Here is a 56,792-nt window from a genome sequence, read left to right on the forward strand (position 1 = left end):
CCGATCCGCAGGGTCTCGATGGGGCGTTCGCAGCCATCGGCCATCAGGATGCGGGTACCGGCAATGAAGCAGGACTTGGCATGGGCCTGGTTTACCTGCCACTGGTGGTGGTCGAAGTCATAGCTCAGCGGGGTGGCGAACAGGGCCAGGGCGATGGCCGAGCCCAGCAGCAGCCGGCGCTGGCTGGGTTTGAACGAGGGCAGTGACATGGGGAACTCCTTGTCGGTGTGGGGTCACGCCTTCGAGTATAGAGAGGGGGTTGGGGTGGTATCTGCGTCGACCAGTTGAAAGCCTTGTCATGTCAACTCGCCGGAAAAACGATTGGCGTTGGCCATAAAAGTGCGTAAAATCGCTTCCTCGATGCTTGTAGCAGCGAATCCCGCCTAAAAAGCCAGTTTCATGCCCTCCCCAAGCAGTAAAAGGCAACAAATGACGCCGTTTGGTCCGTTGGCTGCCTTGAAAACGTCTTGTGATGACTGAAAAGTGTCAAATATCCCTGTCAGTTATCAAAAAATTAAGGATACCCATGTTTTCCTTGGTCAAGCAAAGCGTCGCCGGGCTGCAAATTCTGTTTGTCGCCTTCGGTGCCATGGTGCTGGTGCCCCTGCTCACCGGTCTGAACCCCTCCATGGCCCTGCTTGGCGCCGGTGTAGGCACCCTGCTGTTCCAGCTCTGCACCCGTCGTCAGGTGCCGATCTTCCTCGGCTCCAGCTTCGCCTTCATCGCCCCCATCATCTATGCCACCCAGACCTGGGGCCTGCCCTCCACCATGTTCGGTCTGTTTGCCGCGGGCTTCATGTATTTCATCCTGGCGGCCATCATCCGCGCTCGTGGCATGGGCTTCGTGCACAAGCTGCTGCCCCCCGTAGTCATCGGTCCCGTCATCATGGTGATCGGCCTGTCGGTGGCCCAGGTAGCCTGCAACATGGCCATGGGCCGTGCCGGCGGTGAGCAGGTGGTGCCTGCCACCACGGCGCTGACTCTGGCGGGGATCTCGCTGGCGGTCACCCTGATTGCCGCCGTGTTCTGCAAGGGCTGGATCAAGCTCATCCCCATCCTGTGCGGTGTCATCGCCGGTTATGTCTCTGCCGTGCTGATGGGCCAGGTAAGTTTCGATGGGATGGTCAACGCCCCCTGGCTGGCGCTGCCCCACTTCGAGACCCCGGAGATCAACTGGGCCGCGGCCCTCTTCATGCTGCCGGTGGCCATCGCCCCCTGCATCGAGCACATCGGCGGCGTGCTGGCCATCGGCGGGGTGACCGGCAAGGACTACACCAAGGATCCGGGCCTGCACCGCACCCTGGCCGGTGACGGCATCGGCGTCTGCTTCGCCGGTTTCATCGGTGGTCCCCCCGTCACCACCTATGCGGAAGTGACCGGCGCCGTGATGATCACCCGCAACTTCAACCCGGTCACCATGACCTGGGCGGCGGTGTTCGCCATCATTCTGGCCTTCTTCGGCAAGTTCAACGCCCTGCTCACCTCCATCCCCATGCCGGTGATGGGCGGCATCATGCTGCTGCTGTTCGGATCCATCGCCGCCATCGGTCTCAAGACCCTGGTGGAGTCCAAGGTGGATCTGGGGCTGTCCCGCAACATCGCCATCGTGGCGGTGACCCTGACTGTCGGTGTCGGCGCCCTGGAGATGAAGATCGGTGACTTCGCCCTGGCGGGCGTGGGGCTGGCCTCGGTGGCCGCCATCCTGCTGAACCTCATCCTGCCCCAGCACTCCGAAGAGGGTGCCATGGAGAGCGCCAAGGATTAAGCGCCTGGCTTGCTGTACGTTGAGATGATGAAAAAGAGGCCATCTTCGGGTGGCCTCTCTCTTTTGGCCTGCGTACCACTGAACCCGGGCTCCCCATGTGAAGCGGCTACACTCAGGGGCACCATTGACGGGAGAGGACGAAAGGATGAAGAGGGCATGGATCCTGGCCCTGCTGGGGCTGATGGGAAGCGGCGCGGCCGAGGCTGGTGCGGTGCGCTACGAGGTCGAAGGCAAGCCGTTCGAGGGCTATTACCTGGCGGCTGCCGACAAGCAGGCCCCTCTGGTGGTGCTGGTGCACGACTGGGACGGGCTCAACGGTTACGAGATCAAGCGGGCCGAGATGCTGGTGGCCCTGGGCTACAGTGTCTTTGCCGTAGATTTGTTCGGTGCCGGGGTCAGGCCGAGCACGGTGGAAGACAAGAAGCGCCTCACCGGGGCCCTTTATCAGGACCGGACCAGGATGCGCACCCTGCTGCAAGGGGGATTGGCGGAGGCGGGCAGGCAGGGGGGGCGGCTCGACAATGCGGTGGCCCTCGGTTACTGCTTTGGCGGCGCCGCCGTGCTGGAGCTGGCCCGCAGCGGGGCGGATCTCAAGGGTGTGGTGAGCGTACACGGCGGGCTGGAGACCCCGGCCGGGCAGGACTACAAAGAGGTGAAGGGACAGTTGCTTGTCCAGCACGGCAGCGCCGACGAGGCGGTCTCTCTGGGTCAGTTTGCTGCGCTGGTGGCCGAGCTGGAGAGCGCCGGGGTGAAGCATGAGGCGATCAGCTACAGCGGTGCTCCCCACGCGTTCAGCGTCTTTGGCTCGGACAACTACCGCGCCGATGCCGATGCCAAGTCCTGGCAGCGTTTCACCGGTTTCCTGAAGGAGGTGACCGGCTCCTGAGGGGGCCGGCTCACGCAGGCCATGGCAGTGCCATGGCTTTTTTTATGCCCGTTTTTCGCCATCTCAGGGGAGGGCGAGCACCCTCACCCACATGGCCCCCTTGCCCACCTCGCTCCGTGGGCCCGGGGTGAGCTGGCCGCTTTCGGGGTCGATGGCATGCAGCGCCACCTCGTGGGATTGCTGCCCGGTCGCGATGAGCCAGTGGCCGCTGTGGTCGATGGCAAAGCCCCGGGGACAGGCCTCGGTCGGGAAGTGGCCGAGGGGGGTGAGGGCGCCATCCTGGGGGGAGACGCCGAACAGGGTGAGCAGGCTGCTGGCCCGTTCGCTGGTGTAGAGAAAACGTCCATCCGGGGTCAGGTGCAGGTCGGCGCCCCAGCGCTCCCCCTCATAGCCTGGGGGCAGCATGTCTAGGCTCTCGCGTGCCACTATCTGTCCGTCCGCCTCCCTGTGGTAGCGACTGAGGGTGGCGTCGAGTTCGTTGAGGCAATAGAGATCGCCGTTGTCCGGGTGCAGGGCCAGATGGCGGGGCCCGGCGCCGGGGGCGGTGTGAATGTCCCCCAAGGGATGGGGAACCAGCCTCTCGTCCACCAGGGCAAAGCGGCGCACCCTGTCCTCTTTCAGGCAGGCCACCAGCAGCTCCTGCTCCCCGTTTTGCCCCGGGAGCCAGGTGACCGAGTGGGCCGCCATCAGGTGGTCGAGACGCTGGTGAGGGGGCTGCATCCGGCCCGCCTGATCCTGGCGGGAGACGGTGACGTGGTTGAAGGCGTAGGAGGCGGCAAAGAAGAGGCGGCCGCTCCCATCGGTGCAGGTGTGGGAGGCGCTGCCCTCGAGGGGCGCCGAGGTCGGGGCCCCGAGCCGCCCATCGGCGGCGATGGGGAAACTCAGCACCCGACAATCGGGACGCACCCCCGCATGGAGCCAGCGCCGGTCCGGGCTGATGACCAGGGGCTGCACCTCGCCGCCGGTCTGCACTTCCTGCTGTGGGGCGAGGGTGCCTGCTTCGAGGCGAAACACATGGATCAACCCGCTCACCGGGTTGGCCACATAGACCACTTGTTGCATTGCATCTCCTTTGCGACGGCCATCCGTCGGGTCAAGGGAAAGGGGAGTCCCGGCGTCTCAGGCGGGGATCAGGATCTCGCGAATGACGGGCACCACTGACAGTGCCAGCAGGGCCGCCATCACCTGGTTGAAGCGGCGACGGGCAAGATCGTTTGCCAGCCAGCGCTTGAGCAGGGAACCGCACAGGAGCCAGAGTCCGACGCAGGGGAAAGAGACGATGAAGAAGGTCAGGGCGATGACGAGGTGCTGCTCAAAGGGGTCGCTCCCCGCGCTGGTGAAGGCGGCGATGGCGCCGGTGGCAACCACCCAGGCCTTGGCATTGACCCACTGGAACAGGGCACCCTTGAAAAAGCCGAACGGGCGGGCCCCGTTGCTGTCAGCCATCCCGTCCGTCGGGCGGGCGATGAGCCAGGCAAGATAGAGCAGATAGAGGGTGCCCGCGCACTTGATGAACAAGTGGAGTTCGGGGAAGCGGGTAAAGAGCTGGCCAAAGCCCAGCCCCACCAGCAACAGCATCAGGGTGAAGCCGACGCAGATCCCCATGAGCAGGGGCAGGCTCTTGCGTATCCCGACGCTGGCGCCGGCGCTCATCACCATGATGTTGTTGGGGCCGGGGGTGACCGATGCCGAGATGGCAAAGAGCACCACGGCGTAGAGAGAGTCCATTGGATTCCTCGTGCAGACAGTCCGTTGTCTTCCCTATATTGGGGGCGATCTGCGCTTTCCAAGGTGGGGGGCGGGCAGAAAAAAAACAGGCCCCGTGACGGGGCCTGTGAAGCGGGCGGGATCAGACGGGCTGGTTCCCTGCCGGCGGCAGCGCCGGGCGGGATTCCACCTTCTGTTCGTCTCCCTGCATGTTCTTGATGTAGACGTCCATCTGGTTGAACGCGATCTCGATGCCATGCTCGCGGAACAGCACGTCGATGCGGCGGTTCAGCTCGTCGATGGCCGGGTTGCGATCCCCCAGCTCGCTCACGAAGAAGCGCAGCTCGTGATCCAGGGTGCTGGGCCCGAAGGTGAGGAAGTAGACGATGGGGGCCGGGTCTTTCAGCACCCGGCTGTTCTCCATGGCGGCCTGCATCAACAGCTTGCGGGTCAGATCCAGATCCGAGCCATAGGCCACCCCGACCCGGGCGATGACCCGGGTGACGGTGTCGGACAGGGACCAGTTGATGAGTCGCTCTATCATCAGCTGCTGGTTCGGGATGATCACCTCCTTGCGGTCGAAGTCGGTGAGGGTGGTGGAGCGGATCCTGATCTTGTTGACCGTGCCCGAGATGGTGCCGATGGTGACGGTGTCGCCGATCCGCACCGGGCGCTCGAACAGGATGATGATGCCTGAGATGAAGTTGGAGACGATCTGCTGCATGCCGAAACCGATACCGACCGAGAGACCGGCGGCCAGCCACTGCAGCTTCTCCCACTGGACCCCGAGCATGGCCAGCGCCGTCAGGCTGCCCACCCCGATCAGGGCGTAGTTGAGCATGGTGGTGAAGGCATAGGCTGTGCCCTGGGCAAGGCGCAGCTTGGAGAGCACCAGCACCTCCAGCAGGCCCGGCAGGTTGCGGGCCAGCGACAGAGCCGCACCAAACACGAAGAGGCCGGTCAGCACGTCGCTCAGGCTGATGGGATAGAGCACGGCGTTGGCTCCGGTCCCCTCGCTCTTGTGCCACAGCACCACGCTGTCGAGGTAGGTGAAGACCGCCACCAGATCAGACCAGAGCCAGTAGAAGGCGACGCCGAACACCAGCAGCAGCATGATGCGGGTCAGACGCAGGGACTGCTGGCTGACCTCTTCCAGATCCATGGGCTGCTCTTCGATGGCTTCGCCCCCTTCTGCATCCTCCTGGGTCTTGTGCTCCCGCTTGGCGACCGCGCGGCGATAGGCCAGACGACGGGCCGCCAGCTCAAGCCCGCGCAGGGCGGTGCGATAGACCAGACCCCAGATGATGATGAGGTAGAAGGACTCGATGAGCCTGCCGGTGAGTTTCAGGGCCGTGTAGTAGTAGCCAAGGGCTGCCAGCACCATCAGGGCCACCGGCGCCAGTGCCAGGGCGACGGCGGTCAGGGTCTGCAACATGCTCGCCTCGCCCTTGATGCGGGCGCGGGAGATGGGCAGCACCAGGTAGGCGGTCAGCCCCAGCAGCAGCATGGTCATGCCCTGGCCGATGACGTCGTTGCCAAGGGAGGAGGGCTCCACCACCGCCTTGGTCGACAGCATGATGAGGGGCAGCAGGGGCAGCCAGAGGTAGCGCATGCTGTTGCGCTTGGCCTGCAGCTCGTCCCGCGGCATGCGGAAGTGGGTCTCGCCGATGCCCCCCGGTCGCATCACCGACAGGTAGACGCTGAACACCAGGTAGCCGAGGGCCAGATTCAGGGTGATCTGGAAGATGAGTTTCGGGCTCAGCAGGCCGCAATAGGCGAGCAGCAGGCCGGCGGCCAGGATGAAGAGGGTGCCCGGCAGGCGTTGCAGCACGGTGAACAGCAGGGCACGGGGGGTGTGCCACTGGCTGTCCTGACGAAAACGTCCCAGATCCTTGACGATCTTCTTCTGGCGCTCGAGCAGGGTGCCGCGCTTCCACAGCAGCAGGCCCCCCAGCAGCAGCAGGGGCAGTGCCAGCAGAGAGACTGCCAGCAGCATGTCGCCCCAACCGCTCCAGTCCGGTTTCAGCACCCAGTCGGAGGCCTGCTTGAAGGCCTGGGCCGGCCAGGTGATGAACCACTTGGCATCGATGGGCTTGTTGCTGCTCACCCAGAAGATGTGCTGTTGCAGGGTGAACTCGATGGAGGCATAGACCCGGGTCAGCTGCTGCTGGGTCAGTTGCAGGCTGATGGCGTTGGTGAGCTGGGCATCCATCTGGCGGTTGAGCTGATCCAGCAGGCCGATGCGGGTGTCGATGAGCTTGGCCAGGCTGGCCCTGTCTTCGTCGCTCACCGTCTCGCCGCTGCTGGCGATGAGGTTGTCCAGATACTGGTTCTTCTGGAACAGCTGGTCACGCTGCTGGCTCAGTTCGAACTGGGCCAGGTGCAGGTCGGCGATCTGCTCCTCCAGGTTTTTCACCAGGGTGGAGGGGGCCGCTTCCAGTTGCTGGTAGAGCTGATAGAGGATGCGCGAGAGCAGCAGGTTGCCCTTGAGCATCTGTACCTGCTCGTTGAGGTTGCGCTCGGTCTGGGTGCCGCGCTCCAGCATGCTCTTCGCCTGCAGGTTCTTCTGGGCCAGGGTGTTGAGGCTGTTGGTGGAGCTGATGAGTTGCTGGCTGAGCTGGTAGTTGAGCTCCTGCTCTTTTTGCACCAGGGGGTTGTCTTCGGCGGCCACCAGTTCGCCGGTCTCTTCGGCAGTCTTCTCGGTGTCCCCCAGGCGCTTGGCGCTGCTCTGCTCCTGCAATGCCTGCAGTTTCTGCTCTTCACTGGCGAGACGGGCACTCTGGTAGTCCCGTTGCTTGACCACCAGATCCTGCATGCTGGTGCGGTTGTCCAGCTCCTTTTGCAGGTTGGCCAGTTGCAGATCCAGCAGGGCCAGCTCGGCGCCCAGCTTCATCTTCTCGGCGCTGCTCACCCCGTCCCCGGCGTTGAGGCGGGTGCGGATCTCCTGGCTGCGCTGATAGGCGCGGCTCATGCTGGCCTGGGCCCGCTCCGGCAGGGTCTGCAGGTTGGTGATCTGGCTGCCGATGGTGCCAAGGGCCTCCTGGGCCGCCTGCATGTTGGCCATGATCTCGGGTTGGCGGGCATCGAGCTCCGCCAGGCTCATGGTGGCGTATTCGCTCTTGAGCTGCTCCGGGCTCTTGCCCTGGGTCAGGGCGTCGAGCTTGGCGCCGATCTCCTTGAGCTCTGCCGGCAGGGTGCGCAGGCGTTCGCTCTGGGTTTTGGCCTTGCTCTTCTCCTTGTCGATGCTGTCGAGGAGGGAGAGGGTGTCAGTCAGGAACTTCTGGTCCGCCTGCTGGCTGGCGGTGGGGGTGTCCGACTTGCCGAGGGCGTCGAGCGCCCGCTGCACGGTGGCGCGCTGGGGCAGGTCCTGCGCCAGGGTGCTCGGGGTCCAGAAGGTGATGAGTAAACAGAGCAGCGGCAGCAGGGTGGCCGAGGCTCTTTTGAAGCGTGTTGAGAGCATAAAGCGTCCGGGTGATTATGCGATGTTCGGGGGATTTTCCACCAGGGTAAAATCCGCGTGGATTCTAGCACCGGCGCAAGAGGGGCAGCAGGGGGAGAGATAAAAAAAAAACGGCGCCCGCAGGCGCCGCTTTCATCGGTTCAGGACTGATTACAGTACGTGAACGGAAGCGGTGTTGGTGGTACCGCTCGGTACCAGGGCACCGGAGACCATGACAACCACGTCACCCTTCACGCCCATGCCGATTTCCAGCGCGGCTTCTTTGCCGATGCGATAGAAGTCGTCGGTGGAGGCGATGGAGTCAACCACGTGAGCAACCACACCCTTGGTCAGCACCAGCTGGGCAGCGGTCTTCTTGTTGGTGGTGATGGCCAGGATCCAGGCTTTCGGGAAGTACTTGCGAATGGCCTTGGCAGACTTGCCGCCTTCGGTGGCAACCACGATCAGCGGGGCGTCCAGCTTCTCGGAGGTCTCTACCGCGCCTTTGCAGACCGCTTCGGTGATGCGCAGCTTGTTGCTGTCGTTGGCAGCAGACAGGTTGGACGGCATCACGGCATCGGTACGCTCGCAGATGGTGGCCATGATGGTCACGGCTTCCAGCGGGTACTTGCCCTTGGCGGACTCACCGGACAGCATGACTGCGTCGGTACCGTCCAGGATGGCGTTGGCCACGTCGCCGGCTTCGGCGCGGGTCGGACGCGGGTTCTTGATCATGGAGTCCAGCATCTGGGTGGCGGTGATGACCACTTTGCGGGCTTTGTTGCACTTCTCGATGATCATCTTCTGGGCGAAGATCACTTCTTCTACCGGGATCTCGACACCCATGTCGCCACGGGCAACCATGATGCCGTCGGAGACAGCCAGGATCTCGTCGAAGTTGTCCAGGCCTTCCTGGTTTTCGATCTTGGAGATGATCTGGATGTTCTCGCCGCCGTGGGCTTTCAGGTGCTCACGGATTTCCAGCACGTCTTCTTTCTTGCGAATGAAGGAGGCGGCAACGAAATCAACGCCTTGCTCGCAACCGAAGATGAGGTCGCGCTTGTCTTTCTCGGCCAGGGCCGGCAGCTTGATGGAGACGCCCGGCAGGTTGATGCCCTTGTTCTCGCCCAGGTCACCGTTGTTGAGCACTTTACAGATCACTTCGCGCTCGGTGATTTCGATGACGTCCAGGCCAATCAGGCCGTCGTCAACCAGGATGCGGTTGCCGACGCGCAGGTCGCTGGCAAAACCGGCATAGGTGACGGCGACTTTGTCTTTGTTGCCCACCACGGTCTGGTCGGTGGTGAAGGTGAAGGTCTGGCCGGCGACCAGGGAAACGTCGTTGCCGCCTTCGAGCTTGATGGTGCGGATTTCCGGACCCTTGGTGTCCAGCAGGATGGCTGCGTGCTTGCCGGTTTCGGCCATGACAGCGCGCAGGTTGCTGATGCGACCACCGTGTTCGGCGTAGTCGCCGTGGGAGAAGTTCAGGCGCATGACGTTCATGCCGGCATCCAGCATCTTGCCCAGCATTTCTTTGGATTCGGTCTTGGGACCGATGGTGCAGACGATTTTGGTCTTTTTCATGTCAGTCTTCATGGTTAAGGAATTTCCGCCGTGCAATATACACCAGTTTTTGGATACTTTTTATGATCCAGAAACAACGTTTTGAGCGAAAACGGCCTCAATTTGAAAGATAACGTTTTCGCTCACAGCTCATTTTAGGGGCTAAAATAATTGATTTTCCGCAACTGAGGCCATTTGGTTCCCATTTCTGGCCCCGCATCCTGCCCGATCCCATGTTGTTAAATGACAAACAACAGGGCCCCATTACGGCGGCGATCCGGCCCGATGCCGTTGGCCGTCATCCAGTGTAGTCACTCCCTCCTGCGGCGTCAGGGCGAAGCAACGCAAGGCAGGAGCCGGTAGGCCTACAGCGGAAAAAACACCGCCCCTCCCGGCACGCCGGGAGGGGCGGCAGCCCTCTGGATCAGCCGAAGAACCAGTAGCCGCGGTTGACCAGCCGGGTCAGCAGTTGCAGGAAGCCCGCCTGATCGGCCAGTTCCACCAGCGCGTCCTGGGTGATGATGTCCTTGTCGCACAGGAGCGCGATGGCGGCCGGATCCTCGCTTGGCAGGGTCCAGGCTTCGCCGTCGATGTAGCAGGTGCGGCTCTCGCCGCTGAACCAGACGCTGCGCAACCCCGGCACCTTGATGGCGGGCTCCCCCTGGCTCAGCAGGTCGGCCACTTCCTCGGCGCTGTAGTCCGGCTCCACCGGATTGACGTCCAGATCGTGCTTGGCCTCGGAGATCATGGTGCCGAACCACTCCTTGAACAGGGTCTCGTCGTCGAGGGCCTGTTGCATCAGCTCCCGCAGGCGGTGCAGCTCATGGGGCTGGATCTCCCCGTGGCGGGCGCGGGGCTGGAGGTCCGGGTCGCCGTAACGTTCGGTGCGGATCTCGTTGTCGATCAGGTGATCGGCAAAGGAGGAGACAAGGGCCTTGGCGTCCGGTGCGCGGAAACCCACCGAGAAGTTCAGGGAGGGCTCGATGGCGTAGCCCTCGTGGGGGAATCCGGGCGGGATGTAGAGGATGTCGCCCGGCTCCATGATGGCGTCGATGATCGCCTCGAACGGCTCGCAGTGCAGCAGGGCGGCGTGGGCGGCAAACTCGTTGAGTGGCTTGGCATCGCCGACCCGCCAGTGGCGCTTGCCCTGACCCTGGGTGATGAAGACGTCGTAGTTGTCGATGTGGGGGCCGACACCGCCGTGAGGGGTGGAGAAGCTCACCATCACATCGTCAAAGCGCCAGCCCGGGATGAACTGGAAGGGCACCGCCAGCTCGTGCACCTCGGGTACCCAGTGGTTGCACGCCTGCACCAGCACGGTCCAGTTCTCTTCCCCCAGGTGATCGTAGGATTCGAAGGGGCCGTGGGCCGCCTCCCACTGGTTGTTGAAGCGGGTGACCAGGCGCGATTCGATCACCTCCTCCATGGCCAGACCCGCCAGCTCGTCCGGGCTGATGGGATCCTGAAAGTCGGTGAAACCGCCCTTGATGAGGAGCGGGCGCTTCTGCCAGTAGTGCTCGAGGAAGTGAGCGATATCCAGATTGAGTTGGTACATGGTGCTTCTCGTATCTTGTGAGAGGGCTTGCCCAAGGCGGGCTTGGGCAAGGGCTCTGAAATGGCCCGATAGAGGGTGATCATATCAAATGGGCCAAAATCAACGGGGGCCCTGCCGTCATGACAGAGCCCCCGCCGGTTCGGTTACATCACTTATTTCAGCAGATCGACCAGACGCTGGGCGTCGCCGATGTAGTTGGCCGGGGTCAGCTTCTTCAGCTCGACCTTGACCGCTTCCGGCAACTCCAGGGTGTCGATGAAGGTGCGCATCCCTTCGGCGTCGACGCGGCGACCACGGGTCAGCTCTTTGAGCTTCTCGTAGGGCTTCTCGATGCCGTAGCGGCGCATCACGGTCTGGATGGGCTCCGCCAGCACTTCCCAGTTGGCGTCCAGATCGGCGGCCATGGCGTCCGCGTTGGCTTCCAGCTTGGAGATACCCTTCAGGGTTGCCTGATAGGCAATCAGGGAGTAACCCACCGCCACACCCAGGTTGCGCAGCACGGTCGAGTCGGTGAGATCACGCTGCCAGCGGGAGATGGGCAGTTTGCTCGCCAGGTGCTGGAACACGGCGTTGGCCAGACCCAGATTGCCTTCGGAGTTCTCGAAGTCGATGGGGTTGACCTTGTGGGGCATGGTGGAGGAGCCGATTTCGCCGGCGATGGTGCGCTGCTTGAAGTGGCCCAGGGAGATGTAGCCCCAGACGTCACGGTCAAAGTCGATCAGGATGGTGTTGAAGCGGGCCAGGGCGTCGAACAGCTCGGCGATATAGTCGTGGGGCTCGATCTGGGTGGTGTAGGGGTTCCAGGTCAGGCCGAGAGAAGTGACGAACTCCTCGGAGAACTGGTGCCAGTCCACATCCGGGTAGGCGCTGATGTGGGCGTTGTAGTTGCCCACGGCACCGTTGATCTTGCCCAGCAGCTCCACCGCCATGATCTGCTTGAGCTGGCGCTCCAGACGGTAGGCGACGTTGGCCATCTCCTTGCCCATGGTGCTCGGGGTCGCCGGCTGACCGTGGGTGCGTGACAGCAGCGGCATGTCGCGGTACTCGACGGCCAGGCGCTTGATCTCGCCGATGAGCTTTTCGCAATAAGGCTTGATCACCTCTTCCCGGGCGGTCTTCAGCATCAGGCCGTGGGAGTTGTTGTTGATGTCTTCCGAGGTGCAGGCGAAGTGAATGAATTCGCTGACGGCGGCCAGCTCCGGGTTCACTTCCACCTTCTCTTTCAGGAAGTACTCCACCGCTTTCACATCATGGTTGGTGGTGCGCTCGATCTGTTTGATGCGGGCGGCATCCTGCTCGTTGAAGTTGCTGACGATGCCGTCAAGCACGGCATTGGCTGCCTCGCTCAGGGCAGGGACTTCCGGGATCCCGGCGTGGCTGGCCAGTTTTTGCAACCAGCGCACCTCGACTTCGACGCGAAAACGCAGCAGACCGAATTCGGAGAAGATAGGGCGCAGGGCATCGGCCTTGTCGCCATAACGACCGTCAATCGGGGAAACGGCAGTCAGCGCGGACAGCTCCATGGGGTGAACTCCTGATGATTGGTGTGGGGGTTAAAATCGTTTGGCCAGTTCCACCATCTTCTTGCGGGCGAAGATGATCTGGGTACGGCTGCCGCCGAGCTGGCGCCACAGCACCACGGCGCGGATGCCTGCGAGCAGCAGGGCGCGCACCTTGTGCTGCACCAGGGGCTGCTGCAGGAAGAGCGGGGTGCCCGCCACCTGGATGCGCGGCCCGATGGGGCTGATAAGGTCGCTGTAGATGCTTGCCATGTTGGCCAGGATCTGCTCGTCGAGCAGATCGAAATGCTGTTGCTGGCGGCCGATCTGGCTGATCCGCTCCCCCAGCATGTTGAGGATGTCCTTGCGCTTGGCGAGCTTGCGTTCCAGCGCGATCAGGCTCACCACGTAGCGGGTCAGCTCGGCATTCTTCTGGCTGCCGTCGGCCCCCAGCTGTTCCACCAGGGCGCGATAGCCGTCGCGAATGGCCAGGTGGCTGCCGAACACTTCCAGCGGCTGCGTGGGGTTGGTGACCAGAATACTTTGCAGGCTCTCGCGCAGGGAGGCTTCGTCGCAGGAGCCGTCACGGGCCACTTTCTGCACCAGATAGGCGGCCTGGCAGATGCCTGCGAAGGCCATGGTTCTGTCTTGGAATTTGTCGCTCATATCTTCACAGCCCTGTTCTGTTCTTTCACCGGCCGATGCCATTATCCGGCCTGGAATGTGTCGGCCATGTCTTCACAGCCCTGTTCTGTTCTTTCACCGGCCGATGCCATGATCCGGCCTGGACGTTGCCAATCATGTATCGCTGCCTGGTACTGTTTTTCTTTGTCCCCTCTCCCTCAGGGAGAGGGTCAGGGTGAGGGTGGTTACCCCCTCATCCCCAACCCTTCTCCCGCGAGGGGAGAAGGGAGTACAGCGCGGACGCTCGTGAGCGCCCAGCCCTTAGACCGGATGGCTGAAACGTTGTTCGATGATGCCACCGCCCAGACACACTTCCCCGTCGTAGAAGACGGCGGACTGGCCCGGGGTCACCGCAGCCTGTTTCTCGTCGAAGATGACCCGGATGGTCTCATCGTCGATGGGCTGGATCAGGCAGGGGATGTCTTCCTGGCGATAACGGGTCTTGACGGTGCAGCGGCGCGGCGCGCGAATGGGGGTGCGATCCACCCAGTGCAGCTGGCTCGCGACCAGGCCGTCGGAGTAGAGGCGGGGGTGTTCCCCTTGCGCCACCACGAGCGTGTTGCGCTCCACCTCCTTGTCCACCACGTACCAGGCCTCTTCGGTGGCATCTTTGCGACCGCCGATGCCGAGCCCCTTGCGCTGGCCCAGAGTGTGGTACATCAGCCCCTGATGCTCGCCGATGATCTTGCCGTCCACGGTTTCGATGGGGCCGGGCTGGGCGGGCAGGAACTTGGCCAGGAAGTCCTTGAACTTGCGCTCACCGATGAAGCAGATGCCGGTGGAGTCTTTCTTCTTGGCGGTGATGAGATCCAGCTGCTCGGCGATGCGGCGCACCTCGGGTTTTTCCAGATCCCCGACCGGGAACAGGCTCTGACCCACCTGGGCTTCGCTCAGGGTATAGAGGAAGTAGCTCTGATCCTTGTTGGTATCGAGGCCGCGCAGCAGGCGCGGGCGGCCGGTGCTGTCGTCACGGCGCACATAGTGGCCGGTGGCGATGTAGGTGGCCCCCAGCTCTTCGGCGGCGAATTCCAGGAACGCCTTGAACTTGATCTCCTTGTTGCACAGGATGTCCGGGTTCGGGGTGCGACCCGCCTTGTACTCTTCCAGGAAGTGCTCGAAGACGTTGTCCCAGTATTCGGCGGCGAAGTTGATGGTGTGGAGTTTCATCCCCAGCTTGTCGCAGACGGCCTTGGCATCAGCCAAATCCTGGGCGGCAGAGCAGTACTCGTCCGTGTCGTCTTCTTCCCAGTTCTTCATGAACAAGCCTTCGACCTGATAGCCCTGCTGCTGGAGCAGGTAGGCCGAGACGGAAGAATCCACGCCGCCGGACATGCCGACGATCACCTTGATTTGGCTGTTGTCTGTCATTAGTCGAAGTTACCAGTTCGTTTAAACGGGGCGTATTCTACCAGAGTTTTGCGCCCCCGGTCACATCTCCCTGCCGCCGTTCCCCTTGGAAGCCCGGTGGCGGGAAATCGTTTTTCTTGTCTCGGCCCCATAGCGTCAAAAAGAGCGTCCAATGGCGCTTAGATGAAGGCCTTGAGGGCCGACAGCGGCAGGCGGGTGCCTGCCAGATAGTCCTGGATGCACTGCCACACCAGGGGGCTTCGCAGGGCGGGCTTGCACTCGGCAATCTCCTCCAGGCTGAGCCAGTGACAGGCCAGTACGTCACCGTCGGGATCCTCTGGATGGTGCTGACCGGGCGACTTTTCAAGGTCGAAGATGACGGCGGTGCGCACAAAGGTGGCCTCGCTGTCCGCCGGTTTGAAGAGGTAGACCCCGAGCCAGCCGGTGGGCGCGGCGGTGAGTCCGGTCTCCTCCTTCAGCTCGCGGCAGGCCGCCTGGATGAGATCTTCTCCCGGCTCCACGTGGCCGGCGGGCTGGTTGAAGCGGCGCTTGCCCGCAATCTCCTCTTCCACCAGCAAGAAACGCCCCTGCCAGTGCACCAGAGCGGCCACGGTGAGGCGGGTGGGCAGCGGTGGGTGATCGCTCATAAGGACTCCTTGTCTTGTTGGCTGTGCCCCGGCAGGGGCGCTCGATGCAGATCCGCTGTCGCCTTCATTCAGAGGGCTTGGTGCGAGCCGGACGGCGGGCGGTGGTGCGCCCGCCGCTGCGATTGCCGGGGCGCGGGTCTGCCCCGCGGCGCTCCCGCCCCTGGGGTGGATCCTGATCTGTTGGCCGGGCGGTGCGGGGGGCGCTGCGGCCAGTGCCCCCGGCTGCGGCGGATGCCCGTGGTTTGCCTTGCGTGGCGGCTGGTCGTGGCGCGGGTGCCAGATCGGGAGCGGGCAGGGCGCGGCTCTCTCCCGGCGCCAGCCCATCGAGGGTCCACTCCCCGATGGCGTAGCGGATGAGGCGCAAGGTGGGGTGGCCGATGTGGGCGGTCATGCGCCGCACCTGGCGGTTGCGCCCCTCCACTATTTTGATCTCCAGCCAGCAGGTGGGGATCTCCCTGCGCTCGCGAATGGGCGGGTTGCGTGGCCATACCGCAGGGTCATCCATGATGCGCGCCCCGGCGGGCAGGGTCATGCCGTCGTTGAGTTCCACACCGGCGCGAAGGGCGGCCAGTTTCTCCTCGCTCGGGATGCCTTCCACCTGCACCCAGTAGGTCTTGGGGGTCTTCTCTCCCGGCTGGGTGAGGCGCGCCTGCAACTTGCCGTCGTTGGTGAGCAGCAAGAGCCCTTCGCTGTCTCGATCCAGCCTGCCCGCGGCATAGATGCCGGGCTCTTTGATGTAATCCTTGAGGGTCTCGCGGCCCGCCTCGTCGGTGAACTGGCAGAGCACCATGTAAGGCTTGTTCAGGAGCAACAGCTTGCGATCCACCGGGGCGGGGGCCGGTTTGCGCTCGTTGACGCTCCCTGCGTGCCGGGCCTCCCGGCGTTGGGATAGGCGCACCGTGGTAGGCCCGCTGGCCGTGCGGCCTGCGTCAGGGCGGGGGGAGAGACGGGGACGGGCTGATTTCATCGCATGCCTACCAAAAACAGGGGATGGCGGAGTGTACCACAGGGGGCGGCCATCAGGGGGAGGGCAGGGCTCAGCCTCTCGGATCAGGGGGAAGCGGTGTCCGGCGCCAGTGCGAGGGAGAGGCGCAGCATGTCCTTGTGCTGGATGCCGTGCTCCATCAGGGGCTCGGGATAGTGGATGAGGAAGTGATCCTTCATGACGGCGTGGACGCGAAAGCCGTGGCGCTGGTAATAGGTGAGCTGGTGGCCGAAGCTGCCGGTACCGAGCTCGACGCGGCCTATCCCCTTCCCGGCAAGGCTCGTCAGCACGAAGCGCAGCAGGCCGGAGCCGATGCCCTGCTGCTGGCGGTTGGGGGCAACGGCGATGTTGAAGATCTCGGCGGTTTGCTCCCCCACCAGGCCCGCCACGCAGGCCCCCACGACCTCCTTGTCCGCCAGGGCGGCAAAGCCCCAGGCCCCGGGCAGATAGGCGGCGATGCGCGACTCGGCGGGATCGGCCTCCAGCAGCAGGGCCAGCGGCAGGTGGGCGGGGTCCATCTCGACAAACGTCATCCTTATCTCTCTCCCTGTTTGTGACGGTGCGCGCCGCGCGAAACGATGGCGGGCTTGACCGATGTGGTGGCCTTGGCGGCGCCCTCGGGGGAGGCAATGCCCATGCTGGCCAGCACCCGGGCGGCGTTCTCCTCGCACGGCATCTCGCCCGGTTTGGATTCAACCAGCTGGATCAGGGCCTGCAACTGCTGCTTGCTGTGGGCAAGCCTTGCCTCCAGCGCCTCGATGTCGCTCACCTTGGCCTTGAGCGCCGCCAGCAGCGGGGCGTGCTGCCAGGTACTGATGTCGGCGGGTACCAGCTGCTTGATCTCGTCGAGGGAGAAGCCCGCCTGCTGGGCCTGGCCGATGATGGCCAGCAACTGCGCCGTCTCGGGCGGGTAGTCGCGATAGCCGTTGGCACCCCGCCGCACCTGGTTGAGCAGGCCCCTGGCTTCGTAGAAGCGGATGGCCGAGGCCGCCATGCCGGTCTGTCTGGCCAGTTCACCTATCTTCATCTTGCCTCCCGGGCTGCGGGTTGATGGGCCCGCCATGTCAATGACTGAGGGGGCGGGGTCTGGGGAATTCTAGGGTTAAAGTCCGCTTGAATGTCAACGGTCCCGAGCAAGGGCGGTGCGGCTGGATAGTATTTCCCCCCTCGCAGCGGCATCCCGACAAAGGGGCTTGACCTTCAAGTCAGCTTCAAACTTATGGTGGGGCCCTCACTACCGAGGAGATTGCCATGAACCCCTTTACTCCCCTGACCCTGCCGAGTGGCAGCCAGCTTATCAACCGCCTCGCCAAGGCGGCCATGGAAGAGAACATGGCCGACCGTGACCATGCCCCCTCAGAAGCGCTGATCCAGCTCTATCGCACCTGGGCAGAGGGCGGCACCGGCCTTATCATCACCGGCAATGTGATGGTGGACGGGCGCGCCATGACGGGGCCTGGGGGCGTGGTGCTCGATTCCCCGGCGCTATCCCCACAGATAGGCGAGCGTTTCAGGGCCTGGGCAGAGGCGGCCAAAAGCGGCGGGGGCCAGATCTGGATGCAGATCAACCACCCCGGTCGCCAGATGCCGGCGGCGCTGGGGCAGCCCACCCTGGCCCCTTCCGCCGTGCCCATGGCGCTCGGCAGTTTCTCCAAACAGTTCGCCCCGCCCAGGGCCATGAGCGAGAGCGATATTGCCGAGGTAAAGGCGCGCTTCATCCACACGGCGCGGCTGGCACAGGATCTGGGTTTTGACGGGGTGCAGATCCACGCCGCCCACGGTTATCTGCTAAGCCAGTTCCTCTCGCCGCTCACCAACCAGCGCCCTGATCGCTGGGGCGGGAGCCTTGAGAATCGTGCCCGCCTGCTGCTGGAGATAGTGCAGGGGATCCGTGAGCAGGTGGGGGAGCGCTTTGCAGTGGCGGTCAAGCTCAACTCCGCCGACTTTCAGCGCGGCGGTTTCAGTACCGAGGATGCCAGGGCTGTGGTCGAGATGCTCAACCCCCTCGGGGTGGATCTGGTGGAGCTCTCCGGCGGCAGTTACGAGGCGCCCGCCATGCACGGCCAGGCCCGGGATGGCCGCACCCTGGCGCGGGAAGCCTATTTTCTGACATTCGCCGAAGAGATAGTGAGCGCAGCCCGCATGCCCGTGATGGTGACCGGGGGGATCCGCCGTTATCCGGTGGTCGAACAGGTGCTCGGCAGCGGAGTGGCGGTCGTCGGCATGGCCACCGCGCTGGCCATAGCACCGGATCTGCCCGCCAGATGGCGCCGGGAGCAGGCGGCAAGCGCCGAGCTGCGGCCCATCCCCTGGCGCAACAAGGTGCTGGCCTCGGTAGGCTATATGGCGATGGTGAAATACCAGCTGCGCCGCCTTGGCCGCGGCAGGGCCAGCAACCCCGGGGTGGCGCCCGTCCTGGCGCTGGCCTGCCAGCAGTGGCAGACCCTGCGTGGCAACGCCCGCTATCGGCGCTGGATCAAGGGGCAGGGGGGGTGAAGGAGGATATCGCCCTGCTGGCCCCCGGGCTCTGCGCCGGGCGGTTGAGCAGGAAGACCACCTCGCCCCGGTAGTGGGGGGAGGCGGCCAGTGTTGTCTGCCAGGCGGGATCCCACTCCCCATCCTGCACCAGCCCTACCTTGAACGGGATGGTCAGGTGCGCCATGGCGGGCAGATAGGCCTGATAGCCCGGCACCGTGCGCGTGCCCTGATAGGTCTGGATCACCAGCTCGTCCACGGGCAGGCGATTGAGCTCTGCCACGTCCCCCGTTTTCGCCCAGTCGAGCAGCCCCGTCACGCTGAGCTTGCACCCGGGAGGCAGGGTGCGCCGCAGTTGTTGCAGGGCGTAGCCATAGCGATCGAGCTGGCGGGTCGCCGCATCGAAGTCGATCTGGATGCCCGCCACCCTGGCCCCGGCCGCGCGCCACCCCTCGTAGAGGCGCACCAGCACCTGCTCGTGGGCGGGGGAGAGGGGGAGGGCGTTGACACGCACCACCAGCCAGACCTGCCCGGCCTTGAGGGGGGAGGGAACCCGCCCCAGCTTGACGAAGCGGGGGCCGCCGGGCCTGTCCAGGATCTCCCCCTGATGCAGATAGAGGGTGCTGGCCTGTTCCAGTACCGGCTGGTGGCGGGTGGCGGACCAGAGCCAGAACCCGTGATAGGCGCTGGCATCGACACTGGCCTCAAGGGGGGTGGCCAGGGCTGTCAGCAGCAGCGCCAGCAGGGCGCGTTCAGGGGGTCTGCTCATGGCTCACCAGTAGTATTTGAGGGATCTGGCCCACACCGAGTTGCCATAGCGCTGCTTGAGGGTGTTGAACCAGGCCTGCCGGGTGCGTTTGGGGATCTCCTGGCTGTCGCAGCTGTTGTAGCCGGAGGGGGCATAGCACTGGATGGCGCGATAGAGGGCATAGCTCTTGTCTTCGGGCTCCGCCTTGGGGTTGGCCATCACGGCCTGATAGAGGGCGAGGCGACTCGGGAACGTGGGGCGCTCGTCTTGCGCCAGCCCCCAGATCATCTCGCGATCCTGCCACAGGTCGATATGGGGATCCCGGCTGCGCAGGTACTCCCCGAAGCAGTTGAGGGCATGACCATCGTCGGGGCGCTGCACCAGGGTGCCAAGGGTCTGGGCCAGATCCCGGCAGTGGTAGCCCTGGGGCGTCCCCTCTCCGCGCCACTGGAACGCCGAGAGGCGCACATCCCCGTTGGGCACAGGCTCCCAGGGCGCGTCGGCGGGAGGGGTCGCCTCCTTGTAATCGGCGGGGATGAGGGCCACATCCTGCAAGAAGGTGGCCGGGTCGCTGGCGATGAGATCCCGCACCAGCAGGGTATGGAGCGCAATCTGCCGCTCCGCCGCGCTCGGGCCCTGACTGGCTTGCTGGCGCAACAGGGCGGGTTCGGCCTCCTGCTTGAGCACGGCCGCGCGGATGCGCAGCTGGGTGATGGGGCTGCCCGGCTGGAAGATGGCGGCCGTGTTGCCGGTGCGCACCCAGTGATCCGCCAGCACGTTCTCCACGAACGCCTGCTGGGCCTGACCCAGGGAGGAGGCCACCAGCGCCATCAGGGCCTGCTCGGCCTTGTCGAAGGCCTTCATGCCCTGCCAGGCCCAGATGCGCAGCATCTGGTGGCTGAATGCCAGGGTGGCGTCCTCCTGCCCCGGGGAGGGCAGGGCCAGCACCTGCTCGAACTGCTTGTCCAAAAAGAGGGCGTAGGCCTTGAGATAGGCCGCCTGCGCCTGGTGACCTGTTTTTTGCAGGTGCGCGATGGCGTCGTCCAGCTGGGCATCTTGCCAGTCCCGCGGCCGTTCATAGGTCGGTCTGAGACCCCGCAGGGCATTGACGAACAGCAGCGCCGGCTGGGCCGAGTCCTGATAGGCCGCCTGATGGCGATAGGCATCGCCACTGAGCAGGGTGAGATCGATCTCGTTGACCAGGGCCTCCAGCGCCGGCAAGGGCTGGCGGGTTGCCATGGCCTCGTCATAGGCATCCCGCAGGGCGCCGAGATCACCGGACATCCACTGGATGCGTCTGAACAGTCCTCTGGTCGAGCTGGCGTAGCGCCCTTGCGGGTAGGCCGCCAGATAGGCCTGACCCTGGGCCATGGCGCGGCGAAGGGCCTCCTTGTCGCTCCTGGTCACGTCCTGATCACCGTATTCGTCCTTCGCCTCCTTCATCGCGAGGTTGATCTCCGTGCGCATCACCATGTAGGTCGCGCTCTCGGCCACCCAGGGGGCCTTGGCCTGCTGCAAGGCGGCAAAGCCTGCGCGGGCCTCCTCGAAGCGGCTCTCGTAGAAGTGCCGGGCGGCCTGCAGATACCCCTGCCACTCCAGGGCAGCACCGCTCATTTCGGTAGCGGGGGCCGGGCTCTCCTGCTGCCCCAGGATCAGCAGACGGCTTCGCAGCAGCGACGCGCGCTCCGGGTCGGGCACCTCGCTCTGCTCGAGGGCGTTCAGAAACGCGCTGACCGAGGAGAGGGAGTTGGAGATGGCGTGGCCGTAGAGGGAGTCGTGGCCCGCGTAGTGCTCGAGCAGCGGGGGGAGGGACGGGTCGTAGGCGGCCAGCCGGCTGCCGAGCTGCTCGCGCAGCGCCGGGTCCTCCACCTCCTCCGGCTGGGGGAGGCGGGTGAGGTAGAACAGCGGCTGGCTGCGCTCGTTCAGCGGATCTGCCGGCAGGGTGAAGGGCAGGGGGTGATGCTGGGCATCCCCCAGCAGCATCAGCAGGTTGCCCCGGGTGTCGTTCTCGTTGAGATAGAGCGGATAGGTGGGGAGAGGGCAGTCGGTGAGCCAGAAGCCGCACCCGTCACCGTCACCGGAGGCGAGGGCGGGCAGTGCAACCAGCGTCATCGCCAGCACCGAGCAGTGGGTCAGAGATGTCATGGGATCGCTATCCGTTTGTGGGCCCGCGCCGTGCGTGACGCCCGGGCCGGAAAAGGGGGTTCGCAGTGGCGGGCAATAGTACGAAAGAGGGTCACAAACGACAACCCATTCTGACCTGGTCGGCGCTCTCTCTGTCAGGACGCCTGCGCCGTCTCCCTGTCCCGAGCATGTGCTCTTTGCAGCTTTGCAGGTGTCAGCATCTGCCATCGCCATACAAAAAGGGCGAATGTGGATGCTTATATCGGGGGCTCTTCGGTGCGAAAGAGCGCCTTGCCGCAGGCGAGGCAGGTGTGGCGAAAGCGATGATCAGGCCAGCCGGTCTGGGGGTGGCCCAGCACCTTGTCGGAGCCGCAGGCGCAGCAGCGCGCCCCCAGTTCATCGTCGATGGCGCATTCGGGATGCTGGTGCAGGTAGTCGGCGCGGGTGGGAAGGCGCAGCCAGTCGGGCTGGGCATGGCGCTGGTTCCAGAAATAGCACCCATAGAAGGTGCCTGCGGCGACGGGCAGGGCAAACCACCAGAAGAGATCCATGTCATGACTCCGACGAGAGGGGATGAGGGCGGCAACAACCCGCTCAGCAGGCGTGGTGCGGCTTCATTTTATCGGGGCGGGAGTGGGGCGGGATATGCCCGGATGGGTAACAAGCGAACCTGCTGATGGTCGGGTTGGCAAGCCGCAGGGCCGGGGTTGGGGATTATCTATCCATTTAAAAGATGGGTTGTGTCGTAACCCATCGCATTTTTGGATGGACAAGGGGGCCTTTCCGGTCGCAAAGCCCGGAGAGCGGGGCGTTTTTGTGAAAAAAAATGTGCATATCCTCGTCATGCCGATCTCAAGGGCGTCATTGAGCGAGTGATAAATATCAAGATATTGATATAAATGGCAAAAATAGTGCTTTTATCAGGCGTTTTCAGGGTGGCTCATGGGGTTTCATAAGGAGCTTTAACCCATTTTCTAGATTGGTTTTTGCATAATCAATCGTTTATTTTGTTGGACAATTGGGGAAAACCTGGTGTCCAATCGGGTGAGCAGGTTGGCCAAACAGTGCCGTCAGCCAGTGTGTAACCCGAGATGTAAGGAGACATCCTGATGGAAAAACTTGACCAAAAAATCGACACCATGCGCCAGGAATTCGAGTCCCAGGGGCAAAAACAGGCCCAGGACAGATGGCAGGCCAGGGTCGATGAACTGCAACGGGAGCGCAGCGAAGCGCCCCAGCCGGAAGCGGCAGAACACTAGCCCCTGGCGGCCTTGTAGCCACCAAGTGAGCGCATAATGAAAAACCACCGCCCTGTTCGGGGCGGTGGTTTTTTTGCGCAGTGGCTAGAGGCGATAGAGGTTCTGGGCCGCATCGAACAGCTCCGCGCTCTCGCCGGTGCCGCCGTTGAAGACGGTGTGGAAGAAGCGCAGCACCTTCTCGTTGGCGAGGGCATCCCCTTCGAAGTAGGCGTGAGAGTCCCCCACATGGGGCTGATTGGTCACGTCCACGTAGGTGGCCGTTCTGGCATCCAGCCGCCGGGTGTAGTGGCCGAGCCTCGCCTTTTGCTGCTCCCCCATCTTCATGCGCGATGCCATCAGGGCACCATCGCGCTCATTGATGGTGATGTAGAGGCGGTTGCGACACTGGATGCGATCGACCCACTGGGCGTGAAGCTCGTTGTTGGTGTCGGCGGCGGCCATGATGATGTTGTCGAACAGCAGCTGGTTGGCGTGGTAGGTGGTGCTGCTCAGCAGGTGCTTGAACAGGTAGTTGCCCATGCTGTGCAGCAGCAGGTTGATGGTGAAGGGGCAGCGCTTGTTCACCTCCTTGGCGAAGTAACGATCCCAGGCCTCGCCGTTGTCGGCGAACTTCTTCTGGGCCTTCTCTTCCAGCTGCGTCACATACTGGCCGTTGAACTCGTCGAGCAGCCCCTTCATCTTCTCCAGCACCCGGTCAAGGGCCCCGGCCGAGGCCAGGGCATCGCGCTTGTCGCTCTTGTAGCTCAGCACGCCCCGGGCGCCGCCGCCATTGGCGGGCCAGCTGAAGCAGAGCACCTCGACACCGTAACGGGCCTCAAGCCCCGCGGCTCGCTCCAGCACATCGTCAAGATCGTTGTTGAAGCCGTGTACGAACAGCAGCAGGTGTTTGCCGGTCTTGAGCTTCTGCTTGGCCGTGCTGCCGGTCCCGGCGCAGCGCTCCAGCAGCTTGCGCGCCACATAGGCGCTGGCCGGGTGGGGGAGGTCGGGGTCAAGGCCGACGCTGGCGGCCATCTCGGCGGTGATCTGATCCGGCAGCAGGTCCAGCTGCCACTGCTTGCCCTGACGCCGGGCCTCGGCGAGGCGCAGTTCGTTGGGGCCCTCTGCGGGTTTTTCGCCAAAGATCTCGCTGGGGGTCTTGCCCTGCTCGTTGACCATCCGGTTGGTGACGATAAACATGGTGCTCTCCTTGTTGTCGTGCTCTCTTCATGACCGGCCACGCCCCGGGCGCCCCGATCACTGGCAAAGAGCCTAGTCCGGATCCGGCAGCCTGTCCCCCGGCGAAGGGGTTACGACGATGCAAAGGCGAACGGGATTTGGGGGAGTGGCGCCTTCGGGGCGGCGAGGGCTGGGAGACGCTGTCATCACTAGAGGAAGAGGCCCGGATGGACGGGGCCTGCGCCTCGTCAGGACCAGAGGGCGGCGAGGGAGGAGGGGATCCTCAGGCGCACTGTGATCCACTCCCCGACTATGGTCTGACATGCACGCCCGCTATTTGATTATGCAAATGGATGGGCTTAAGATGGCCGCGCGCAACGATCAGATTGATAACAAACGGAAGTTAGGAGATGCCGATGGAAAGCAAAGTAGTTATCCCGACCCAGGGCCAGAAAATCACAGTCGATGCCAGCGGCAAGCTGCAGGTTCCCCACAATCCCATCATTCCGTTTATCGAAGGGGATGGTATCGGTGTGGACGTGACCCCGGCCATGTTGAATGTGGTGAATGCTGCGGTCGAGAAAGCCTACAAAGGCGAGCGCAAGATCGCCTGGATGGAGATCTATACCGGCGAGAAATCGACTCATGTCTATGGCGAAGGTGCCTGGCTGCCGGCCGAAACCCTGGATTTCATTCGTGAATACTGCGTGGCCATCAAGGGCCCGCTGACCACCCCGGTCGGCGGTGGTATTCGCTCCCTCAACGTGGCCCTGCGCCAGGAGCTGGACCTCTACGTCTGCCTGCGCCCGGTCCGTTACTACGAAGGGACCCCGAGCCCGGTCAAGCACCCCGAGCTGACCGACATGGTGATCTTCCGCGAGAACGCCGAAGACATCTACGCCGGCATCGAGTGGAAGGCAGACAGCGATGAAGCCAAGAAGGTGATCGCTTTCCTGCAAAACGAGATGGGCGTGAAGAAAATTCGCTTCCCCGAGTCCTGCGGCATCGGCATCAAGCCCATGTCCAAGGCCGGTACCGAGCGTCTGGTCCGTGCCGCCATCGAGTACGCCATCGACAACGATCGCGACTCCGTGACCCTGGTGCACAAGGGCAACATCATGAAGTTCACCGAGGGTGCCTTCAAGGATTGGGGCTATGCCCTGGCCCAGAAAGAGTACGATGCCCAGCTCATCGACGGCGGCCCCTGGTGCTCCTTCAAGAACCCGAAGACCGGCAAGACCATCGTCGTCAAGGACGTCATCGCCGATGCCTTCCTGCAACAGATCCTGCTGCGTCCGGCCGAGTATGACGTCATTGCCTGTATGAACCTCAACGGTGACTACATCTCCGACGCGCTGGCGGCACAGGTCGGCGGCATCGGCATCGCGCCGGGCGCCAACATCGGCGATGGCGTTGCCCTGTTCGAAGCCACCCACGGCACCGCGCCGAAATACGCTGGCCAGGACAAGGTCAACCCGGGCTCCCTCATCCTCTCTGCCGAGATGATGCTGCGCCACCTGGGCTGGACCGAGGCGGCTGACCTCATCGTCAAGGGGATGGAAGCGGCCATCGCCAACAAGACCGTCACCTATGACTTCGAGCGTCTGATGGAAGGAGCCACCCTGCGTTCCTGCTCCCAGTTCGCCCAGGACATGATCGACCAGATGTGATCCGGGTCGTTGAAATGCAAAACCGGCGCCATGAGCGCCGGTTTTTTTATGGAGGAGAGCAGGTCGTCAGGTGGTTTTTTCCACGTGCTGCTCGTAGATCTGCTGCCATTTGCTGGTCTCGGCCTCATCTCCACGGGCCTGCCAGAATTCGCAGATGGAGTTGGCGAGCTCGGATGCCATGGCGTGGTCTCCGTCACGGCGGCTCATCAGATATTGTCCCAACCAGCTTTGATATTGTTTCATCGCCCGATCTCCTTATCTAAGGTGCCCAGAAGGGAGTGCTCCTGGCGTCAAGGTCGCGCAGGAGCGATTCGAACTGGGCACATATTGTGCTGCGCCCGGCAGGTGTTGGTCGCCGGAACCGGTGGTTATCTCACCGGAAAAAGGGGACAACGGGGCGCAGATGTCAAAAAACGGTCTCTATCGTATCACAAAATAACCAGTCGGTGGGGCTGGATGACAAATCAGGCTGTCCAGCAGTCTGGCCGTCTGCGTCATGGTGGCGAGGGCTGAGGTGCCATCTTGCTGATCTCGCAGCAGAAAAACCCGCCAGGTCGGCGGGTCACGGGGGCGAAAAAAAGATCAGATCCGGGCGCAGGCCAGGTATTTTTCCATCTCCTCGGCGGGCACCATGCCGCCGCCGGTGGCCCACACCAGGTGGGTGGCCCCGGCCATCTTGGCAGCATCCAGTCCCTGCCCACTCTGCCACTCAAGGTTGGCGGCCACTCGCCAGGGGCCTGCCATGCCCGCCAGTGCCGAGGGCTCGAGCCGGATCTCTTCATCCCGGGCCAGGAGCCCCAGCAGGTCGTACATCTCCTGATCGCTCAGGGTGTAGAAGCCCGCAAGCAGGCGTTCCATGGCGCGGCCGACAAAACCGGAGGCGCGTCCCACCGCGAGGCCGTCGGCGGCGGTGAGGTTGTCGATGCCAAGGTCTTGCACCGCAATGGCATCGTGCAACCCGGTGTGGACCCCGAGCAGCATGCAGGGGGAGTGGGTAGGTTCGGCGAAGAAGCAGTTCACGTTGTCACCGAACGCAAGCTTGAGACCAAAGGCCACCCCGCCCGGGCCACCGCCGACGCCGCAAGGCAGGTAGACGAAGAGCGGATGGTCGGCGTCCACCCTGATGCCCATCTCGTCGAACTGCTTTTTCACCCGCTCGCCCGCCACCGCATAGCCGAGGAACAGGGTGCGAGAGTGCTCGTCATCGATAAAGAAGCAGGTGGGATCGCGTTCGGCCTCCTTGCGCCCCTGCTCCACCGCTACCCCGTAATCGTCGGCATATTCCACGACGATGGCGCCATGTTCGCGCAATTTTTGCTTCTTCCACTCCCGCGCATCGGCGGACATGTGGACGGTGACGCGAAAGCCGAGGCGGGCGCTCATGATGCCGATGGAGAGGCCGAGGTTGCCGGTCGACCCCACCGCGATGCTGTACTGACCGAAGAAGTGGCGGAAGTCGTCCGAGAACAGCGTGCGATAGTCATCCGTCTCGCGCAGCAGCCCAGCCTGGATGGCCAGGTGTTCGGCATGGGCCAGCACCTCGTGGATGCCGCCGCGCGCCTTGATGGAGCCGGAGATGGGCAGATGGCTGTCTTGTTTGAGCAGCAACCTGCCGGTGAGTTCGACACCGTAGCGCCCATTGAGGGTCCCCTGCAGGGTCGGGATGGCGGCGATCCCGGACTCGATGATGCCGTGGCTGGCGCGGGTTTCGGGGAAGGACTCGCACAGGTAGGGGGCGAAGCGGGCGAGCCGGGCGGAGGCGGCGGCCACATCGTGCCGGGTGAGCCCCACATGGGGCAATCCTTCAGCGAGGGAGGTGGCCCCCGGATTGAACCAGGTCACAGGGGTGAGGGCGATCAGCGGTTCGAGCAGGGGAAAGCGGGTGATGAGCCCGGCAATGTCGGTGTGTGTCATGAAAGCCTCGCGTGGAGTGGTGACGGAATCATCCCATTGAACGGCGCCAGCGTTGCCGTGACAAATGATAAAACGCGTGGCTTGGATGAGCCCAGTTGATGCAAATGGTCATCTACCCTGAAGTGTCTTCGAATACGGGTGACTTGAGTCTTCCTGGTGAATGCAAACCTCGCCCTTCTGGTATCATCCGCCAGATAAAAGAGAGGGAGGCCCAACCATGCAACGCGATGAGCACCCAGGGGTGAGGAGCAAGCTGCTCAGCAGTCATCAGCTCGCCAGGCTCCACACCTTCGAGGCGGCGGCCCGCCACGGCTCCTTTGCGCTCGCCGCCGACGAGCTCTCCTTGAGCCCAAGCGCGGTGAGCCACCGCATCTCGGCCCTGGAAGAGGCGCTCGGTTTTTTGCTGTTCCAGCGCTTTCACCGCAAGGTGGCCTTGACCACGGAGGGGCAGCGCATCTTCTGGGCGCTCACCTCCTCCCTGGAGTTCATCAATCAGGAGGTGCTGGAGATCAGAGAGCAGGCGCTGTCGGGATCCCTGACGCTGCACTCGCGCCCCTCCATCGCCCAGTGCTGGCTGGTGCCAAGGCTCGCCGATTTTTCCCGCCTGCATCCTCACATCGAGCTCAACCTGCTGACGGGCAACGAGCACATCAACCTGCACGGCTACGGCATCGATCTGGCCCTCAACTTCGACGCCAGAACCCCGACGGGCCTGGCCATCCACCCCCTGATGGATGAATACATGGTGCCGGTGTGCAGCCCTCAATACGCCAGTGACCACGGTCTGATGGGGGAGGTGGGGAATCTGCATCGGTGTCGCCTGCTCCATGACAGGCAGGCCTGGGGCCTGGACACCGACAGCGACGAGTGGCGCACCTGGGGGAGCCACTGGCATCTCTCACTGGAGGTCTGCTCGTCACACATGGGATTTGATCGAGCGGATCTGGCGATACTTGCCGCCACCCACCACGCCGGTGTCGCCATGGGGCGCAGGCAACTGGCAAGCCAGGCGCTGGCGAGCGGAGCGCTGGTGATGCCCTTCCCGGATATGGCGGTGCGCTGCGAGCCGCGTTATTACCTGGCGACCCTCCCTCATCGCCAGTGTCCCAAGATCCAGGCATTCATCCGCTGGATACAGGATCAGGCGCAAGGGGCATCCTGAAAAGGGACCTGGTTTATTGTCCGCGAAGGTCATGGCCATGAGCGCACTATTTGTACAATAAGTGCCGGCACTGCTGCTAAATGACCTGGCGCAGAGCGACGCGGGTAAGAGATAACAGCGTGTGCAACGGATGAGGTGAACCAGAGATTAACCGGGGAAAATAGAAAATAAAGTCCGTGAGGGTATTCCCAATAAGTATCAGGCAGGGAATTAACCACGGTGAATAATGTCCATATGGTGTCAGCGCGCTGCCGGATGGTATAAAAACATTATGTTGTTATCCAATGGGCATGCTATTCTCAAATCGTGTTATCCCTGTGACATACAAAAAATAATTCTGTGAGGAAGTAATGAACGAGTTTCTGAAGGTTCTGCTGAACATTCGCAGCTTGCGCGCTGCCATTCGTGAACTGCCGTTTGAGCAACTGCAAGAAGCGAAAGAAAAGTTTGACCTGGTATATAACGAGCGTGCCGAGTCCGTTGAACAGGAACGTGCCGAACAGGAAGAGCGTCAGCGCAAACTGAATGAATTCACCGAAATGCTGCAACAGGCTGGTATCGATCCCCGTGAGCTGATCGGCAGCGTGGCGGCTCCGGCTGCGGCGGGCACCACCAAGAGCAAGCGTGCTCCCCGTCCTGCGAAATACAAGTACCAGGAAGACGGTCAGGAGAAGACCTGGACCGGTCAGGGTCGTATGCCCAAGGCCATCGCCGAGCAAGTTGCGCTGGGCAAGGATCTGAACGATTTCCTGATCTGATCGCCGGATCCGGATCTCGATAATGCCGCCTGCAGGGCGGCATTATTATTTTCAGGGTTCAGATGATGTCGCAGTAAAACCCAATTGCGCAGGTTACTCCGGTTAATTGGAGAGCCTCGTCTGGAATAGCCATAACCATCATGTGCCCAATAAAGTTGGCGCATCATCTTCCACGTCACCTCGCCACTTATACGTACTGAGGACTCATACAGCCCGTGTTTCTTCGTCCCTTGTGAGAAACGATCATGGATACCTGCTGTGACAGAATGAAATAGCGGCGGTGGATCCTCATCTGTATGCCTGAGCGGCCCGTCTCTTTTTCATGCTGATGCATGACGCCCACCGCCTATTAATTTATCCCCTCTATTTATGGTCTGTTTGACACCGCTCTTCTGCAATATATCCGCACGATGCCGGACAATGTGCGGATGAGGCAGACACGGATTGGTGGCAAACAAATAAACCGAATGCTAGATGACGGGTTGTCCGAGTTCAGACTGAACGGCGTGTGTGTATTTTCTCCGGGTGCGGCGACGGGCCTGGACCGCCTCTGCCAGCATGGCAAGCAGGTGTTCACTCTCTTCCCAGCAGAGGCAGGCATCGGTCACTGACAGACCGTATTGCAGTTCACCCAGAGGAGCTGGTTTCTGGTTTCCTCCCAGCAAGAAGCTCTCGACCATGACGGCGGCGACGGCTTGGCTCCCTTCGCTCAGCTGGCGACAGAGCTCTTTGGCGACCTTCAGCTGGTTCGTGTGCAGCTTCTGGCTGTTGCCATGGCTGCAATCCACCATCAGGCGAGGGGGGAGTCCCTGGCGGGTGAGGCGGTCTGCTGCCTCCGCCACATCGCTCTGGTGGTAGTTGGGCAGGGTGCCGCCACGCAGAATGATATGGCCGTCGGGATTGCCTTCGCTCTTGATCACTACCATGCCGCCCTGGCTGCCGGGGGCGGTGAAGAGATGGGAGGCGGTACTGGCCTGGATGGCATCGATGGCGACCCGGATATTGCCGTCCGTGCCGTTCTTGAATCCCACGGGGCAGGGCAGTGCGGAGGCCAATTGCCGGTGGACCTGAGACTCCGTGGTGCGTGCCCCGATGGCGCCCCAGCTGACGAGATCGGCGAGATAGAGAAAGCTGGTGGTGTCGAGGAATTCGGTGGCGGTGGCGAGCCCCAGTCCATTGATGTCGAGCAGCACCTGGCGTGCCAGATGCAATCCCCGATTGATGTCGTTGCTGCCGTCCAGGTGCGGATCGAAGACCAGCCCCTTCCAGCCCACCGTGGTGCGCGGCTTTTCAAAATAGGCGCGCATGACTATCTGAAGGCTGTCTTCATAGGCGGTGGCGAGTCGTGCCAGCCGTCCGGCATAGTCCAGGGCCGCGACGGGATCATGGATGGAGCAGGGGCCAATCACGACCAGCAGGCGATCGTCTTCACCTGCCAGGATCCGGCGTGCCTGATGGCGCTGGTTGTCGATGTGCCGGGCCATGTCGGCCGGACAGGGGTGCTGCGCCAGCAGCTCGGCAGGGGTGGGTAGCGCCTCTATGGCGAAGGCGCGCATGACCGAATTCAAAACTGCCATCTGGAGTTACCTTGCTGTGCATGTGTGCGATGGGGAACCCGTATGCGGCATCCTGTTGGGAGCAGACAGATTCACGGCACATCGCAGTTGTTGAGAATGATTGTCATTATCTTGGTGTTTGTCTCAAATGCAAGTGCAATGAAATCGCCAGGCGAAGATGGGGGGAGAGAGAACGATGGCGGGGGAACCGCAGCAAAAGCAGGCCGCTTCCCCGAGGGAAGAAGCCCGCCAGTCACAAGATAAAGAGGGGATCAGCTGTCCATCACGGCGTGCCTGTCCTGATGGTAGGCGTCTTCATCCTTGCCGCTGCGCCAGTAGGGGACTGCGTAGACCCGCTGGCGCTCGGCATCCAGGGCGCGTCTGACGTGGCGGCGCAGCGGCACGACCAGGCTCTCTTCCCCGCCAAACCAGAAATAGCTCCCCTCGGCGACCATAGGCTGGGCGGTGAAATATGCCACCAAGGCCGCGGCCTGCTCCGGATTGCCCACGAACCAGCGCAGGTCGACGCCGGCCGGCAGCGACAGATCCTGCACGTCGTCCTGATGGGGGACCAGCAGGGCGATATGGCCGCGGGCATGGGCTGGCATCACTTCCACCATGGCGCTGATGGCGGGCAGGGCGGTGAGATCCCCCGCCATGTAATAGTGCTCGGCCATTTGCAGCATGGGGTCGGGACCGCCCGGGCCCGAGATGGCGAGCTTGTCACCCGGTTTGGCGTGCAGGGCGAAACGACTGGCGGGGCCGGCCTCGCCGTGCAGGGCGAAGTCGATGTCGAGCTCCAGCGCCTCCCGGCGAAACGCGCGTATGGTGAAGGTGCGAATGACGGGTTTCTGGGCGGGATCGAGCCAGCGAGGCCCCTTGTCGGTGGGGGTGGGCAACACTATCTCGCGCTGACCCGGTCGGGGCAGCATGATCTTGACATGAGCACCGCCACAGCTGAAGGGGTAGTCCACAAGCTCAGGGCTGGTCAGGCAGATTCGGCGCAGGTGCGGGCTCACATCCTGAACATGCTTGACGGTGAGCAGGCGGGGGCGATTGGCCGGGGCGGGTTGAGACATGGGCATACTCCTGGCTGATGATGGCGCCCATTCTTGATTAAATGAAAACTATTATCAATTTGTTTGTGGGCAGCATGGGTCGCGATTGACCTCCTCTGGATGTCCATCGCGATCCCACACTCTCCGCCTGGGTCAGGTTCGATCGCTTCCCCCCAGCGCCCGATAGATGCCTGCCATGTTGTTGAGCTGGGCCTGCTGCTGTGCCAGCAGAGCGAGCTCGGCATCCCACAGGCGGTTCTGCTCATCCAGCCAGGGTTGCACCCCGGTGGCTCCGGCCAGGAAACGAGCGCCTGCCAGCCTCTCGGCCTCCCGGGCATAGGCCCTCTGCTGCTCCAGATAGCGCAGCCGCTGATCCCCTTGCTGACGGGCGGCCAGGCCATCCTCCACTTCCAGCAGCGCGGTATAGAGCTGCTTGCGAAACTCGGTTTCGGCAATCTGGTAGTCGATGTCGGCGCTGGCGATGGAGAGCCGGGTCTTGTTGTACTCGAGGAAAGGGAGCGCCAGCGTGGCGCCCAGGGTGCCGACTGGATTTTGCAGCACCTGGGTCAGGGTATCCGAGGTGGTGCTGGCACCGCCGGTCAGGCTCAGGGTGGGATAAAAGCCGGTGCGGATCTCGTCTCCCCTCGCAAGGGTCTTGCGCAGCCTGAGTTCGGCGGCGCGCACATCTGGCCGCCGGGCCAGCACATCGGCGGGGATGCCAGCCGCCACGGACGGGATCGGGCCCATGATCAGGGCGCCGGGAGCGTCAGCGAGCGGCCCGCTGCTGCGGCCCAGCAGCAGGCGAAGAGCATTGCCCGCCTGTGCCCGCTGCTGGGTGAGGGTGGCGAGCTCCGCCTGCTTGCCTGCCTTCTGCTGGCTGGCCTGTACCAGATCGAGTCGAGTCACGGCGCCCGTCTCGTATTTGGCGCGGGTCAGGCGCTCAATGCGCTCCAGATTGGCCAGTTGCTGGGTGCTAAGGGTAATGGCCGAACCGAGGTAGGCCAGTTGCCAGTATTGCTCCAGGGTCTTGCCGATGAGTAGCAACCGGGTGGCGGCCAGATCCTGTTCGCTGGCTTGTGCCTCCCAGCTCGCCTGATCCCTTGCCGCGGCCAGTCTGCCCCAGAGATCCACTTCGTAGCTGAGGTTGAGGGAGGGGCCCAGGTTGCTGCTGGCGCTGCCATCTTTCATGTTCTTGGTGCCGCTGGCCCCGAGATTGGCGCTGACCGAGGGGGTGAGGTTGGTGTCAGCCAGGTCGGCGCCGAGCAGGGCATTCTTGAGCTTGAGCCCGGCCACCCGCATGTCCGGGTTGGCGGCCAGCACCGCCTCGACCAGGCGATCGAGCGCGGGATCCTGGAATCCCTGCCACCAGGGGCCAGCCTGCTGCACGGTGAGACCACGGCTCTCCTGCTGCCATGCTGGCGCAACGTCGAGATCGGGTCTGTGATAGGTGCTCTGCTGGCTGCAGGCACCGAGGCTGGCGGTGAGCATCAGGCTTAGCCCGAGCCTTGATAGGTTGTGCATCGTCATTCCCTCGCCAGTGCCTCCACCGGATCGAGCCTGGCCGCATTGCGGGCGGGCAGGTAACCAAACAGGATCCCGATGAGGGAGGAGCACCCGAAGGCCATCAGGATGGAGAAGAGCGAGAAGCGCATCTGGAAGCTTTCCACGAGCAGGGAGAAGAGAGCCCCGATGAGCAGGGCGAGGCCGATACCGAGCAGCCCCCCCAGCAGGCTGACCATCACCGCCTCGATGAGGAACTGTTGCAGTATGTCGGACTGGCGGGCGCCGACGGCGATGCGGATCCCTATCTCCCGGGTGCGCTCCACCACCGAGACCAGCATGATGTTCATCACTCCGACGCCGCCGACGATGAGGGAGATCACCGCGATGGCGGAGACCAGCAGTGTCAGGGTGGCGGTCGTCTTCTCCACCGATTTGACGATGCTGTCGCTGCTGAAGGTGAAGAAGTCCTTCACGCCGTGGCGCTGGGTCAGCAGGGCGACTGCCGCCTGCTCGGCCAGGGCGGGCTGGACGCCGTCCTTGACCCGGATGGTGATCTGGGTGAAGTGCTGCTGGGAGAGGAGACGGCTCATGACGGCGCTGTAGGGGAGCCAGACATTGACCGACTGGCTGCTGCGGCCAAAGCCGGTCTCCTGGGTGACCACCCCCACGATGCGTACCGGCAGGGTGCCAACCAGCACCACCCGGCCGACCGGGTCCACCTTGCCGAGCAGGCTCTCTATGGTCTTGCCATCCACCACGGCGACTGCCGTCCGGTTGCGAATGTCCCGCTCATCGAGCAGGCGCCCCTGGGTGAGCGTCATCCCCTTGACCCGGAAAAAGTCGTTTCCGACCCCGATCACGCTGCCGCTGCTGGTCTTGTTGCGATAGCGAAGCTGGCCCGACGTCGCTATCTGGGGGCTGGCACCCTCCAGATAGGGCTGGCCGAGCAGCGCGTCGAGATCCCGCTCGTTCAGGGTCTGGATGCTGGCGGCCTTCTCGTCTCCCCAGTCCTTGCCGGGGAAGATGTCGATGGTGTTGGTGCCCATGGCGTTGATGTCGTCGATCACCTTGGCGCGCGCCCCCTGACCCAGCGCCACCACGCTGACCACGGCGGCGATGCCGATGATGATGCCGAGCATGGTGAGGAAGGTGCGCATGCGATGGGCCAGCATGGCGTGCAGGGCCATGCGCCCCGCCTCCCGGTAGCGATCCCAGCCCCGGCTTGCGGTGCGGACGGCGGCGCCTGTGCCCTGTGCATCTTGCCCGACAGAGGGAGCGGCCAGCTGGCTGCCATCACCTGGCAGCGGGTGGGCTGGCGCCCCGGATGGGGAGGCTGCGTTGTCATCGGTCGCCCGATGGCTGCTGTCCTCCACTACCCGCCCGTCACGCAGGGTGATGATGCGATCCGCATGGCTTGCCACCGCCATGTCGTGGGTCACCAGAATGATGGTGTGGCCCTGGGCGTGCAGCTCCTTAAGGATGGTCATCACCTCCTTGCCGCTCTGGCTGTCGAGAGCGCCGGTGGGTTCGTCCGCCAGGATCACCTCGCCGCCGTTGGCGAGCGCCCGGGCAATACTGACCCGCTGCTGCTGACCGCCGGAGAGCTGGCCGGGTCTGTGGTGGCTGCGATCCTGCAGTCCCAGGCGGGTCAGCAAGGTGCGGGCACGGGCCTGGCGATCAAGGCGGGCGGTGCCGGCATAGATGGCGGGGATCTCCACGTTGGCGGCCGCATCCAGATGGGGCAGCAGGTGATAGCGCTGGAAGATGAAGCCGAAATGGTGGCAGCGCAGCCGTGCCAGGGAGAGGGCATCCAGGGTCGCGGTATCCTGGCCGCGAAACAGATACTGGCCGCCGCTCGGGTGATCGAGGCAGCCCAGCAGGTTCATCAGGGTCGATTTGCCGGAGCCGGAGGCGCCGACGATGGCCACCATCTCCCCGGCATCGATGGCGAGATCCAGCGGGTGCAGCACGGTCACTTCGTGCTCTCCGCTCTGGTAGCGCCGCTCGATGCCCTTGAGACGGATCAGGGGCTCGCTCACGGCTCCATCTCCCCTTCATCGTGCAGGGCCGGCTTGCCCTGCTCCAGGATCACCTTATCCTGCTCGGTCAGGCCGCTCACCACCTCAATCTTGATGTCATCCTTCATGCCGGTCTTGATGCGGCGGATCTCTCTCTGGTCCCCTGCCTTGAGCAGGCTGACCTCGTACTCGTTGTCGCCAGTCTTCTTGCCGAGGGCGGTCTGGGGAATGGCCAGTACCTGCTTGCGCTCGCCGAGCACGATGGTGACCTGGGTCGTCATGGCGACCCTCAACTGATGGCCGGGGTTGGGCACATCGAACAGGGCATAGTAGTAGATGGCCGCATTGCTGGTGGCCGTGGTGCTGGCCGTCTGCTCATTGATGTTGGTGGGGGCCAGCTCGACCGTGCGAAGGGTACCGTGGTAGCGAGTATCCGGATCCCCTATCAGGGTGAAATAGACCGGCATGCCCGCCTTGACACGGGTGACGTCCGCTTCGGAGATCTGGGCCTTGACCGTCATGGTGTCGAGATTGGCGAGCTTGAGCAGGGTCGGTACCGTCTGGCTGGCGGCCAGGGTCTGCCCCTGCCGGGTGACGATGGAGACGACGGTGCCATCCATGGGGGCCTGAATGCGGTTGTAGCCGAGCTCCGTCTTGGCGCGTTCCACCTTGATGATGGCGTTGTCGATGTCGGCCTGGGCGCTTTGCAGCTCCGCCTGGGTGACGGCAAGCTGGGCTTCGGCGCTCTCCAGATCCGCACGAGAGCTCGCTTCCTGCCGAAACATCTGTTGCTGGCGGCGCCAGGCAAGCTCGTTCTGTTTGAGCTGTGCCTGCTTGATCTTGAGCTGGGCGCGGCGGCTGGCCAGCTCCGCCTCGGCGGTCTTGAGGTTGTTCTGGGCGATCAGGGGATCAATCTCCGCCAGCAGCTCTCCTTGTTTGACCTGTTGACCCGCTTCCACCGCGAGATAGGTGACCTGACCCGAGACCTGGGCCCCCACATCCACCTGCTCGATGGCCTGCAGTACGCCACTGGCGAGCACCGTCTGCTCCACATTCTGACGGGTTACCGTTGCGGTCAGTACCGGGTCCGGTGTGTGGCCTGGCCAGGCCAGCCAGGTGACGAGAGGGATCAGCACAAGGGCGAGCAGGGCGAGCTTGCCGGGTTTTCGAAGAGCTTTCATTTATCACCTGAACGAAACGAGCGAAGGCGTGCAAGGGCCATATCGTGCAGCAAATGGCCCTCAAAAAGAAGCGAGCAATGTGTAAGAAATCGTGTGGTTCTGGCGTTGACGCAGTGGAAGAGGTCAAGCTGGGGGAGGATGACGGCGGGCGTCAGAAACAAGAAGACCCGCTCAGGGAGCGGGTCTTGTGGCATCAACCGACGGCTTTGAGCAAGGCGGCGTGAGGCTCGTGGCAGATCTGGATATCGAGGGGCAGTTTGTAGAGGAGCAGGCGGGCCAGCGAGCCCTCCATCCAGTGATGACGGCTGCCGACCAGCAAGAGATCGGCGGGGTGGGCGGTCAGCCAGCGCTGGAGATCCGGCACCACGTCATCCACCACCAGGCACTGGTAATCCACTGAATGAGACAGCTGGGTGATGAGTTCACTGATGATCGCCTTGGCATCCAGGGTGCCCTGGGCGCTGCGCTCCTCTTGTGACAGGGACAGACTATTGCGACGGGTCTTGCTGCTGTGGGTCAGGTGCAACAAGGTCAGGTTGGCGCCCAGCCCTTGTGCCAGACGGCTCGCCTTGGCCAGTGTCTCCTGCTCGTAATCCTTGCCTTCCAGCAACAGCACAATATTGGTCGGGCTCATAAGCAGTTCTCCTTGGCAGGTGCGGGTCAGACGGCGGAAGCGCGCTCCCATCCTCCCTTCCCGCGAAATGTCAGCTCAAACGAACCCGGTGTGTTTGCATCAAGCGTCACCTTCTGTCGATGGCAACTGAAGGTACCGAGTCCGTTTACATCATCATAACAGACTGAGTTGAATGGAAAATGAAGGGATGGGTCCGTTCGATATATGAATGAGTGCAACGAAGATGAGTGGCGTTCTGACCATGGCGATGGAAGCCCGACTGGGTGATGACCAGGCTGACAGGCTCAGATTGAGCATCAAGACACGTGCCGCGGATTAGCCAGGGCGGCCCCTCTTTCTTGCTTGCGGTTCACGGCATCGGTCAACCAGGCCGGCGCCGTCGGCAAGAGGCTTCAACTGGCCAGCGCGATGATGGCACGGTCAATCTAAAAGGGGCGACATGGACGGGAGGATGTCCCGCCCGCCCCGTGGTCAGCTTGCGAGCAACTCACGGGCATTGGCCAGGGTGTTGTCGGTGATCTGATCGCCCCCCAACAGGCGGGCCAGTTCGTTGAGCCGGGCGTCCGGGGTGAGCGCCTGCATCTGGGTTTCCGTTGTCTTGCCGTCGGTGTGTTTGCTCACCACCATGTGCTGGTGACCCTTGCCTGCCACCTGGGGCAGGTGGGTGACCACCATCACCTGGGTGGATTCGCCGAGCTGGCGCAACAGGCGGCCCACCACGGCGGCGGTCGGGCCGCTGATCCCCACATCCACTTCGTCGAAGATAAGGGTCGGGGTTGAGATCTTGCGTGCACTGATCACCACGATGGCGAGGCTGATACGCGACAGCTCGCCGCCGGAAGCCACCTTGCCAAGGGGTTGGATGGGCTGACCCGGGTTGGTGGTGACCATGAACTCCACCCGATCGATGCCAAGGGGCGAGAGGCTGCTCTGGGCATCGGGTCGCACCTCGATGGCGAAGCGGCCATCGGGCATCGCCAGTTCGTGCATGCTGGCGCTTACCTTGGCGCCCAGCTCCTCGGCATAGCGCTGGCGGCTCTGGCTCAGGGCCTCGGCGGCCTGCACGAAGGCCTGGCGGGCCGAGGCCAGCTCGTCCTCCATCCCCTCGAGGCGCTCCTCGTCGGAGTGCAGGCGTGCGAGGTCGCTGGCCAGCTCCTGATGGTAGTGGGCCAGCTCCGCCGGTTTGACATGGTGCTTGCGTGCCAGGTTGATGGCCTTGGAGAGGCGGCTCTCCAGCTCGTTGAAGCGCTCTGGATCCAGTTCCAGCCGGTCGAGATAGCTGCGCAGCTCGCTGTGGCTCTCCTGTACGCCGATCAGGGCTTCGTTGAGCATGCCGAGCACGTTGCCAAGCCGGCTGTCCATGCCGACCAGGGTCTCGGCCCTGTCCACGGCCGTCTGCAGCAGACCGGCGATGGTGGTCTCTTCATTGTCATAGAGCAGATCGAGGCAATACCCGCACTCCTGCATCAGCTCGGTGCCATTGGCGAGCCGCTGATGCTCCTCTTCAATCTCTTCAAACTCCCCCGGCTGAAGGGCAAATTCGTCCAGCTCCTGCACCTGGTATTCGATGAGTTGACGGCGGGCTTCCCGCTGCTGCTGCTCGGCCTTGAGCCGGTTGAGCTCGTTTTGCAACTGGCGCCACTGCTGGTAGTGACGGCGAACATCGTCGAGGAGCAAATGATGACCGGCGTAGCCGTCCAGCAGGGCGAGCTGGTAATCGGGTTTGAGCAGCATCTGGTGAGCGTGCTGACCGTGGACATTGACCAGCAGTTGACCCAGGTTCCTGAGCTGGGCGAGGGGGACGGGAACCCCGTTGATATAGCTGCGAGAGCGCCCCTCGGCAGACAGTACCCGCCGGACGATGCACTCACCGTCATTTTCAAGCTCGTTGGTGGCGAGCCAGGCCCGGGCGGCAGGATTACCCTCCAGCAGGAAGCGGGCACTCACCTCGGTCTTGTCGCTGCCCGGGCGCACCATGCTGGCTTCGGCGCGCTCCCCCAGGCACAGCCCCAGAGCATCGATGGCGATGGATTTGCCCGCCCCGGTCTCCCCGGTGATGCAGGTCATCCCCGGTTGCAGATCGAGCTCGAGAAACTTGACGATGGCGAAGTTGTTGACGGTCAGCTGGGTCAGCATGGTCTCATCCTGTATGGGTCAACATTACTGTGTATGCATCCAGTATATACTGGTCTTATATACAGTAAAGTGGGCAGGGAGGATTTTTGCGAAACAGGGGGAGGGCAAGGGTGTCAAGGCCGCGGCATGGGTGTGACGCCGATCAGATGGCCTGCAAAATCAACCTGCGTACCTGGCATGGGCTGAGGCGATGCGAGAAGCCACCTTGAGGCGCTCTCTTGTGGTGAGTGGCTGGCTGAGACACACTCGAAACAGTCCTGGTTGAGCCTGGGCTGTGCACAGACCTCTTCGCAAGGATGCGTCACGATGATCCATACCCCGACCCTGCTGCTGATCTCCCTGGCAATCAACCTGATGTCGGGGCTGATCATGCTGTTCATCCACTCCCTGAAGCCAGGTCGAGGCAACTTTCTGTACTGGTCCCTCTCCGCTTTTCTCTTCTCCCTCTCCATCCTGCTGGTCAGTCTGGGGGTGTTGGGCGGCCATCCGGCGCTGGGCATCCGGGTCGGCGGCCTGGTCTCGCTCATGAGCATCCTGCTGTTGCTCGCCGGTTTTTGTGCGCTTTACGAGCGCGCATGGCATCCCCGTGCCGTGGGGGGAGGCGTGGCGGTGTTGCTGCTGCTCTATCTGGGACTGTCCAGCCTCGCCCCCGTGCGCATTGTGTTGGCTCTGATGGAATCGATGTTGTACCTGTGGTGCGCCTGCCTCATCGTCTCTCTCGGCCGGCAACAGAAGCGGGTGCTCCATGCGGTGGCGCTCATTTACCTGCTGCATTTCACCATCCTGCTGAGCCAGGGAGGGCTGCTCTTGCTGGGAGTCGAAGAGCGGATGGGGGACGGAGGTTGGCTCGATCTCATCTTCTTCATGCACATGGTGCTGACCATCGGCTCGGTGTTGTTGCTGCCTCTGGTGGCCTATGTGGAGACGGAGGAGGCATTGCTGGCGCTCTCGGAGCGGGATCCCCTCACCGGGGTGCTCAATCGGCGCGGCCTCTTCAGGCACGGAGAGGGTACTACGCCTGGCCAGACGCGCTGCGTGGTGGTCCTGGACATCGATCACTTCAAGCGGGTCAACGACCAGTTTGGTCACGGCTGCGGGGATGAAGTCATTCGCTATGTGGCCGGGGTGCTGGTGGCCGAGGTACGCAAGGATGATCTGGTGGGGCGCATTGGTGGCGAGGAGTTCGCCATCATCATGGGGGGCGTGAGCGGCCAGATGGCCCGCGACATCTGTGATCGGATCCGCCGCCAGATAGAGACGGGCTCCCGGCAGGGGGCTTGCCTGCCGTGCGAGGGGGTTACGGTGAGCATGGGGGTTGTGTGCGCCAGTGCCGAGGCTGACCTGGCACTGATGCTGACCAAAGCCGATGCTGCCATGTACCGGGTGAAGGAAGCGGGGAGAAACGGGGTGCATCTGGCATTCGAGCCGGCACTGCCTCGGCTGGTCGAAAGCAGCGAGGGGTAGACCCTCGCCACCGGTGTTGCCTGGCTAGAAGAGTTTGCTGCCCCAACCGAGCTTGTTGCGCAGCACGTGGAAGTAGCTGTAATCCAGCGGATGCACCAGATGAAGCTTGTGGCTGCTCTTCTTGATGAGGATCTCGTCCCCCGGGTGGACCGCCAGGGTGACCTGGCCGTCGCAGCTCACCTGCATGGCGTCGTCCTGGTTGTCCGGCGAGACCAGCAGCCGCACTTCGCTGTCCGCATCCAGCACGATGGGGCGGCTGCTCAGGGTATGCGGGAACATGGGCACCAGCGTGATGGCGTTGAGTTTGGGGGTGAGAATGGCGCCCCCTGCCGACAGGGAGTAGGCGGTGGAGCCGGTGGGTGTCGCCACTATGATGCCGTCCGAGCGCTGGCTGTACATGAAGCTGCCGTCGATGTAGACCTCGAATTCGATCATGTGGGCGATCTTGCCCGGGTGAAGCACCGCCTCGTTGACCGCGAGGTTGCTCGACTTGCGCTCCCCGTGGCGATAGACGGCGGCCTCCAGCAGGAAGCGATGCTCGCTCTTGAAGTGACCCGAGAGCACCTGCTCCAGGGGCAGCAGATAATCCTGGGGCGAGAGATCGGTCAGGAAGCCGAGGTTGCCCCGGTTCACCCCGATCACCGCCACATCGAACCGTGACAGCACCCGGGCGGCCCCCAGCATGTTGCCGTCACCGCCGACGACGATGGCGAGATCCGCCTGCTCGCCGAGCTGCACCAGATCCATCACGTTCTCCCCGAGCAGCCCCAGGGTATGGGCCACCCGGCTCTCCAGCAGCACGCGAAAGCCGCGGCTGGTCAGGTACTGGTACAGGCCGGTCAGGGTCTGGTTGGCCCCCTCGTGATGGGGCTTGCCGATGAGGGCAACGGTTTTGAACGGAGAATCCATAGGTTATCGGGTCTGGGAGAGTCTTGGGGGGAGTATACCGCGCTTTGCCGGGGATTTGTCTGCCTCCGTGGCGGTTGGTGCAATCGGCCCCGAAAAGGGGCTGCCTGGCACGCGGATGGGCGCCATTGTGCCCGATCTGCCCTTTTCCCCTTGAAAGCCGGGGCTGTGTCCCCATAATAGCGCCAACACAGGGTCTGCTGGCGCGTGTCGCTTGTCTGAACGCCAGCCACCCTCACACGCAACCCCTGAATATTGGAGATGTCATGAGCCACGAAGAACAAAAGGTTGAAGCGATGGAGCAAGTGGAAGCCCAGCCAGTCGAGCCGACCGATGTAGACAGTGAAGTGACAGCCGAGCAGGCCCGCATCGCCGAGCTGGAGGCCCAGCTGGAGGCGGCCCAGCAGGCTTCCCTGGAAGAGCGCGAGCGCGCCATTCGCGCCGTCGCCGAGATGGAGAACCTGCGTCGCCGTGCCGCTCAGGACGTGGAGAAAGCCCACAAGTTTGCACTGGAGAAGTTCGCCGCAGAGCTCTTGCCGGTGCTGGACAACCTGGAGCGCGCCATCGAGCTGGCGGACAAGGAGAACGACACCCTCAAGCCGATGATTGAAGGGGTCGAGCTGACCCTGAAATCCATGCAGAGCGGCGTGGCCAAGTTTGGCCTGGTGGCGCTGGACCCGACCAACCAGCCGTTCGACCCCAATGCCCACCAGGCCATGAGCATGGTGCCCAGTGCCGACGTGGCGCCGAACACAGTGATCGCCGTGATGCAGAAGGGCTACGAGCTCAATGGCCGCGTCATCCGCCCGGCCATGGTGATGGTCTCCAAGTCCGCTGACTGATCACGCTGTTCTCACCAAGCCCGCCGCTTGGCGGGCTTTTTGTTGGATGTGGCGCCAAAAGACGTGTCTGGCGTCATTTGGCTGTCAGGTGGCCTGTATGGAGGTTTTTTCAGGGCCGGACTTGAAGCGCCGACTTGAGACCCCATATAGGTTGCAAGGCCACGGCGGCACAAAAAATTTGATGCCGGGAGCTTGAAAGCCACAGTGGCAGGCCCCACCTAGCCGTTAACGTATCAAGGCGAGCCCCTCGCCAGTTTATTCAAAGTATTTGGAGATTCGTCAAATGGGTAAAATCATCGGTATTGACCTGGGTACTACCAACTCCTGCGTCGCTATTCTGGATGGCGACCATGCTCGCGTGATCGAGAACGCGGAAGGCGACCGTACTACTCCGTCCATCATTGCCTATGCCGATGACGGCGAAATCCTGGTTGGTCAGCCGGCCAAGCGCCAAGCCATCACCAACCCGAAGAACACGCTGTTCGCCATCAAGCGTCTGATCGGCCGTCGTTTCGAAGATGACGAAGTACAACGTGACCTGAAAATCATGCCGTACGCCATCGCCAAGGCCGACAACGGTGACGCCTGGGTTGAAGTGAAAGGCAAGAAGATGGCACCGCCGCAGATCTCTGCCGAAGTGCTGAAAAAGATGAAGAAGACCGCCGAGGACTACCTGGGCGAGCCGGTGACCGAAGCCGTCATCACCGTACCGGCCTACTTCAACGACGCCCAGCGTCAGGCCACCAAGGATGCCGGTCGCATCGCCGGTCTGGACGTCAAGCGCATCATCAACGAACCGACTGCCGCGGCTTTCGCCTACGGCGTCAACAAGGTCAAGGGTGAGCGCAAGGTTGCCGTGTATGACTTAGGGGGCGGTACCTTCGATATCTCCATTATCGAGATCGACGAAGTCGAAGGGGAAACCACCTTCGAAGTACTGGCGACCAACGGTAACACCCACCTGGGTGGTGAAGACTTCGACAACCGCGTCATCAACTATCTGGTTGACGAGTTCAAGCGCGAGCAGGGCATCGACCTGCGCAACGACCAGCTGGCCCTGCAGCGTCTGAAAGATGCCGCCGAAAAAGCCAAGATCGAGCTCTCTTCTGCCCAGCAGACCGACGTCAACCTGCCGTACATCACTGCAGATGCCACCGGTCCGAAGCACATGAACATCAAGGTGACCCGCGCCAAGCTGGAATCCCTGGTGGAAGACATGGTGAAAGACTCCCTGGAGCCGGTTCGTGTCGCCCTGAAAGACTCCGGTCTGGCGGTTGGCGAGATCGACGACGTCATCCTGGTAGGCGGTCAGACCCGTATGCCGCTGGTTCAAAAGACCGTGGCCGACTTCTTCGGCAAAGAGCCGCGCAAAGACGTCAACCCGGACGAAGCCGTGGCCATGGGTGCTGCCATCCAGGGTGCCGTACTGTCCGGTGACAAGACCGACGTACTGCTGCTGGACGTGACTCCGCTCTCCCTGGGGATCGAGACCATGGGCAGCGTGATGACAGCGCTCATCGAGAAGAACACCACCATTCCGACCAAGAAGTCCCAGGTGTTCTCCACCGCCGAAGACAACCAGTCTGCCGTGACCATTCACGTGCTGCAGGGTGAGCGCAAGCGCGCCAGCGACAACAAGTCCCTGGGCCAGTTCAACCTGGAAGGCATCCGCCCGGCACCGCGCGGTCTGCCGCAGATCGAAGTGACCTTCGACATCGACGCCAACGGCATCCTGCACGTCTCCGCCAAAGACAAGGAGACCAACAAGGAGCAGAAGATCACCATCCAGGCCTCTTCCGGTCTGTCTGATGAGGAGATCGAACGCATGGTACGCGAAGCCGAAGCCAACGCGGCCGAGGACAAGAAGTTCGAAGAGCTGGTGCAGGCCCGCAACCAGGCTGACGGTCTGGTCCACTCCGTGCGCAAGCAGGTCACCGAAGCCGGTGAAGCCCTGCCTGCCGACGAGAAGACCAAGATCGAGACTGCCCTGAGCGAGCTGGAATCCGCCATCAAGGGTGACGACAAGGCTGCCATCGAAGCCAAGCAGCAAGCGCTGCTGGAAGCGTCCCAGAAGCTGATGGAAATTGCCCAGCAGCAGGCTCAGGCGCAAGGCGCCGCCGGTGCTGACGCCGGTCAGTCCTCCTCTTCTGCCAAGGCTGACGACGACGTGGTCGACGCCGAGTTCGAAGAAGTGAAAGACGACAAGAAGTAAGCCCGACCCGGATGGGCGAAGTCCGCTTCGCCCATCGGCTCAGAATCTGTTCACGGTCTGTCGCGAGAGGCCGTCAGCAAGGTAAAGAGCAGCGCAGGAACCGGAGCGTATAGATATACGTGAGGATTCCGAGCAGCACATGAGCCTTGATCACGGCTTCGTAGCAAGAGTGTGAGCAGATTCGTCAATGAATTTACGGGCGTTGGGTAACCAACGCCCGTCTGCGTAACTGCTGATATAGCAACAGGATGAGTATGTCGAAGCGCGATTTCTACGAAGTGCTCGGGGTGTCGAAAGGTGCCGACGAGCGCGAGATCAAGAAGGCGTACAAGCGTCTGGCCATGAAGTATCACCCGGATCGCAACCAGGGTGATGCCGGGGCTGAAGAGAAGTTCAAAGAGGTCAAGGAAGCCTACGAGGTCCTGACCGACGAGAACCTGCGTGCCCGTTATGACCAGTACGGTCATGCCGGGGTGGATCCGAGCCAGGGTGGCGGCCACGGCGGCTTTGGCGGTGGTGCCGATTTCGGCGACATCTTCGGCGACGTGTTTGGCGACATCTTCGGTGGTCGCGGGGGCGGTCGTCGCGGCCCGGCCCGTGGCGCCGACCTGCGCTACAACATGGAGCTGACGCTGGAAGAGGCGGTGCGCGGGGTCTCCAAGGAGATCAAGATCCCGACCCAGGTCCACTGCGAAGTGTGCAACGGCTCCGGTGCCCATACCGGCAGCCAGGCCCAGACCTGCCCCACCTGCCACGGCTCCGGCCAGGTGCAGATGCGCCAGGGCTTCTTCGCGGTGCAGCAGCCCTGCCCCCACTGTCACGGTCGCGGCAAGATCATCAAGGATCCGTGCCGCAAGTGCCATGGGGAAGGGCGCTATCAGAAGACCAAGACCCTGTCGGTCAAGATCCCGGCCGGGGTCGATACCGGGGATCGCATCCGTCTCTCCGGCGAAGGGGAAGCGGGGGAAACCGGCGCATCGGCGGGGGATCTCTACGTACAGGTTCACGTGCGCGAGCACGAGATCTTCGTCCGTGACGGCAACGACCTCTACTGCGAAGTGCCCATCAGCTTCACCACGGCGGCGCTCGGCGGCGAGATTGAAGTGCCGACCCTGGATGGCCGGGTCAAGCTCAAGGTGACCCCGGAGACCCAGACCGGCAAGCTGTTCCGCCTGCGGGGCAAGGGCGTCAAGTCCGTGCGCTCCGGCCAGGTGGGGGATCTGATGTGCAAGGTGGTGATCGAGACTCCGGTCAAGCTGACCGAGACCCAGAAAGATCTGCTGCGCCAGCTGGACGACTCCTTCAGCGGCGCTGCTGCCAAGACCCACAAGCCGAAATCCGAGGGCTTCTTCGAAGGGGTGAAACGCTTCTTCGATGACCTGACCAAATAAACGCGACCCGCGTTACCCAAGCCGGCACGGATGTGCCGGCTTTTTTTTGCCCGCCATCTGGCCTGGATCCCCCCTTATTGAGTGGATCCCGATGAGAGATCTTCCTCACAACTTCCGCCAATTCCTGCTGTACGAATGTTATCCCGCTCACATTGCAGCTGAAACGGTTTAGCTGGCATGTTGAGTTGGCTAAATTGGTTTAGCTATGCTCTTGTCGTCGATAACAACAGGCCCGACCGGGCAACAGATGACAGGTGAGGACGATGACGATGTGCAAGAACAAGTTGGCGCTTGCGGTAGCGCTGGGATTGGGGATGAGCAGCCCGCTGTGGGCGGCGGATGGCGGTATCGAGGCTCGTCTGGCGGCGCTGGAGGCGCGGGTGCAGGCGGCCGAGGCGCGTGCCACCGCTGCCGAAGCGCGGGCCGATGAGGCCCAGAGCAAGGCAAACGAAGCCCGCGAAACGGCCGTGGTGGCCAAGGCCCAGAGCGAGAAGGTGGACAAGCAGACCGCCGGGGCCCAGGGTTTCGAGTTCCACGGTTATGCCCGCTCGGGCCTGCTGGTCAACGGCAACGGCAACGGGGGCCGCGGCGGCCCCTACATCACCCCGGCCGGCTCGGTGGGCGGCGCCGTGGGTCGCCTTGGCAACGAGGATGACACCTACATGGAGGCCAATCTGCTGAAGACCCAGACCTTCGCCGATGGCAGCTGGGCCCGTTACAAGCTGATGCTGGCGGACGGGGTGGAGACCAGCAACGACTGGACCGCCAGCGATTCGAGCCTCAACACCCGTCAGGTGTTTGCCGAGCTCGGCAATCTGGCGAGCTTCGACGGCCCCTTCAAGAATGCGGTGCTGTGGGCGGGCAAGCGCTTTGACCGCGACAACTTCGACATCCACTGGCTCGACTCGGACGTGGTGTTCCTGGCAGGCACCGGCGGCGGTGTCTACGACGTGCAGCTGGCCGACAGCTGGAAGGCCAACTTCTCTCTCTATGGGCGCGACTACGGCGACATCAGCGCCAGCGGTCTCTCCGACATCGAGAGCTACATCCTCACCATGAACAACCGCGTTGGCAACTGGCAGTGGATGCTGAACGGCCTCTCCGCCAAGGACAACGAGACCCGCATCAACGATGGCGGCGCGGGCAGCGAAGCGGCGAACAAGGGGGCGCATACCCTGCTGGCCTATCACGCCGACAGCTTCTTTGGCATCAACCCCGGTTTCTCCAAGGCGGCGGTGCTGTATGGCCATGGCCTGGGTGCCGAGCTCAAGGGGCTGGGCTCCGACAGCGAGCTGCTGCCGGACGCCGATGCGGTGCGGGTCGCCGTGTTTGGCGCCACCGATCTTGCGCCCCGCTGGCGTGTGGCCCCGGCCCTGCTGGCCGAGCACAGCCAGGATCGTTACGTGAAGGGGGACGAGTACCGCTGGGTGACCCTCAATGGCCGGCTGGCCCAGGTGCTGAGCCAGAACGTCGAGCTGGTCTACGAGGCGACCTGGCAGTACATGGATCTCGATCCCAAGGGTTACAAGGGTCGCCAGGCGGTGAGCGGCGACTTCACCAAGCTCACCTTCGCGCCGACCTTCAAGGCGCAGACCGCCGGTTTCTTCGAGCGGCCCGAGCTTCGGGTGTTTGCCACCTGGATGGACTGGTCTTCCGAGCTCGACCACTACGCCAGCAACGATGCCATGGGCCAGAGCAACTTCACCGCCGGCGGCGAGTGGAACTTTGGCGTGCAGATGGAAACCTGGTTCTAGTTCGTTATCCCGATCACAAAAATGGCAGTCGATGCCGGGATCTGTTGGTTGGCTAAAACGGTTTAGCTGATAATGCCAACCAACAGAACAGAGTCCGGGTTTGGCAGTCGATCCGATGCAGCAGTGGAGTAGCAAGGTGACGAATCGTGTGTGGGTAATGGGGGATGCAGTGGTGGACTTGATCCCGGAAGGGGAGCAGCACTACCTCCAGTGTCCGGGTGGCGCACCGGCTAATGTGGCGGTGGGCGTGGCGCGGCTTGGCGGTGAGGCAGCCTTTATCGGCCGAGTCGGCGATGATCCCTTTGGCCGCTTCATGGCCAAGACCCTGAGTGGGGAGGGGGTGGATATCGCTGCGCTGAGGCTCGATCCTGACCATCGCACCTCTACCGTGCTGGTGGCACTGGATGAAGAGGGGGAGCGCAGCTTCACCTTCATGGTGCGCCCCAGTGCCGACCAGTTCCTCACCCCGAATGAGTTGCCCCGCTTCGACGCCGGTCAGTGGCTGCTGACCTGCTCCATTGCGCTCGCCAACGAGCCGGTGCGCACCAGCTGCCTGCAGGCCATGGCGGCCATCAAGGCGGCCGGGGGACGGGTCTGCTTCGACCCCAACCTGCGCCCCGAGGTGTGGGGCAACCCGGCCGAGATGCTTCCCGTGGTGCGCGAAGCCATCGCGAAGGCGGATGTGGTCAAGCTGTCGGTGGAGGAGCTGCAGCTGCTGAGCGGTCTGGACGATCTGGCGGCGGGGCTCGCCACCATGGCGGGGCCGGCGCTGGTGCTGGTGACCCGGGGGGCGGCCGGTGTGGTGGCCCGTCTGGGTGGCGAGCAGCTGGAGTGGGTAGGGCCGAAAGTGACCCCGCTCGACACCACGGGGGCGGGGGACGCCTTCGTCGCCGGGCTGCTGGCGGCCTTGGCCGAACGGACCTCGCTGCCGACGCTGGCCGAGCTGCCCGCCATTCTGGCCCAGGCCCACGGCTGCGGGGCGCTCGCCACCACGGCCAAGGGGGCGATGACGGCGCTGCCGACCCGCTCCGAACTGGATGCCTTTTTGCGATCAGGCGCAAGCGGCTGTTGATCCGCGGCTAGAAGCCCGGCTCGACAGCCCCTACTCTCATGTGACAAGGGCCCGCCAGCGTGGCGGGTCATAAGAGGAAGAATATGAATATCAGTGCGATAGCCAAGGATCTGGTGCCCCTGCTCGGGGGCAGGGAGAACATCGTCAGCGCCGCCCACTGTGCCACCCGGCTGCGGCTGGTGCTGGCGGACGACAGCAAGGTGAACAAGGCCGCCATCGACAAGCTGGAGGGGGTCAAGGGGTGCTTCAGCAACGCGGGCCAGATCCAGGTGATCTTCGGCACCGGTCTGGTCAACAAGGTCTATGCGGAGTTCGTGGCGCTGACCGGTACCGGCACCGCCAGCAAGGCAGAGCTGACCGACATGGCGACGGCCAAGCTCAATGTGGCCCAGCGGCTGGCGCGGACCCTCTCCAACATCTTCGTGCCGATCATTCCGGCCATCGTCGCCTCGGGCTTGCTGATGGGTCTGCTCGGCATGGTGCGCACCTACGGCTGGGTCAATGCCGACAGCGCCCTGTTTGTGATGCTCGACATGTTCAGCTCGGCAGCCTTCATCATACTGCCGATCCTCATCGGCTTTACGGCGGCGCGGGAGTTTGGCGGCAATCCGTACCTCGGGGCAACCCTCGGCGGCATTCTCACCCACCCGGCGCTGACCAACGCCTGGGGGGTGGCCGGTGGCTTCAAGACCATGGACTTCTTCGGGCTGGACGTGGCCATGATCGGCTATCAGGGCACCGTCTTCCCGGTGCTCTTGGCGGTCTGGTTCATGTCCCACCTGGAGAAACAGCTGAGAAGGCGCATCCCTGATGCGCTGGATCTGATCCTCACCCCGTTTTTGACCGTCATCATCACCGGCTTCGTGGCACTGCTCTTCATCGGCCCCGCCGGGCGGGTGCTGGGGGATGGCATCTCGTTCGGTCTGAGCGCGCTTTATGAGCAGGCGGGCTGGCTGGCGGGGCTGGTGTTCGGCGGCACCTATTCACTGATCGTCATTACCGGCATCCACCACAGCTTCCACGCCATCGAGGCGGGGCTGCTGGCCAATCCGCAAATTGGCGTCAACTTCCTGCTGCCCATCTGGGCCATGGCCAACGTGGCCCAGGGGGGGGCTTGTCTCGCGGTCTACTTCAAGACTCGCGACGTGAAGATCAAGGCCATTACCGTGCCGGCGGCCATGTCCTGCCTGCTGGGTATCACCGAGGCTGCCATCTTCGGCGTCAACCTGCGCTACATCAAACCCTTCCTTGCCGGTCTGTTTGGCGGGGCCTGCGGCGGCGCCTACGTGGTGGCGGCCAAGGTGGGGATGACGGCGGTGGGGCTGACCGGTATTCCCGGCATGGCCATCGTCCAGCCCATGAGCCTCATTCACTACATCATCGGGCTGGTGATCGCCTTTGGTGCCGCCTTCGCAGCCTCCTACCTGCTCAAGTACAAGGTGGAGTGATGAAGGAAAGCCATCTCCTGAACCAGGTTGTCCGGTCCCTGCTGGCCGGACAGCTCAAGGCGGCGGCCGATCCCCATCGGCCCCGCTGGCATCTGGCGGCCCCGGTGGGGCTGCTCAACGACCCCAACGGCTTCATCGAGCACGGCGGGCGCTACCACCTCTTCTACCAGTGGAACCCGCTTGGCTGCGAGCACCGCAACAAGGGCTGGGGCCATGTCACCTCCACCGATCTGCTGCACTGGCAGCACGAACCGGTGGCGCTGCTGCCCACCGAGGAATATGAAAGCCACGGCTGCTATTCGGGCTCGGCGGTGAGCGACGAGCAGGGGTGCCTGACCCTCATCTATACCGGCAACGTCAAATACCCGGACGGCAGCCGCACCGCCTACCAGTGTCTGGCCCGTGCCGACGGTGAGGGGGGCTTTGCCAAGCTGGGACCCGTGCTGGACCTGCCCGCAGGCTACAGCGGCCATGTGCGCGACCCCAAGGTGTGGCACGACGGTCGGCAGTGGCTGATGGTGCTGGGGGCCCGCACCCTGGACGATCGGGGTGAGGTGCTGCTCTATCGCGGTGACACCCTGGATGCCTGGACGCTGGTGGGCCCCATCGCCGGCAGCGGGCGCGGCGGTCTCGGGGAGTTTGGCTACATGTGGGAGTGTCCGGATTTGTTTGCGCTTGGTGAGCGTCATGTGCTGATCAGCTGCCCGCAGGGGATTGCCTCGCAGGGAGAGGATTATCGCAACCTCTACCAGTGCGGCTGGCTGGCGGGTGACTTCGACGGGGCGCACTTCGCCCACGGGGCTTTCCACGAGCTGGACAGGGGATTCGAGTTCTATGCCCCCCAGACTACCCAGGACAGTCAGGGGCGGCGCCTGCTGTTCGGCTGGCTGGGCTTGCCGGAGGAGAACGAGATGAGCCAGCCCACTCTCGAGCACGGCTGGATCCACCAGATGAGCTGCCCGCGGGAGCTGTTCTGGCAGGATGAGTGGCTCTGCCAGCGGCCGGTGGCAGAGCTGGGCGCCCTGAAAGGGGAGCAGACCCGCTTCGAGGGGGCGCCGGGCGAGCTGCCTGCCCTGGCCATCGACTCGGCCTGGCTCGATCTGGCGCTGTGCGGTGAAGGGCGCCTCGGGTTCGGGGCCGTGGTCGAGCTGGTGTGGCAGCCGGGGCGTCTTGTGCTGCGCCGCCAGAACTGGCAGAGCGGGGAGTGGGAGGAGCGAAGCGCCCCCTGGCTTGGGGGCAAGATCACCGTCTTGTGTGACCGCTCCAGCCTGGAGTGCTTCGTCGATGGCGGGCGCCAGAGCTTGTCGACCCGTTACTTCCCCGGCGAAAACCCAGTACTTTCCGCACGTTGCGGTGGTGATGGCAGCAAAATTTGCCTCGATCACTGGCCGCTGGCGACCTGCCTAGTACAATAGCCCGGTATCAGTTTGCCGGGAGGTCAGGTGGAGAAGAAGAAACGGATCACGATTGCCCAGATAGCCACGCTTGCGGGGGTCTCCAAGGCCACCGCCAGTCTGGTGCTCAACGGCAAGAGTGCGGAATACCGCATCGCCGACGATACCCGCAAGCGGATCCAGGCGGTGGCGGACGAGTGCCATTATCAGCCGAGCATCCATGCCCGCTCCCTGCGGGAGGTGCGCAGCTACACCTGGGGGCTGGTGATCCCCGACCTCACCAACTTCGGCTTCGCCAGCATCGCCCGTGCCCTGGAGGCCCGCTGTCGGGAGGCGGGGATCCAGCTGCTCATCGCCTGCTCCGAGGATGATCCCACCCTGGAGCAGCGGGTGGTGGACAACCTCATCAGCCGTCAGGTGGATGGCCTCATCGTCGCCTCCAGCGGCCACAGTGACGATATCTATGCCCGCATCCACGACCGCTTGCCGGTGGTGCAGCTCGACCGCCACATCGGTGAGTCGCGCCTGCCCATGGTGATCTCGGACGCCTGCAAGGCTACCGCCGAGCTGGTGCAGGATATGGCCGAGGATTGCGGGGAGGAGATCTACTACTTCGGCGGTCTGCTGGATCTCTCCCCCAGCCGCCACCGGCTGGCGGGTTACGAGCTCGGATTGCACCGGGCCGGGCTGGAGGCCACTTCAGACCGGGTCCGCCACCGTGACTACCAGCCGAGCTCGGGTTATCAGCTGATGTCTGAGCTGGTGGACGAACTCGGGGCGCCGCCCAAGGGGCTTTTTACCGCCTCTTTCACCCTGCTGGAGGGGGTGCTGCGCTACCTCAACGAGGCGGAACTGATGGAGACCGGCATGCGCCTGTGTACCTTCGACGATCACGATCTGCTCGACTGCATCCCCATGCGCATCGATTCCGTGGCCCAGGATTGCCCGGCCCTGGCCCGTGCCGCCTTCGAGATGATGCAGCAACTCATCGCGGGCAATCCCCCAGCCCAGACCGCCCAGGTCATTAACCCCAGGGTGCGCTGGCGCAGCCGCCGCTAGGCACACGGCTTCCCTTTCCTGTGAAAAAGCCCCGCCGGATCCGGCGGGGCTTTTTGTGCTGCGTCTGGTATGAGGGCGTCAATCGGTGATGCTGGCCCGCCAGAAGATCTGCTTGATGTGAGGGTGCTCCCCGAGCGTGTTCATCAGGGCATCGAGCTTGGTGCCATCGATGGCGGTGGCGAGCAGCGCCGCCGAGATCTCGAGATCCTGATCGCCGAAGGGGGTGATGTCGAGCTCGCTCAGGGGGTAGTGGGCCTGCTCCAGCATCTGCTCGAGCCAGGGCAGTACCTCCTTCTGGTGAGCGCGGCCGATGAGAGCGGTCACGTGATAGGTCACTTCGGTGTCCATGTTGTCCACCGGGTCACGGTTTATCTGGTTGACCAGGGGGCGCAGCAGAGTGTTGGCGGCCAGCACGAAGAGGGCGCCGAGGATGGCCTCCAGGGCGAACCCGGCGCCGCAGGCGGCCCCGACCGCGGCCACGCCCCACAGGGTGGCCGCTGTGTTGATGCCCCGGATGTTGCCGGATTCCCGCATGATGACGCCGGCGCCGAGAAAACCGATGCCGGAGACGATGTAGGCCACCACGTGGACGACCCCGTAACTGCCGCCATGCAGGTCATAGATGCGCTGGGCCAGGTTGACGAACAGGGCCGCCCCCACGGCGACCAGCACGTTGGTGCGAAGGCCGGCGGTGCGCTGGCGGTACTGGCGCTCCAGGCCGACCAGGCTGCCCAGCACGAAGGCGAGCAGCAGGCTGGCCAGGGTGTCGAGCAGGGCGAGAAAATCGAGTTGTTGCCACATTCTCATGAAGGGTCTCCTTCTGGGGATGCCGACCAGCCTGCTCCCCCGGGTTGCGTGAGAGACGGGAGGCAAGGTCGACATCGTGGTGAATGCAAGGGCGCGACCCGCCTCCTGACGGGGCGGGATGGCGCAGAACAGGGAAGAGGCCCTTCACGGTTGCCCGGGAAGGACCTCGCCTCGTTCGAGGGTCAATGCCTGGTGGCGTCGTCCCCGGCGCGGGGACGCAGTTCCCAGCGTACCGGGTGGACAGCCCCGACCTGGTGGATGAACTGCACCAGGTAGCGGCGCTGGGGCGGCGTGCAGTAGAGGCTCAGCACCAGCACGCGGCCTTCACCGCGTCCGGGCTTCATGGACTGCAGGGGACTGAGTCCGGCCGGTTGCAGGGTGTGGCTCACCGCCGCCAGCACCTGCTCCATGTCGGCTCTGTCTTCGCAGCGGATGTGCAGCCGATAGAGGTGCTGACGCCGTCTGCCACGTTGCCAGAGTGGTCGCAGGCCCCGTCCCAGTCTGCTCAGCAGGGAAGGGGATTTGTCAGCGACAGGGTTGTTTGAAATCAAGCGCATAGCAGCCTCCTTTTGGGAAGCAGAAACTATGCAGGCAAGGTGTCGTGGGATGAGTCCGCGTCACCTGACGTCAAGTGTGAAAAGCGGGGAAAAGAGGGATCCACTTCTCGCAGGGTGGCGAGTCGCGGCAGAGAAAAACCTGCGGCTAGCTCGCGACCAGGGTGCCGACGACGAGGGTCGGCGTGCGTCTGTCACTTGATGAGTTGCCCACCGATGGTCTCCGCTAGTGATAAAGAGGCGACATGGTAGCCGATACGGCGGCCTGGGTAAACCCCGAGCCCTTGATAGCAACATATTGAAACATAATAAAAAAGAGATGAAAGCGCCGGTGAAGGGAGCGCTATTCCCTTCACCGGCGGGCCCTTGGGGGGTTACCGGGTCTTGTCGATGCCCAGGTATTTGAGCATCAGTTTTTCATAGATGGGTTCGGTGTCGCCCACCTGCATCTTGTGCAGGAAATACTTCTCGAACGCTATCTTGGCCAGGTGGACCCACTTCCCTTTCTTGAACCAGGCGACGTTGCGCGGCGGGATCTGCGGCATGGCCACGAAGGCGGCCCCTGTGTCCCCCATGTCCGCCAGACAGATGGCATTCCACACCGCCCGGGTGACCGGGGGCTGGCCGTCCAGCTCCGCCTTGATGTTGTGGCTCAGGGTGCGCACCATGGCCTCGATCATGTAGCCGGTCTTGGGCACCCCGGTCGGTACCGGCGTCTTGTGCTGGGGCGGGATGGCGATGCAGACCCCGGCGGCGTAAATCTGCGGGAAGACAGGGTTGCGCTGGTGTTCGTCGACGATGACGAACCCGCGGGGATTGACCAGCCCCTCGAGGCCCCGCAGGGGGCTGATGCCGGCGAAGGCGGGCAGCATCATGGCATGCTTGTAGGGGAGGCTGTGGGTGCGCTTGACGTTGCCATCTTCATCCAGCTCCTCCACCGTCATCACCCCATCCCTGGCCGCCACGGTGCGGGCATTGCAGATCCATTGCATGTCGCGCATGCGCAGCTCGCTCTCCAGCATGCCCTTGGAATCCCCCACGCCGTTGAGGCCGAGGTGACCGATGTAGGGTTCGCTGGTGACGAAGGTCATGGGCACGTCCTTTCTCACCTTCTTGTCGCGCAGGTGGCGATCGAGGATGAAGGCGTATTCGTAGGCCGGGCCGAAGCAGGAGGCGCCGGGCATGGCACCGACGATCACCGGACCCGGTTCGTCGAGCAGCCCGTTGACACTGTGCAGGCACTCCTCTGCGTGGGAGAGGGTGCAGACGCTGGCGGTGCCGCCCGCCGTCGGGCCTGCTCCCTGCACCTCTTCAAAGGCGAGTGCGGGGCCGGTGCAGAGCACCAGAAAGTCGTAGTGCAGGTGCTGGCCATCGGAGAGGCGGATCTGCTGTTCGAGGGGCTGCAACCCGGTCAGGGCGGCGTGGATGAAGCGGATCCCCTTCTTCTTCACATGAGGCTCTATGGGGAGGGAGATATCCTTGCGCTCTCGCCACCGGACCGCAATCCACGGGTTGGAAGGGTTGAATTCAAAGTCGGGTTTGTCGTTCACCAGGATGACGTCGTGCTGCTTGCCGAGTTCGGCCTTGAGCTCGTAGGCGGCCGACATGCCCCCCAACCCTGCCCCGATGATGATGATGGTTGCCATAATGAGCCTCCGCTCTATTACACGGCTCCTGTGAGCCAATATGTCCGCCTGCCTATTTGAGCCCCATTCGCCTGAGCACGGCGGCGGCGGGACAGACCCCGGTGAACGCGCTCTGGATCAGGTTGACCCCGACAAAGACGCTCAACCAGACAAAGCCCGGGTGGACCCAGGCCGTGAGCAGCAGCGACAGCAGCAACATGCCACCCGCGACCACTCTGACTCCGTTATCGACGGTCATTTCTCGTCTCCTTTTGTTTAGTGATTGCTAATTTAGAGTTGTTTTATACAATAGAACAAATATCAGCAATTGCTAATTTAATCTTATGAGCCACTTCGACGAGATGAACCGACATGCGACAGCCGCCGCCGGCCTGCTCAAGGCGCTGGCTCATCCCGAACGCCTGATGGTGCTCTGCCAGCTGGTGGAAGGGGAGAAGGGAGTCGGGGAGCTGCTGGCCCACAGCCAGCTCGGGCAGTCGGCCTTCTCCCAGCAACTGTCGGTATTGAAGCGCCAGGGCCTTATCCGCTCGCGCAAAGTCTCCCAGCAGATCTACTACTCCCTGGTGAGCGAGGCGGCGGCCGATGTGCTGGCGGCGCTGCAAACCCATTTTTGTCACTCAGATGAGGAAATTCGATGATGGAAAGCCAATGGCTGCTCTCGTTGGGGGGCGGCATGCTGGCGGGGCTCTCGGCCCTGATCCTGATGTTGTTCAACGGCCGGGTGGCCGGGATCAGCGGCATTCTGGCCGGTGCAATGCAGTACAAGACCCCCTGGCGGGTGCTGTTTCTGCTGGGATTGGGACTGGGGGCCTGGC

Annotated in this window: 49 protein-coding genes (2 of these 49 only partly in view); 18 read left to right on the forward strand and 31 right to left on the reverse strand. The window is 63.3% G+C overall.

Annotated elements, in window-relative coordinates; genetic code table 11:
• A protein-coding gene (locus AB5Y53_RS14365) for a hypothetical protein (RefSeq protein ID WP_368182360.1) crosses the window boundary here: on the reverse strand, positions 1-209 show its 5' end (the start). Its footprint begins 970 nt before the window's first position; the window shows 209 of its 1,179 coding nt (coding positions 1-209); its start codon is at positions 207-209; its stop codon lies beyond the left edge, outside the window.
• 317 nt (positions 210-526) lie between these two features.
• On the opposite strand from AB5Y53_RS14365, the gene AB5Y53_RS14370 reads away from it, so the two are divergent.
• Both AB5Y53_RS14370 and AB5Y53_RS14375 read left to right on the forward strand, forming a co-directional pair.
• Positions 527-1,765, forward strand: coding sequence for a uracil-xanthine permease family protein (locus tag AB5Y53_RS14370; RefSeq protein WP_010673610.1), 1,239 nt, complete (start codon positions 527-529; stop codon positions 1,763-1,765).
• Positions 1,766-1,910: 145 nt separating this feature from the next.
• On the forward strand, positions 1,911-2,651 hold the full coding sequence (locus AB5Y53_RS14375; RefSeq protein WP_368182362.1) for a dienelactone hydrolase family protein: 741 nt from the start codon (positions 1,911-1,913) through the stop codon (positions 2,649-2,651).
• 63 nt (positions 2,652-2,714) lie between these two features.
• Here AB5Y53_RS14375 and AB5Y53_RS14380 read toward each other — a convergent pair whose 3' ends face one another.
• From AB5Y53_RS14380 to AB5Y53_RS14435, 12 genes are all read right to left on the reverse strand, one after another.
• A complete protein-coding gene (locus tag AB5Y53_RS14380; RefSeq protein ID WP_368182363.1) occupies positions 2,715-3,713 on the reverse strand; it encodes a beta-propeller fold lactonase family protein in 999 nt (332 codons plus the stop codon).
• Positions 3,714-3,770: 57 nt separating this feature from the next.
• Positions 3,771-4,379 carry a LysE family translocator gene (locus tag AB5Y53_RS14385; RefSeq protein WP_139737576.1) on the reverse strand — a complete coding sequence of 203 codons (609 nt, stop codon included), beginning with the start codon at positions 4,377-4,379 and terminating at the stop codon, positions 3,771-3,773.
• A 121-nt stretch (positions 4,380-4,500) separates the two neighbouring features.
• Positions 4,501-7,818 carry a mechanosensitive channel MscK gene (gene mscK, locus AB5Y53_RS14390; protein WP_368182364.1) on the reverse strand — a complete coding sequence of 1,106 codons (3,318 nt, stop codon included), beginning with the start codon at positions 7,816-7,818 and terminating at the stop codon, positions 4,501-4,503.
• A gap of 150 nt (positions 7,819-7,968) precedes the next feature.
• A complete protein-coding gene (pykF, locus tag AB5Y53_RS14395) occupies positions 7,969-9,381 on the reverse strand; it encodes a pyruvate kinase PykF (protein WP_010673615.1) in 1,413 nt (470 codons plus the stop codon).
• A gap of 403 nt (positions 9,382-9,784) precedes the next feature.
• A complete protein-coding gene (locus AB5Y53_RS14400) occupies positions 9,785-10,915 on the reverse strand; it encodes a cupin domain-containing protein (protein WP_368182366.1) in 1,131 nt (376 codons plus the stop codon).
• 152 nt (positions 10,916-11,067) lie between these two features.
• Positions 11,068-12,438, reverse strand: coding sequence for an adenylosuccinate lyase (gene purB / locus AB5Y53_RS14405; protein ID WP_041214787.1), 1,371 nt, complete (start codon positions 12,436-12,438; stop codon positions 11,068-11,070).
• Positions 12,439-12,468: 30 nt separating this feature from the next.
• On the reverse strand, positions 12,469-13,080 hold the full coding sequence (hflD, locus tag AB5Y53_RS14410; protein WP_010673618.1) for a high frequency lysogenization protein HflD: 612 nt from the start codon (positions 13,078-13,080) through the stop codon (positions 12,469-12,471).
• A 279-nt stretch (positions 13,081-13,359) separates the two neighbouring features.
• Positions 13,360-14,466, reverse strand: coding sequence for a tRNA 2-thiouridine(34) synthase MnmA (gene mnmA, locus AB5Y53_RS14415; RefSeq protein WP_010673619.1), 1,107 nt, complete (start codon positions 14,464-14,466; stop codon positions 13,360-13,362).
• Positions 14,467-14,624: 158 nt separating this feature from the next.
• A complete protein-coding gene (locus tag AB5Y53_RS14420; RefSeq protein ID WP_010673620.1) occupies positions 14,625-15,092 on the reverse strand; it encodes an NUDIX hydrolase in 468 nt (155 codons plus the stop codon).
• Between the two features lie 64 nt (positions 15,093-15,156).
• Positions 15,157-16,059 (reverse strand): pseudouridine synthase, encoded by a 903-nt coding sequence (locus AB5Y53_RS14425; RefSeq protein ID WP_368182367.1) that lies wholly within the window; start codon positions 16,057-16,059, stop codon positions 15,157-15,159.
• A gap of 83 nt (positions 16,060-16,142) precedes the next feature.
• Positions 16,143-16,610 carry a GNAT family N-acetyltransferase gene (locus tag AB5Y53_RS14430; RefSeq protein WP_368182368.1) on the reverse strand — a complete coding sequence of 156 codons (468 nt, stop codon included), beginning with the start codon at positions 16,608-16,610 and terminating at the stop codon, positions 16,143-16,145.
• Positions 16,611-16,612: 2 nt separating this feature from the next.
• Positions 16,613-17,104 carry a MerR family transcriptional regulator gene (locus AB5Y53_RS14435; RefSeq protein ID WP_161653760.1) on the reverse strand — a complete coding sequence of 164 codons (492 nt, stop codon included), beginning with the start codon at positions 17,102-17,104 and terminating at the stop codon, positions 16,613-16,615.
• 224 nt (positions 17,105-17,328) lie between these two features.
• Here AB5Y53_RS14435 and AB5Y53_RS14440 point away from each other — a divergent pair, with 224 nt between their 5' ends.
• Complete coding sequence (locus AB5Y53_RS14440) at positions 17,329-18,573, forward strand: NADH:flavin oxidoreductase/NADH oxidase family protein (protein ID WP_368182370.1); 1,245 nt, start codon at positions 17,329-17,331, stop codon at positions 18,571-18,573.
• Here the strand turns inward: AB5Y53_RS14440 and AB5Y53_RS14445 are convergent.
• The 3 genes from AB5Y53_RS14445 to AB5Y53_RS14455 form a co-directional block, all read right to left on the reverse strand.
• Positions 18,554-19,321, reverse strand: a complete 768-nt coding sequence (locus AB5Y53_RS14445) for a DUF3142 domain-containing protein (RefSeq protein WP_368182372.1) — start codon at positions 19,319-19,321, stop codon at positions 18,554-18,556. The genes AB5Y53_RS14440 and AB5Y53_RS14445 overlap by 20 nt on opposite strands.
• Positions 19,322-19,324: 3 nt before the next feature.
• On the reverse strand, positions 19,325-21,445 hold the full coding sequence (locus tag AB5Y53_RS14450) for a hypothetical protein (protein WP_368182374.1): 2,121 nt from the start codon (positions 21,443-21,445) through the stop codon (positions 19,325-19,327).
• 236 nt (positions 21,446-21,681) lie between these two features.
• Complete coding sequence (locus AB5Y53_RS14455) at positions 21,682-21,975, reverse strand: hypothetical protein (RefSeq protein ID WP_042879347.1); 294 nt, start codon at positions 21,973-21,975, stop codon at positions 21,682-21,684.
• 558 nt (positions 21,976-22,533) lie between these two features.
• On the opposite strand from AB5Y53_RS14455, the gene AB5Y53_RS14460 reads away from it, so the two are divergent.
• A complete protein-coding gene (locus AB5Y53_RS14460) occupies positions 22,534-22,683 on the forward strand; it encodes a hypothetical protein (RefSeq protein ID WP_010673628.1) in 150 nt (49 codons plus the stop codon).
• Between the two features lie 84 nt (positions 22,684-22,767).
• Here AB5Y53_RS14460 and AB5Y53_RS14465 read toward each other — a convergent pair whose 3' ends face one another.
• A complete protein-coding gene (locus AB5Y53_RS14465) occupies positions 22,768-23,859 on the reverse strand; it encodes an alpha/beta hydrolase (RefSeq protein WP_069785337.1) in 1,092 nt (363 codons plus the stop codon).
• A gap of 395 nt (positions 23,860-24,254) precedes the next feature.
• Here AB5Y53_RS14465 and icd point away from each other — a divergent pair, with 395 nt between their 5' ends.
• Positions 24,255-25,508 (forward strand): NADP-dependent isocitrate dehydrogenase, encoded by a 1,254-nt coding sequence (icd, locus tag AB5Y53_RS14470; RefSeq protein WP_010673630.1) that lies wholly within the window; start codon positions 24,255-24,257, stop codon positions 25,506-25,508.
• 66 nt (positions 25,509-25,574) lie between these two features.
• Here icd and AB5Y53_RS14475 read toward each other — a convergent pair whose 3' ends face one another.
• On the reverse strand, positions 25,575-25,751 hold the full coding sequence (locus tag AB5Y53_RS14475) for a hypothetical protein (protein WP_080944224.1): 177 nt from the start codon (positions 25,749-25,751) through the stop codon (positions 25,575-25,577).
• A gap of 339 nt (positions 25,752-26,090) precedes the next feature.
• Positions 26,091-27,422, reverse strand: coding sequence for a D-serine ammonia-lyase (gene dsdA, locus AB5Y53_RS14480; protein ID WP_368182375.1), 1,332 nt, complete (start codon positions 27,420-27,422; stop codon positions 26,091-26,093).
• Between the two features lie 217 nt (positions 27,423-27,639).
• Between dsdA and dsdC the strand changes: the two genes are divergently transcribed.
• The gene (dsdC, locus tag AB5Y53_RS14485) at positions 27,640-28,584 is read left to right on the forward strand and encodes a DNA-binding transcriptional regulator DsdC (RefSeq protein ID WP_368182376.1); all 945 of its coding nucleotides are present in this window, start codon (positions 27,640-27,642) and stop codon (positions 28,582-28,584) included.
• 350 nt (positions 28,585-28,934) lie between these two features.
• On the forward strand, positions 28,935-29,342 hold the full coding sequence (locus AB5Y53_RS14490; protein ID WP_010673634.1) for an H-NS family nucleoid-associated regulatory protein: 408 nt from the start codon (positions 28,935-28,937) through the stop codon (positions 29,340-29,342).
• A 470-nt stretch (positions 29,343-29,812) separates the two neighbouring features.
• Here the strand turns inward: AB5Y53_RS14490 and AB5Y53_RS14495 are convergent, their stop codons facing one another.
• The 7 genes from AB5Y53_RS14495 to recN form a co-directional block, all read right to left on the reverse strand.
• A complete protein-coding gene (locus tag AB5Y53_RS14495) occupies positions 29,813-30,919 on the reverse strand; it encodes a 3-deoxy-7-phosphoheptulonate synthase (RefSeq protein WP_045524002.1) in 1,107 nt (368 codons plus the stop codon).
• Positions 30,920-31,170: 251 nt separating this feature from the next.
• On the reverse strand, positions 31,171-31,977 hold the full coding sequence (locus tag AB5Y53_RS14500; RefSeq protein ID WP_368182377.1) for a siderophore-interacting protein: 807 nt from the start codon (positions 31,975-31,977) through the stop codon (positions 31,171-31,173).
• Between the two features lie 132 nt (positions 31,978-32,109).
• The gene (locus AB5Y53_RS14505) at positions 32,110-33,483 is read right to left on the reverse strand and encodes an efflux transporter outer membrane subunit (RefSeq protein ID WP_368182378.1); all 1,374 of its coding nucleotides are present in this window, start codon (positions 33,481-33,483) and stop codon (positions 32,110-32,112) included.
• Positions 33,480-35,498, reverse strand: a complete 2,019-nt coding sequence (locus AB5Y53_RS14510; protein WP_368182379.1) for a MacB family efflux pump subunit — start codon at positions 35,496-35,498, stop codon at positions 33,480-33,482. The genes AB5Y53_RS14505 and AB5Y53_RS14510 overlap by 4 nt, the downstream gene beginning before the upstream one ends.
• Positions 35,495-36,658, reverse strand: coding sequence for an efflux RND transporter periplasmic adaptor subunit (locus AB5Y53_RS14515; protein WP_368182381.1), 1,164 nt, complete (start codon positions 36,656-36,658; stop codon positions 35,495-35,497). The genes AB5Y53_RS14510 and AB5Y53_RS14515 overlap by 4 nt, the downstream gene beginning before the upstream one ends.
• Positions 36,659-36,851: 193 nt before the next feature.
• Positions 36,852-37,292: a universal stress protein gene (locus AB5Y53_RS14520; protein ID WP_151028246.1), complete on the reverse strand. Its 441-nt coding sequence runs from the start codon at positions 37,290-37,292 to the stop codon at positions 36,852-36,854.
• A 471-nt stretch (positions 37,293-37,763) separates the two neighbouring features.
• Positions 37,764-39,428, reverse strand: a complete 1,665-nt coding sequence (gene recN, locus AB5Y53_RS14525) for a DNA repair protein RecN (RefSeq protein WP_368182383.1) — start codon at positions 39,426-39,428, stop codon at positions 37,764-37,766.
• Between the two features lie 306 nt (positions 39,429-39,734).
• On the opposite strand from recN, the gene AB5Y53_RS14530 reads away from it, so the two are divergent.
• Positions 39,735-40,892: a GGDEF domain-containing protein gene (locus AB5Y53_RS14530; protein WP_368182385.1), complete on the forward strand. Its 1,158-nt coding sequence runs from the start codon at positions 39,735-39,737 to the stop codon at positions 40,890-40,892.
• Between the two features lie 24 nt (positions 40,893-40,916).
• On the opposite strand, the gene nadK is transcribed toward AB5Y53_RS14530, so the two are convergent.
• Entirely contained in the window at positions 40,917-41,801 is an 885-nt protein-coding gene (gene nadK / locus AB5Y53_RS14535; RefSeq protein WP_010673644.1) for an NAD(+) kinase, read from the reverse strand.
• 263 nt (positions 41,802-42,064) lie between these two features.
• Here nadK and grpE point away from each other — a divergent pair, with 263 nt between their 5' ends.
• The 8 genes from grpE to AB5Y53_RS14575 all read left to right on the forward strand — a co-directional run bounded on the left by grpE (position 42,065) and on the right by AB5Y53_RS14575 (position 52,970).
• A complete protein-coding gene (gene grpE, locus AB5Y53_RS14540; RefSeq protein WP_029314044.1) occupies positions 42,065-42,640 on the forward strand; it encodes a nucleotide exchange factor GrpE in 576 nt (191 codons plus the stop codon).
• Positions 42,641-42,923: 283 nt separating this feature from the next.
• Positions 42,924-44,852, forward strand: coding sequence for a molecular chaperone DnaK (gene dnaK, locus AB5Y53_RS14545; protein WP_201890228.1), 1,929 nt, complete (start codon positions 42,924-42,926; stop codon positions 44,850-44,852).
• Between the two features lie 254 nt (positions 44,853-45,106).
• Positions 45,107-46,243 carry a molecular chaperone DnaJ gene (dnaJ, locus tag AB5Y53_RS14550; protein ID WP_010673647.1) on the forward strand — a complete coding sequence of 379 codons (1,137 nt, stop codon included), beginning with the start codon at positions 45,107-45,109 and terminating at the stop codon, positions 46,241-46,243.
• Between the two features lie 263 nt (positions 46,244-46,506).
• Complete coding sequence (locus AB5Y53_RS14555; protein ID WP_368182387.1) at positions 46,507-47,997, forward strand: carbohydrate porin; 1,491 nt, start codon at positions 46,507-46,509, stop codon at positions 47,995-47,997.
• A gap of 115 nt (positions 47,998-48,112) precedes the next feature.
• Positions 48,113-49,069: an aminoimidazole riboside kinase gene (locus AB5Y53_RS14560; protein WP_368182455.1), complete on the forward strand. Its 957-nt coding sequence runs from the start codon at positions 48,113-48,115 to the stop codon at positions 49,067-49,069.
• Positions 49,070-49,152: 83 nt separating this feature from the next.
• Positions 49,153-50,517: a sucrose-specific PTS transporter subunit IIBC gene (locus AB5Y53_RS14565; protein WP_103828889.1), complete on the forward strand. Its 1,365-nt coding sequence runs from the start codon at positions 49,153-49,155 to the stop codon at positions 50,515-50,517.
• Complete coding sequence (locus AB5Y53_RS14570; RefSeq protein ID WP_368182389.1) at positions 50,517-51,932, forward strand: glycoside hydrolase family 32 protein; 1,416 nt, start codon at positions 50,517-50,519, stop codon at positions 51,930-51,932. The genes AB5Y53_RS14565 and AB5Y53_RS14570 overlap by 1 nt, the downstream gene beginning before the upstream one ends.
• 27 nt (positions 51,933-51,959) lie before the next feature.
• A complete protein-coding gene (locus AB5Y53_RS14575; RefSeq protein WP_041213247.1) occupies positions 51,960-52,970 on the forward strand; it encodes a substrate-binding domain-containing protein in 1,011 nt (336 codons plus the stop codon).
• Between the two features lie 78 nt (positions 52,971-53,048).
• Here AB5Y53_RS14575 and AB5Y53_RS14580 read toward each other — a convergent pair whose 3' ends face one another.
• The 4 genes from AB5Y53_RS14580 to AB5Y53_RS14595 form a co-directional block, all read right to left on the reverse strand.
• Positions 53,049-53,777 carry an MgtC/SapB family protein gene (locus AB5Y53_RS14580; protein ID WP_041213246.1) on the reverse strand — a complete coding sequence of 243 codons (729 nt, stop codon included), beginning with the start codon at positions 53,775-53,777 and terminating at the stop codon, positions 53,049-53,051.
• 182 nt (positions 53,778-53,959) lie between these two features.
• A complete protein-coding gene (locus AB5Y53_RS14585; RefSeq protein WP_043154730.1) occupies positions 53,960-54,334 on the reverse strand; it encodes a hypothetical protein in 375 nt (124 codons plus the stop codon).
• Between the two features lie 371 nt (positions 54,335-54,705).
• Positions 54,706-55,977: an NAD(P)/FAD-dependent oxidoreductase gene (locus AB5Y53_RS14590; protein ID WP_039039227.1), complete on the reverse strand. Its 1,272-nt coding sequence runs from the start codon at positions 55,975-55,977 to the stop codon at positions 54,706-54,708.
• A gap of 52 nt (positions 55,978-56,029) precedes the next feature.
• On the reverse strand, positions 56,030-56,215 hold the full coding sequence (locus AB5Y53_RS14595) for a DUF2892 domain-containing protein (protein ID WP_041213243.1): 186 nt from the start codon (positions 56,213-56,215) through the stop codon (positions 56,030-56,032).
• 85 nt (positions 56,216-56,300) lie between these two features.
• On the opposite strand from AB5Y53_RS14595, the gene AB5Y53_RS14600 reads away from it, so the two are divergent.
• Positions 56,301-56,615 (forward strand): helix-turn-helix transcriptional regulator, encoded by a 315-nt coding sequence (locus AB5Y53_RS14600; protein WP_039039225.1) that lies wholly within the window; start codon positions 56,301-56,303, stop codon positions 56,613-56,615.
• Positions 56,612-56,792 carry the start of a YeeE/YedE family protein gene (locus tag AB5Y53_RS14605; protein WP_042881673.1) on the forward strand. Its footprint extends 233 nt past the window's final position, so only the first 181 of its 414 coding nucleotides appear in the window; its start codon is at positions 56,612-56,614; the stop codon falls past the right edge of the window. The genes AB5Y53_RS14600 and AB5Y53_RS14605 overlap by 4 nt, the downstream gene beginning before the upstream one ends.

This window comes from Aeromonas sp. R7-5, from assembly GCF_040908015.1.
GTDB classification, from domain to species: domain Bacteria; phylum Pseudomonadota; class Gammaproteobacteria; order Enterobacterales; family Aeromonadaceae; genus Aeromonas; species Aeromonas caviae.

Bases quoted from the DNA above. Each gene is read 5' to 3' on its own strand.
- AB5Y53_RS14440 (WP_368182370.1), top strand. From the start codon at position 17,329: ATGAACCCCTTTACTCCCCTGACCCTGCCGAGTGGCAGCCAGCTTATC.
- AB5Y53_RS14400 (WP_368182366.1), bottom strand. From the start codon at position 10,915: ATGTACCAACTCAATCTGGATATCGCTCACTTCCTCGAGCACTACTGG.
- AB5Y53_RS14380 (WP_368182363.1), bottom strand. From the start codon at position 3,713: ATGCAACAAGTGGTCTATGTGGCCAACCCGGTGAGCGGGTTGATCCAT.
- AB5Y53_RS14450 (WP_368182374.1), bottom strand. From the start codon at position 21,445: ATGACATCTCTGACCCACTGCTCGGTGCTGGCGATGACGCTGGTTGCA.
- AB5Y53_RS14515 (WP_368182381.1), bottom strand. From the start codon at position 36,658: ATGAAAGCTCTTCGAAAACCCGGCAAGCTCGCCCTGCTCGCCCTTGTG.
- AB5Y53_RS14565 (WP_103828889.1), top strand. From the start codon at position 49,153: ATGAATATCAGTGCGATAGCCAAGGATCTGGTGCCCCTGCTCGGGGGC.
- AB5Y53_RS14435 (WP_161653760.1), bottom strand. From the start codon at position 17,104: ATGAAGATAGGTGAACTGGCCAGACAGACCGGCATGGCGGCCTCGGCC.
- AB5Y53_RS14460 (WP_010673628.1), top strand. From the start codon at position 22,534: ATGGAAAAACTTGACCAAAAAATCGACACCATGCGCCAGGAATTCGAG.
- AB5Y53_RS14420 (WP_010673620.1), bottom strand. From the start codon at position 15,092: ATGAGCGATCACCCACCGCTGCCCACCCGCCTCACCGTGGCCGCTCTG.
- dnaK (WP_201890228.1), top strand. From the start codon at position 42,924: ATGGGTAAAATCATCGGTATTGACCTGGGTACTACCAACTCCTGCGTC.
- AB5Y53_RS14560 (WP_368182455.1), top strand. From the start codon at position 48,113: ATGCAGCAGTGGAGTAGCAAGGTGACGAATCGTGTGTGGGTAATGGGG.
- AB5Y53_RS14555 (WP_368182387.1), top strand. From the start codon at position 46,507: ATGACGATGTGCAAGAACAAGTTGGCGCTTGCGGTAGCGCTGGGATTG.
- icd (WP_010673630.1), top strand. From the start codon at position 24,255: ATGGAAAGCAAAGTAGTTATCCCGACCCAGGGCCAGAAAATCACAGTC.
- mnmA (WP_010673619.1), bottom strand. From the start codon at position 14,466: ATGACAGACAACAGCCAAATCAAGGTGATCGTCGGCATGTCCGGCGGC.
- AB5Y53_RS14600 (WP_039039225.1), top strand. From the start codon at position 56,301: ATGAGCCACTTCGACGAGATGAACCGACATGCGACAGCCGCCGCCGGC.
- AB5Y53_RS14530 (WP_368182385.1), top strand. From the start codon at position 39,735: ATGATCCATACCCCGACCCTGCTGCTGATCTCCCTGGCAATCAACCTG.
- dsdA (WP_368182375.1), bottom strand. From the start codon at position 27,422: ATGACACACACCGACATTGCCGGGCTCATCACCCGCTTTCCCCTGCTC.
- AB5Y53_RS14520 (WP_151028246.1), bottom strand. From the start codon at position 37,292: ATGAGCCCGACCAATATTGTGCTGTTGCTGGAAGGCAAGGATTACGAG.
- AB5Y53_RS14590 (WP_039039227.1), bottom strand. From the start codon at position 55,977: ATGGCAACCATCATCATCATCGGGGCAGGGTTGGGGGGCATGTCGGCC.
- AB5Y53_RS14455 (WP_042879347.1), bottom strand. From the start codon at position 21,975: ATGGATCTCTTCTGGTGGTTTGCCCTGCCCGTCGCCGCAGGCACCTTC.
- AB5Y53_RS14475 (WP_080944224.1), bottom strand. From the start codon at position 25,751: ATGAAACAATATCAAAGCTGGTTGGGACAATATCTGATGAGCCGCCGT.
- AB5Y53_RS14425 (WP_368182367.1), bottom strand. From the start codon at position 16,059: ATGAAATCAGCCCGTCCCCGTCTCTCCCCCCGCCCTGACGCAGGCCGC.
- AB5Y53_RS14585 (WP_043154730.1), bottom strand. From the start codon at position 54,334: ATGCGCTTGATTTCAAACAACCCTGTCGCTGACAAATCCCCTTCCCTG.
- dsdC (WP_368182376.1), top strand. From the start codon at position 27,640: ATGCAACGCGATGAGCACCCAGGGGTGAGGAGCAAGCTGCTCAGCAGT.
- recN (WP_368182383.1), bottom strand. From the start codon at position 39,428: ATGCTGACCCAGCTGACCGTCAACAACTTCGCCATCGTCAAGTTTCTC.
- AB5Y53_RS14385 (WP_139737576.1), bottom strand. From the start codon at position 4,379: ATGGACTCTCTCTACGCCGTGGTGCTCTTTGCCATCTCGGCATCGGTC.
- AB5Y53_RS14490 (WP_010673634.1), top strand. From the start codon at position 28,935: ATGAACGAGTTTCTGAAGGTTCTGCTGAACATTCGCAGCTTGCGCGCT.
- purB (WP_041214787.1), bottom strand. From the start codon at position 12,438: ATGGAGCTGTCCGCGCTGACTGCCGTTTCCCCGATTGACGGTCGTTAT.
- AB5Y53_RS14495 (WP_045524002.1), bottom strand. From the start codon at position 30,919: ATGGCAGTTTTGAATTCGGTCATGCGCGCCTTCGCCATAGAGGCGCTA.
- AB5Y53_RS14505 (WP_368182378.1), bottom strand. From the start codon at position 33,483: ATGACGATGCACAACCTATCAAGGCTCGGGCTAAGCCTGATGCTCACC.
- AB5Y53_RS14375 (WP_368182362.1), top strand. From the start codon at position 1,911: ATGAAGAGGGCATGGATCCTGGCCCTGCTGGGGCTGATGGGAAGCGGC.
- nadK (WP_010673644.1), bottom strand. From the start codon at position 41,801: ATGGATTCTCCGTTCAAAACCGTTGCCCTCATCGGCAAGCCCCATCAC.
- grpE (WP_029314044.1), top strand. From the start codon at position 42,065: ATGAGCCACGAAGAACAAAAGGTTGAAGCGATGGAGCAAGTGGAAGCC.
- AB5Y53_RS14580 (WP_041213246.1), bottom strand. From the start codon at position 53,777: ATGAGAATGTGGCAACAACTCGATTTTCTCGCCCTGCTCGACACCCTG.
- mscK (WP_368182364.1), bottom strand. From the start codon at position 7,818: ATGCTCTCAACACGCTTCAAAAGAGCCTCGGCCACCCTGCTGCCGCTG.
- AB5Y53_RS14570 (WP_368182389.1), top strand. From the start codon at position 50,517: ATGAAGGAAAGCCATCTCCTGAACCAGGTTGTCCGGTCCCTGCTGGCC.
- AB5Y53_RS14445 (WP_368182372.1), bottom strand. From the start codon at position 19,321: ATGAGCAGACCCCCTGAACGCGCCCTGCTGGCGCTGCTGCTGACAGCC.
- AB5Y53_RS14430 (WP_368182368.1), bottom strand. From the start codon at position 16,610: ATGACGTTTGTCGAGATGGACCCCGCCCACCTGCCGCTGGCCCTGCTG.
- AB5Y53_RS14500 (WP_368182377.1), bottom strand. From the start codon at position 31,977: ATGTCTCAACCCGCCCCGGCCAATCGCCCCCGCCTGCTCACCGTCAAG.
- pykF (WP_010673615.1), bottom strand. From the start codon at position 9,381: ATGAAAAAGACCAAAATCGTCTGCACCATCGGTCCCAAGACCGAATCC.
- AB5Y53_RS14595 (WP_041213243.1), bottom strand. From the start codon at position 56,215: ATGACCGTCGATAACGGAGTCAGAGTGGTCGCGGGTGGCATGTTGCTG.
- dnaJ (WP_010673647.1), top strand. From the start codon at position 45,107: ATGTCGAAGCGCGATTTCTACGAAGTGCTCGGGGTGTCGAAAGGTGCC.
- AB5Y53_RS14465 (WP_069785337.1), bottom strand. From the start codon at position 23,859: ATGTTTATCGTCACCAACCGGATGGTCAACGAGCAGGGCAAGACCCCC.
- hflD (WP_010673618.1), bottom strand. From the start codon at position 13,080: ATGAGCGACAAATTCCAAGACAGAACCATGGCCTTCGCAGGCATCTGC.
- AB5Y53_RS14370 (WP_010673610.1), top strand. From the start codon at position 527: ATGTTTTCCTTGGTCAAGCAAAGCGTCGCCGGGCTGCAAATTCTGTTT.